The 54,878-nt window shown below is 63.2% G+C and carries 53 protein-coding genes; 30 read left to right on the top strand and 23 right to left on the bottom strand.

What is annotated here, in order from left to right; all coding sequences use genetic code 11:
* Nucleotides 1–49: 49 nt before the first annotated feature.
* From IAE39_RS12360 to IAE39_RS12350, 3 genes are read right to left on the bottom strand one after another with little or no spacing between them, the layout of a single operon-like run.
* A complete protein-coding gene (locus IAE39_RS12360; RefSeq protein WP_201202708.1) occupies nucleotides 50–616 on the bottom strand; it encodes a cob(I)yrinic acid a,c-diamide adenosyltransferase in 567 nt (188 codons plus the stop codon).
* A gap of 1 nt (nucleotide 617) precedes the next feature.
* Complete coding sequence (locus tag IAE39_RS12355) at nucleotides 618–2,648, bottom strand: sensor histidine kinase (protein ID WP_201202701.1); 2,031 nt, start codon at nucleotides 2,646–2,648, stop codon at nucleotides 618–620.
* 38 nt (nucleotides 2,649–2,686) lie between these two features.
* The gene (locus IAE39_RS12350) at nucleotides 2,687–3,604 is read right to left on the bottom strand and encodes a putative 2-dehydropantoate 2-reductase (protein WP_201202699.1); all 918 of its coding nucleotides are present in this window, start codon (nucleotides 3,602–3,604) and stop codon (nucleotides 2,687–2,689) included.
* A gap of 100 nt (nucleotides 3,605–3,704) precedes the next feature.
* Between IAE39_RS12350 and IAE39_RS12345 the strand changes: the two genes are divergently transcribed.
* From IAE39_RS12345 to IAE39_RS12335, 3 genes are all read left to right on the top strand, one after another.
* Complete coding sequence (locus IAE39_RS12345) at nucleotides 3,705–4,190, top strand: YajQ family cyclic di-GMP-binding protein (RefSeq protein ID WP_012274044.1); 486 nt, start codon at nucleotides 3,705–3,707, stop codon at nucleotides 4,188–4,190.
* Between the two features lie 114 nt (nucleotides 4,191–4,304).
* On the top strand, nucleotides 4,305–5,147 hold the full coding sequence (locus IAE39_RS12340; RefSeq protein WP_201202697.1) for a mechanosensitive ion channel family protein: 843 nt from the start codon (nucleotides 4,305–4,307) through the stop codon (nucleotides 5,145–5,147).
* Between the two features lie 199 nt (nucleotides 5,148–5,346).
* Nucleotides 5,347–6,591: an MFS transporter gene (locus IAE39_RS12335; protein ID WP_201202695.1), complete on the top strand. Its 1,245-nt coding sequence runs from the start codon at nucleotides 5,347–5,349 to the stop codon at nucleotides 6,589–6,591.
* A 132-nt stretch (nucleotides 6,592–6,723) separates the two neighbouring features.
* On the opposite strand, the gene IAE39_RS12330 is transcribed toward IAE39_RS12335, so the two are convergent.
* A complete protein-coding gene (locus IAE39_RS12330; protein ID WP_201202693.1) occupies nucleotides 6,724–8,271 on the bottom strand; it encodes an AmpG family muropeptide MFS transporter in 1,548 nt (515 codons plus the stop codon).
* Nucleotides 8,272–8,314: 43 nt separating this feature from the next.
* A complete protein-coding gene (locus IAE39_RS12325; protein WP_201202691.1) occupies nucleotides 8,315–8,668 on the bottom strand; it encodes an MGMT family protein in 354 nt (117 codons plus the stop codon).
* Nucleotides 8,669–8,819: 151 nt separating this feature from the next.
* Here IAE39_RS12325 and IAE39_RS12320 point away from each other — a divergent pair, with 151 nt between their 5' ends.
* The 5 genes from IAE39_RS12320 (at nucleotide 8,820) to groL (ending at nucleotide 13,516) form a co-directional block, all read left to right on the top strand.
* The gene (locus IAE39_RS12320; protein ID WP_201202690.1) at nucleotides 8,820–9,830 is read left to right on the top strand and encodes a DUF481 domain-containing protein; all 1,011 of its coding nucleotides are present in this window, start codon (nucleotides 8,820–8,822) and stop codon (nucleotides 9,828–9,830) included.
* Between the two features lie 190 nt (nucleotides 9,831–10,020).
* Nucleotides 10,021–10,752, top strand: coding sequence for a HugZ family pyridoxamine 5'-phosphate oxidase (locus IAE39_RS12315; RefSeq protein ID WP_201202688.1), 732 nt, complete (start codon nucleotides 10,021–10,023; stop codon nucleotides 10,750–10,752).
* 67 nt (nucleotides 10,753–10,819) lie between these two features.
* Entirely contained in the window at nucleotides 10,820–11,281 is a 462-nt protein-coding gene (locus tag IAE39_RS12310; protein WP_201202687.1) for an FxsA family protein, read from the top strand.
* Between the two features lie 249 nt (nucleotides 11,282–11,530).
* A complete protein-coding gene (locus IAE39_RS12305; RefSeq protein ID WP_009684394.1) occupies nucleotides 11,531–11,824 on the top strand; it encodes a co-chaperone GroES in 294 nt (97 codons plus the stop codon).
* Nucleotides 11,825–11,872: 48 nt separating this feature from the next.
* Entirely contained in the window at nucleotides 11,873–13,516 is a 1,644-nt protein-coding gene (groL, locus tag IAE39_RS12300; RefSeq protein ID WP_201202686.1) for a chaperonin GroEL, read from the top strand.
* A 186-nt stretch (nucleotides 13,517–13,702) separates the two neighbouring features.
* On the opposite strand, the gene IAE39_RS12295 is transcribed toward groL, so the two are convergent.
* On the bottom strand, nucleotides 13,703–14,431 hold the full coding sequence (locus IAE39_RS12295; RefSeq protein WP_201202685.1) for a phosphatase PAP2 family protein: 729 nt from the start codon (nucleotides 14,429–14,431) through the stop codon (nucleotides 13,703–13,705).
* 183 nt (nucleotides 14,432–14,614) lie between these two features.
* On the opposite strand from IAE39_RS12295, the gene colR reads away from it, so the two are divergent.
* From colR to IAE39_RS12270, 5 genes are all read left to right on the top strand, one after another.
* On the top strand, nucleotides 14,615–15,298 hold the full coding sequence (colR, locus tag IAE39_RS12290) for a two-component system response regulator ColR (RefSeq protein WP_201202681.1): 684 nt from the start codon (nucleotides 14,615–14,617) through the stop codon (nucleotides 15,296–15,298).
* The gene (locus IAE39_RS12285; RefSeq protein WP_201202680.1) at nucleotides 15,288–16,598 is read left to right on the top strand and encodes a sensor histidine kinase; all 1,311 of its coding nucleotides are present in this window, start codon (nucleotides 15,288–15,290) and stop codon (nucleotides 16,596–16,598) included. The genes colR and IAE39_RS12285 overlap by 11 nt, the downstream gene beginning before the upstream one ends.
* A 107-nt stretch (nucleotides 16,599–16,705) precedes the next feature.
* Nucleotides 16,706–17,386, top strand: a complete 681-nt coding sequence (locus tag IAE39_RS12280) for a class I SAM-dependent methyltransferase (RefSeq protein ID WP_201202679.1) — start codon at nucleotides 16,706–16,708, stop codon at nucleotides 17,384–17,386.
* Nucleotides 17,387–17,392: 6 nt separating this feature from the next.
* Nucleotides 17,393–18,091 carry a lipopolysaccharide kinase InaA family protein gene (locus IAE39_RS12275; RefSeq protein ID WP_201202677.1) on the top strand — a complete coding sequence of 233 codons (699 nt, stop codon included), beginning with the start codon at nucleotides 17,393–17,395 and terminating at the stop codon, nucleotides 18,089–18,091.
* Nucleotides 18,091–18,321, top strand: a complete 231-nt coding sequence (locus IAE39_RS12270; RefSeq protein ID WP_201202674.1) for a hypothetical protein — start codon at nucleotides 18,091–18,093, stop codon at nucleotides 18,319–18,321. Before IAE39_RS12275 ends, IAE39_RS12270 begins: the two co-directional genes overlap by 1 nt.
* 179 nt (nucleotides 18,322–18,500) lie before the next feature.
* Here the strand turns inward: IAE39_RS12270 and IAE39_RS12265 are convergent, their stop codons facing one another.
* From IAE39_RS12265 to IAE39_RS12225, 9 genes are all read right to left on the bottom strand, one after another.
* Entirely contained in the window at nucleotides 18,501–21,545 is a 3,045-nt protein-coding gene (locus IAE39_RS12265) for a multidrug efflux RND transporter permease subunit (protein ID WP_201202671.1), read from the bottom strand.
* Nucleotides 21,546–21,557: 12 nt separating this feature from the next.
* Nucleotides 21,558–22,706, bottom strand: a complete 1,149-nt coding sequence (locus IAE39_RS12260; protein WP_201202669.1) for an efflux RND transporter periplasmic adaptor subunit — start codon at nucleotides 22,704–22,706, stop codon at nucleotides 21,558–21,560.
* Nucleotides 22,707–22,939: 233 nt separating this feature from the next.
* Nucleotides 22,940–24,037, bottom strand: coding sequence for a DUF1513 domain-containing protein (locus IAE39_RS12255; protein WP_201202666.1), 1,098 nt, complete (start codon nucleotides 24,035–24,037; stop codon nucleotides 22,940–22,942).
* 2 nt (nucleotides 24,038–24,039) lie between these two features.
* Complete coding sequence (locus IAE39_RS12250; RefSeq protein ID WP_201202663.1) at nucleotides 24,040–25,104, bottom strand: imelysin family protein; 1,065 nt, start codon at nucleotides 25,102–25,104, stop codon at nucleotides 24,040–24,042.
* A 20-nt stretch (nucleotides 25,105–25,124) separates the two neighbouring features.
* Nucleotides 25,125–26,552, bottom strand: coding sequence for a di-heme oxidoreductase family protein (locus tag IAE39_RS12245; RefSeq protein ID WP_201202659.1), 1,428 nt, complete (start codon nucleotides 26,550–26,552; stop codon nucleotides 25,125–25,127).
* Between the two features lie 278 nt (nucleotides 26,553–26,830).
* A complete protein-coding gene (locus tag IAE39_RS12240; RefSeq protein ID WP_201202657.1) occupies nucleotides 26,831–28,165 on the bottom strand; it encodes an imelysin family protein in 1,335 nt (444 codons plus the stop codon).
* A gap of 145 nt (nucleotides 28,166–28,310) precedes the next feature.
* Nucleotides 28,311–30,362 (bottom strand): putative bifunctional diguanylate cyclase/phosphodiesterase, encoded by a 2,052-nt coding sequence (locus IAE39_RS12235; RefSeq protein ID WP_201202655.1) that lies wholly within the window; start codon nucleotides 30,360–30,362, stop codon nucleotides 28,311–28,313.
* A gap of 260 nt (nucleotides 30,363–30,622) precedes the next feature.
* Nucleotides 30,623–31,219: a superoxide dismutase gene (locus IAE39_RS12230; RefSeq protein WP_201202652.1), complete on the bottom strand. Its 597-nt coding sequence runs from the start codon at nucleotides 31,217–31,219 to the stop codon at nucleotides 30,623–30,625.
* 362 nt (nucleotides 31,220–31,581) lie between these two features.
* The gene (locus tag IAE39_RS12225; protein WP_201202649.1) at nucleotides 31,582–32,181 is read right to left on the bottom strand and encodes a LysE/ArgO family amino acid transporter; all 600 of its coding nucleotides are present in this window, start codon (nucleotides 32,179–32,181) and stop codon (nucleotides 31,582–31,584) included.
* A gap of 101 nt (nucleotides 32,182–32,282) precedes the next feature.
* Between IAE39_RS12225 and IAE39_RS12220 the strand changes: the two genes are divergently transcribed.
* The 3 genes from IAE39_RS12220 to IAE39_RS12210 all read left to right on the top strand — a co-directional run bounded on the left by IAE39_RS12220 (nucleotide 32,283) and on the right by IAE39_RS12210 (nucleotide 35,127).
* Nucleotides 32,283–33,173, top strand: a complete 891-nt coding sequence (locus IAE39_RS12220; protein WP_201202646.1) for a LysR family transcriptional regulator ArgP — start codon at nucleotides 32,283–32,285, stop codon at nucleotides 33,171–33,173.
* A 49-nt stretch (nucleotides 33,174–33,222) separates the two neighbouring features.
* Complete coding sequence (locus IAE39_RS12215) at nucleotides 33,223–34,218, top strand: NAD-dependent epimerase/dehydratase family protein (RefSeq protein WP_201202644.1); 996 nt, start codon at nucleotides 33,223–33,225, stop codon at nucleotides 34,216–34,218.
* Nucleotides 34,219–34,305: 87 nt separating this feature from the next.
* Nucleotides 34,306–35,127 (top strand): ATPase, encoded by an 822-nt coding sequence (locus IAE39_RS12210; RefSeq protein ID WP_201202642.1) that lies wholly within the window; start codon nucleotides 34,306–34,308, stop codon nucleotides 35,125–35,127.
* Nucleotides 35,128–35,233: 106 nt separating this feature from the next.
* Here the strand turns inward: IAE39_RS12210 and IAE39_RS12205 are convergent, their stop codons facing one another.
* Together IAE39_RS12205 and IAE39_RS12200 are read right to left on the bottom strand one after the other, a co-directional pair.
* Nucleotides 35,234–36,283, bottom strand: a complete 1,050-nt coding sequence (locus IAE39_RS12205) for an alkene reductase (RefSeq protein ID WP_201202640.1) — start codon at nucleotides 36,281–36,283, stop codon at nucleotides 35,234–35,236.
* Nucleotides 36,284–36,299: 16 nt separating this feature from the next.
* A complete protein-coding gene (locus IAE39_RS12200; protein WP_201202639.1) occupies nucleotides 36,300–36,602 on the bottom strand; it encodes an ArsR/SmtB family transcription factor in 303 nt (100 codons plus the stop codon).
* 150 nt (nucleotides 36,603–36,752) lie between these two features.
* On the opposite strand from IAE39_RS12200, the gene IAE39_RS12195 reads away from it, so the two are divergent.
* Nucleotides 36,753–37,337 (top strand): acyl carrier protein phosphodiesterase, encoded by a 585-nt coding sequence (locus IAE39_RS12195; protein WP_201202638.1) that lies wholly within the window; start codon nucleotides 36,753–36,755, stop codon nucleotides 37,335–37,337.
* A gap of 132 nt (nucleotides 37,338–37,469) precedes the next feature.
* On the opposite strand, the gene IAE39_RS12190 is transcribed toward IAE39_RS12195, so the two are convergent.
* The gene (locus IAE39_RS12190) at nucleotides 37,470–38,258 is read right to left on the bottom strand and encodes a lysophospholipid acyltransferase family protein (protein WP_201202637.1); all 789 of its coding nucleotides are present in this window, start codon (nucleotides 38,256–38,258) and stop codon (nucleotides 37,470–37,472) included.
* The gene (gene olsB / locus IAE39_RS12185) at nucleotides 38,258–39,013 is read right to left on the bottom strand and encodes an L-ornithine N(alpha)-acyltransferase (protein WP_201202636.1); all 756 of its coding nucleotides are present in this window, start codon (nucleotides 39,011–39,013) and stop codon (nucleotides 38,258–38,260) included. Before olsB ends, IAE39_RS12190 begins: the two co-directional genes overlap by 1 nt.
* Before the next feature lie 160 nt (nucleotides 39,014–39,173).
* Between olsB and IAE39_RS12180 the strand changes: the two genes are divergently transcribed.
* From IAE39_RS12180 to IAE39_RS12155, 6 genes are all read left to right on the top strand, one after another.
* A complete protein-coding gene (locus tag IAE39_RS12180) occupies nucleotides 39,174–40,061 on the top strand; it encodes an acyl-CoA dehydrogenase (RefSeq protein WP_201202634.1) in 888 nt (295 codons plus the stop codon).
* Nucleotides 40,062–40,229: 168 nt separating this feature from the next.
* Entirely contained in the window at nucleotides 40,230–41,312 is a 1,083-nt protein-coding gene (locus IAE39_RS12175) for a serine hydrolase domain-containing protein (protein ID WP_201202632.1), read from the top strand.
* Nucleotides 41,309–41,605, top strand: a complete 297-nt coding sequence (locus IAE39_RS12170) for an amidase (protein WP_201202630.1) — start codon at nucleotides 41,309–41,311, stop codon at nucleotides 41,603–41,605. The genes IAE39_RS12175 and IAE39_RS12170 overlap by 4 nt, the downstream gene beginning before the upstream one ends.
* 44 nt (nucleotides 41,606–41,649) lie before the next feature.
* Complete coding sequence (locus IAE39_RS12165; RefSeq protein ID WP_201202628.1) at nucleotides 41,650–42,231, top strand: YceI family protein; 582 nt, start codon at nucleotides 41,650–41,652, stop codon at nucleotides 42,229–42,231.
* A 1-nt stretch (nucleotide 42,232) separates the two neighbouring features.
* Nucleotides 42,233–43,390, top strand: coding sequence for a phospholipase D-like domain-containing protein (locus tag IAE39_RS12160; RefSeq protein WP_201202625.1), 1,158 nt, complete (start codon nucleotides 42,233–42,235; stop codon nucleotides 43,388–43,390).
* A gap of 51 nt (nucleotides 43,391–43,441) precedes the next feature.
* Nucleotides 43,442–44,020: a DJ-1/PfpI family protein gene (locus IAE39_RS12155; protein ID WP_201202623.1), complete on the top strand. Its 579-nt coding sequence runs from the start codon at nucleotides 43,442–43,444 to the stop codon at nucleotides 44,018–44,020.
* Nucleotides 44,021–44,144: 124 nt separating this feature from the next.
* Here the strand turns inward: IAE39_RS12155 and IAE39_RS12150 are convergent, their stop codons facing one another.
* On the bottom strand, nucleotides 44,145–44,543 hold the full coding sequence (locus tag IAE39_RS12150; protein ID WP_201202622.1) for a nuclear transport factor 2 family protein: 399 nt from the start codon (nucleotides 44,541–44,543) through the stop codon (nucleotides 44,145–44,147).
* A 115-nt stretch (nucleotides 44,544–44,658) separates the two neighbouring features.
* On the opposite strand from IAE39_RS12150, the gene IAE39_RS12145 reads away from it, so the two are divergent.
* Both IAE39_RS12145 and IAE39_RS12140 read left to right on the top strand, forming a co-directional pair.
* Nucleotides 44,659–45,249 carry a GNAT family N-acetyltransferase gene (locus IAE39_RS12145; RefSeq protein ID WP_201202621.1) on the top strand — a complete coding sequence of 197 codons (591 nt, stop codon included), beginning with the start codon at nucleotides 44,659–44,661 and terminating at the stop codon, nucleotides 45,247–45,249.
* Complete coding sequence (locus IAE39_RS12140) at nucleotides 45,246–46,118, top strand: carbon-nitrogen hydrolase family protein (protein ID WP_201202620.1); 873 nt, start codon at nucleotides 45,246–45,248, stop codon at nucleotides 46,116–46,118. Before IAE39_RS12145 ends, IAE39_RS12140 begins: the two co-directional genes overlap by 4 nt.
* Before the next feature lie 122 nt (nucleotides 46,119–46,240).
* On the opposite strand, the gene IAE39_RS12135 is transcribed toward IAE39_RS12140, so the two are convergent.
* On the bottom strand, nucleotides 46,241–47,764 hold the full coding sequence (locus tag IAE39_RS12135; protein ID WP_201202619.1) for a fumarate hydratase: 1,524 nt from the start codon (nucleotides 47,762–47,764) through the stop codon (nucleotides 46,241–46,243).
* 366 nt (nucleotides 47,765–48,130) lie between these two features.
* Between IAE39_RS12135 and IAE39_RS12130 the strand changes: the two genes are divergently transcribed.
* Nucleotides 48,131–49,051 carry an iron-sulfur-binding ferredoxin reductase gene (locus tag IAE39_RS12130; protein WP_201202618.1) on the top strand — a complete coding sequence of 307 codons (921 nt, stop codon included), beginning with the start codon at nucleotides 48,131–48,133 and terminating at the stop codon, nucleotides 49,049–49,051.
* 133 nt (nucleotides 49,052–49,184) lie between these two features.
* On the opposite strand, the gene pyk is transcribed toward IAE39_RS12130, so the two are convergent.
* Complete coding sequence (pyk, locus tag IAE39_RS12125) at nucleotides 49,185–50,639, bottom strand: pyruvate kinase (protein ID WP_110742660.1); 1,455 nt, start codon at nucleotides 50,637–50,639, stop codon at nucleotides 49,185–49,187.
* A gap of 179 nt (nucleotides 50,640–50,818) precedes the next feature.
* Here pyk and IAE39_RS12120 point away from each other — a divergent pair, with 179 nt between their 5' ends.
* The 3 genes from IAE39_RS12120 (at nucleotide 50,819) to sbcB (ending at nucleotide 53,179) form a co-directional block, all read left to right on the top strand.
* A complete protein-coding gene (locus IAE39_RS12120) occupies nucleotides 50,819–51,205 on the top strand; it encodes a tetratricopeptide repeat protein (RefSeq protein ID WP_201202617.1) in 387 nt (128 codons plus the stop codon).
* Between the two features lie 123 nt (nucleotides 51,206–51,328).
* A complete protein-coding gene (locus IAE39_RS12115; RefSeq protein ID WP_201202616.1) occupies nucleotides 51,329–51,688 on the top strand; it encodes a PilZ domain-containing protein in 360 nt (119 codons plus the stop codon).
* 57 nt (nucleotides 51,689–51,745) lie between these two features.
* On the top strand, nucleotides 51,746–53,179 hold the full coding sequence (gene sbcB, locus IAE39_RS12110; protein ID WP_201202606.1) for an exodeoxyribonuclease I: 1,434 nt from the start codon (nucleotides 51,746–51,748) through the stop codon (nucleotides 53,177–53,179).
* Between the two features lie 73 nt (nucleotides 53,180–53,252).
* On the opposite strand, the gene mvaT is transcribed toward sbcB, so the two are convergent.
* The gene (gene mvaT, locus IAE39_RS12105) at nucleotides 53,253–53,630 is read right to left on the bottom strand and encodes a histone-like nucleoid-structuring protein MvaT (RefSeq protein ID WP_060497979.1); all 378 of its coding nucleotides are present in this window, start codon (nucleotides 53,628–53,630) and stop codon (nucleotides 53,253–53,255) included.
* Nucleotides 53,631–53,913: 283 nt separating this feature from the next.
* Here mvaT and purU point away from each other — a divergent pair, with 283 nt between their 5' ends.
* Nucleotides 53,914–54,765, top strand: a complete 852-nt coding sequence (gene purU, locus IAE39_RS12100; protein ID WP_110742665.1) for a formyltetrahydrofolate deformylase — start codon at nucleotides 53,914–53,916, stop codon at nucleotides 54,763–54,765.
* Nucleotides 54,766–54,878: the final 113 nt, after the last annotated feature.

Here is a 54,878-nt window from a genome sequence, read left to right as displayed (position 1 = left end):
TGTAGGAGCGGCCTTGCGTCGCGATGGGCTGCAAAGCAGCCCCAAAATATCAGCCCTTAGGCTTGTCAGCAGGCTGCCACAACACCTCAGCCACCCCCTGGCGCCGGCCAATGATCCGCGCCGCCACAAACAGCAGATCAGACAACCGGTTGATATACGCCAAGCCAACCCCCTCCAGCGGCTCCAACGCATTCAACTCCTGACACCGCCGCTCGGCACTGCGCGCCAGGCTGCGGCATACATGCGCCTGCGCCACCAGCATCGAGCCACTGGGCAAAATGAAGTTCTTTAACGGCCCGAGCTCTTCGTTCCACACATCGATGGCCGCCTCCAGGCGCTCCACCTCTGCCTGGTTCAGCGCCTGGTAGCTGGGCATCGCCAGTTCTCCGCCCAGGTCGAACAAGCGGTGCTGGCACGGCGCAAGCACTGTACTCACCTCATCCATGCCGTGCTCGGCCAGGCCCGCCAGCAGTACGCCCAACTGGCTGTTAAGGCTGTCCACCTCGCCAATCGCTTCGATCCGCGGGTGGTCCTTGGGCACCCGGCGGCCGTCGCCCAGGCCGGTTTCGCCCTTGTCGCCGGTACGGGTGTAGATCTTCGAAAGGCGGTAGCCCATGTCATTGCTCCGTTTTGGCCGGCGCCACCGCTGCCGGCTGGCCGAGGGGCAGGCGCAGGGTGAAGCAGGTGCCCTGGCCGGGCGTGGACTGCACTTCCATCTGCCCCTTGTGGTTGTTGGTGATGATGAAGTACGAAACCGACAGGCCCAGCCCGGTACCTTGGCCGATTTCCTTGGTGGTGAAAAACGGCTCGAAGGTGCGCTTGCGCACGGCTTCGGGCATGCCGACGCCGTTGTCCTCGACCTGGATTTCCGCCCATGGCGGGTTCAGCCGGGTACGCAGGGTGATGCGCCCGGGCTCACAGGGTTGTGGGCGCAGGTGGATGGCCTGGGCGGCGTTCTTCAGCAAGTTGAGCAGTACCTGTTCCAGCTCGTTGGCGGTGCATGGCACCGGCCCCAGCGCGGGGTCGAACTGGCGCACGATGGCCTGGCCCTTGAAGTCGAAACCGATGGTCAGGTCGAAGTCATTGCCGGCAATTTCCAACGCCTGGTCGATCAGTGCCGGCAGCTCGCATGGCACCAGCTGGCGGTTGCTGCGGCGGCTGAAGCTGAGCATGTGGGTCACGATCTTTGCCGCACGCGCGCCGGCTTGCTGGATGCCATCGAGCAGTTGCGGCACCTCGCGGCTGCCCAGGTAGCGATTGATCGTAGCCAGGTCGATACCCAGCTCCTGGGCCTGTTCCAGGTTGCGTGGCAGGTCCGGCGAGAGGCGCCGACGAATGTTCTGCACGTTGTGCAGGATGGCGCCCAGCGGGTTGTTGATCTCGTGGGCCATGCCGGCGGCCAGGCCACCGACTGAAAGCATTTTCTCCGACTGCACCATCATCTCTTCCAGCGACAGGCGCTGGGTGATGTCGTCGATGCGTATAACCACCCCACGGCCGCCGCCACCGGTCAGCGGGTAGAAGGTGAGGGCATAGTGGCGCAGGTCGTCGCCCTTGGGCCAGGTGACCCGCTCGATCTTCGCCACCCGGTGCTTTTCCACGGTTTCCTTCAGTTGCGGCAGGAACGGCTTGAGTGGCTCGAAGGCAATGAACACCGGCTGGTTCAGTGCTTCATCCAGCGGCGTGCCGGAAAGTACCGTGGCTTCGTGGTTCCACTGGGTCACGTAGAGTTGTTCGTCGAGGGCGATCAGTGCCGAGGGCATCGAGTCGATGATGCTGTTGAGGTAGTTCTGGAAGCCGGTGAGCTTTTTCTCGATCTTGCTGCGCACCTGCACTTCCAGTTCCAGCTTGCGGTTGGTGTGGCGGGTTTCCTCGGCCAGGCCCTGGGCTTGGTCGTAGGCGTCCTGGAACTCGTCGCGCGCGCGCTTGAGCTGCTGCTCACGGGCCTCGATACGCGACAGCATGGTGTTGAAGGCCTCGGCCAGGCTGCCGATTTCATCGTCGTTGCCGCGCTGTGCGCGCAGGGCATAGCTCTCTTCGCGCGTGACCTGGCGGCTGAGTTCTTCCAGCTGGTTGATCGGCCGGGTGATCAGGCGCTTGATCTGCCGGGCAACGACAATCCAGAGCAGGATGCTGAACACCAGGATGCCCAGGCTGGCGCTGAGCGTGCCGGTGTAGAACGCCGTGGGCAGCTCGCTGCTGGCCACCAGCAGCAGGTGCGCCGGCGGGTTGGCGTCGCGCGGGATGCGGATCAGCTGGGTGCTGCGAAACTCCATGAGGCGCCAGCCGTCGATGTTGCGAAAACGCTTGGGCAAGGCCATGGGGTCGCCATGCTGCAACTGCGCCAGCATGCGGCCATCGCCACCGTAGACGGCAGCAGCGCGCAATGGCGTGTAGCTGTCCAGCTCCTTGAGCAGGGCGCTGGCGGTTTCCGGGGTGTCGCCAGCACGGGCCGCCAACTGCGGGTTGGCCACCAGCCGGCCGATGGTCTGCAACGCCTGCGGCGCCATGCTTTCCTGGGTGATCCAGTAGGCGGCGCTTATGAAGGTGAGGTTGGCCACCAGCAGGATGGTCACCAGCAACACCAGCAGGGCCGCCAGCAGTTTCTGCCCGACCGGGAGGTTTTCCAGGCGTTGGCGCAAGGTCATGGGCTAGGCAATGTCCGTATCCGGTTGAAGGGGCCGCGTCAGTCGCAGGGCAAGTTACGTACACGCAGGTTTTCGACCAGGCGCTGCAGCAGGTGTTCCAGTTGCGGCAGGTGCAGGCCATGGCGTTCGGCCGCGCGGCAGGCATGGCCGAGCAGGTAATGTACCTCGGTGCGTCGGCCCGCGCGCACGTCCTGGTACATGGAAGAGTAGTTGGCTGCAGTGGCAAGGATCACCCGCTGCACTTCTTCGTCCAGCCCGTCCGCTGCTTGCGGCTGGCCGCAGCGGCGCAGCAACTCGGCCAGTTCCACGCACAAGGCCTCCACTTCAGGCAGATGCCCCAGCAGCCCGCCGTTCTGGCAGTCGTGCAGCACGGTCAGCGGGTTGATCGCGCAATTGAGCGCCAGCTTGCGCCACAGGCGGGTGAGGATGTCTACCGTCCACTCGGCGGGGATGCCGGCCTGGTGCAGGTCGTCGAACCAGGCAGGCGGCTCCGGGCTGCACGGGTCGCCCAGCCAGTTGAAGCCATGGCCGGCAAAGCGAACCTGCCAGTCGCCCTCACGGAATGCGCCTTCAGTGCTGGAGGCAAAGATGCAGCGTGCGTGCGGCACCAGGTCGGCGACTTCGTCCTGGCTGCCCAGGCCGTTCTGCAGCAGCAGCACTTCGGCGCCTTCGGCCAGTCGCGGTGCAATACCGGCAATCGCCGGGGCGGCGTCATAGGCCTTGCACGCCACCAGCAGGCGGTGAATGGGGCCATGCGCTTGCGCGGTTTCAGCTGGGATGGCGTAGTGCCGGGGCTGGTCCTGTTCGATCAGGGTCAGGCCGCCGGCCTGTTGATAAGCCTGCAGCCGCTGCCCATCACGCAGGATCAGGCGTACGGCCTTGCTTGCGCGTGCCAGGCGGCAGGCCCACAGGCTGCCCAGGCTGCCGGCGCCGAGAATATGCCAGGTGCTGCTCATATGCGTTTCGCAACCCGTTATAATGAGCCCGCATTTTAACCGTCAAACCCAGCGCGCTCCATCTTCAGCCTGAGCGCGCTTTTATTTTGGGAGAACAACCATGCCTTCGTTCGACGTGGTATCGGAACTGGACAAGCACGAAGTGCAGAACGCGGTCGACAACGCCATCAAGGAGCTGGACCGCCGTTACGACCTCAAGGGCAAGGGCAGCTTCGAGTTCAAGGACAAGGATCAGACCGTGATGCTCACCGCCGAGGAGGAGTTCCAGCTTGAAGCCATGCTGGAAATCCTGCGCCTGGCGCTGGTCAAGCGCAAGATCGACGTGAAATGCCTGGAAACCAAAGACCCGTACCCCTCCGGCAAGGAAAAGAAACAGGAAGCCAAGTTCCGCGAAGGCATCGACAAGGACCTGGCCAAGAAGATCGTTGCCACCATCAAGGATGGCAAGTTGAAAGTGCAGGCCGCCATCCAGGGCGAGCAAGTGCGTGTTACCGGCAAGAAGCGCGACGACCTGCAGGAAGCCATTGCCCTGCTGCGCACCAAGGAATTCGACATGCCGCTGCAGTTCAACAACTTCCGCGACTGATGCGGGTGCGACCCGGAACCCCGATGGCCAGATGATGTCCATGGGGGCCGGGGCTGCGCAAACGCGCGTGGCCTGTTCTACCGTGTACTTGCCGCTCGGCATCAGGAGATGAATATGGATTTGAACGCTGAAGTCGATCAGCTGGTCCGCCAATCGCAAACCTGGATCCCCTTGATCATGGAATACGGCAGCCGTGTGCTGCTGGCGCTGCTGACCCTGGCGGTCGGCTGGTGGGTGATCAACAAGGTCAGCGCCCGTCTGGGCAAGCTGGTGGGCATGCGCAATGCCGACCTGGCGCTGCAGGGTTTCATCAGCACCCTGGCCAATATCGTCCTGAAAGTGCTGCTGATGGTCAGCGTTGCCTCGATGATCGGCATCGAGACCACCTCGTTCGTCGCCGCCATCGGTGCCGCAGGCCTGGCCATTGGCCTGGCCTTGCAGGGTAGCCTGGCGAACTTCGCCGGCGGTGTGCTGATCCTGATGTTCCGCCCGTTCCGTATCGGTGACTGGATCGAGGCGCAGGGCGTGGCCGGCACCGTCGACAGTATCCAGATCTTCCACACCGTGCTGCGCACCGGTGACAACAAGACCGTGATCATGCCTAACGGCAGCCTGTCCAACGGCATCATCACCAACACCAACCGCCAGCCGACCCGCAAGGTGGTGTTCGATGTGGGCGTGGATTACGAGGCCGACCTGCAAAAGGCCCGTAACGTGCTGCTGGAACTGGCCAAGGACCCGCGTGTACTGGCCGACCCGGCGCCGCAGGCGGTGGTGGCGACGTTGGGTGACAGCTCGATCACGGTGTCGCTGCGCTTGTGGACCAAGACGTCTGATTACTGGGACGTGATGTTCATGCTCAACGAGCATGCGCGTGACCGGTTGAAGGCCGAAGGGATCGACATTCCGTTTCCGCAGCGGGTGATTCGTGTGGTGCAGGAGACTGCTGCGCAGTAAGGCTTTAGAGAGCCGGGGCCGCTACGCGCCCCATCGCGACACAAGGCCGCTCCTACAGGGGTTACGCGATCCCTGTAGGAGCGGCCTTGTGTCGCGATGGGGCGCGCAGCGGCCCCGGCTTTTTTACACTTGTTCACAGCAAAACCCCGCCATTTCTGGCATATACCCTGACCCCACCTGCCACACCCGATACGCCATCATGAAACCACTGCTGTACATCACCCCCCTGCGCGCCCTGCTGTTCGGCCTGACCCTGGCCCTGTTCGAGCTGCTCACCTACCTGGCCAGTGACGCAGTCATGCCGGCCATGCCGGTCGTGGTCGGCGACCTGAACGCCAGCCCGGAATACATCCCCCATGCCCTCAACCTGTACCTGCTGGGTGGTGTGGTGCTGCAATGGCTGATCGGCCCGCTGGCTGACCGTTACGGGCGGCGCCCGCTGCTGCTGGTCGGCTGCACGTTCTTTGGCCTGGCTTGCCTGGCCACGTTCTGGGTTCACGACATTGGCCTGTTCAACCTGCTGCGCCTGCTGCAGGGCATCGGCCTGGGCTTTGTGGTTACGGTCAGCTACCCGGCCCTGAACGAAGCGTTCAGCGAGGCGGACGCCGTGCGCATGATGGCCCTGCTGGCCAACATTGCCTTGCTGTCGCCGCTGCTCGGGCCGCTGGTAGGCACCTTGCTGCTGCAGTGGCTGGACTGGCGCTGGCTGTTCGTGGCCTTCGCCATCGGGGCTGTGCTGTGCTGGGTGCTGTTGTACCGGCTGATGCCGGAAACCCTGGGGGTGGAGCGCCGTGACGGCTCACGCCTGGCGTTCACGCCAATCCACCTGCTGCCACTGCTGGCAGGCTACGGCCAGTTGCTGGCCAACCGCCGCTTCGTTGCCGGCAGCGCCGCCCTGGGCCTGGTCGGCTTGCCACTGATTGGCTGGATCGGCCTGTCGCCGGTGCTGCTGATTCACGACGAGGGGTTGAGCACGATGGCGTACGCCTTGTGGCAGTTGCCGGTGTTTGGCGGGCTGATCCTCGGCAACCTGATCATCAACCGTATCGCCGACCGCTACCCGCTGCCGGCGCTGGTGCGTGGCGCGCTGTGGCCGTATCTGTCGGGGTTGAGCCTGATGGTACTGGCGACCTGGTACTGGCCGAGCGTGACCAGCGTGGTGGCAGGCATGTCGCTGTATGCACTGGGCCTGGGTGTGGCCAACGCGGTGCTGTACCGCATGACGCTGTTTTCCAGCGAACAGAGCAAGGGGCTGGTCTCGGCGATGCTGGGGATGATCACCATCGCCCTGCTGGGGCTGGGCGGTGCGCTGTTGGCGATGATTGGTGCCGGTGCCAGCTTGCTGCACTTTGCCTTGGCGGCGGGTGTGGCGGGGGCTCTGGCGCTGTGGCCGCTGTGGTTTGTGGTGGGTGGGCGGCCTGGGGAAGGGGCTGTGGCTGGTTAATCTGTATTACTTGTACCGGCCTCTTCGCGGGTAAACCCGCTCCCACAGGATCACCACAGACGTTGAAAACTGTGCGATCACTGTGGGAGCGGGTTCACCCGCGAAGAGGCCAGTACAAGCGCTAAAAACCTGTCAGGGCCGCTCGGCCGCTGAATTTTCCTCTGTCACCGGCGTACCCCGCCCGGCCTCCTGCCGCCACTGCAGGGCAATCAGGATCAGCGTAGGCACACCCAGCAGTGCGGTAATCAGGAAGAAGTCGTGGTACCCGAACTTCTCCACCATCACCCCCGAATACCCGCCAATCAACCGCGGCAGCAGCAGCATGATCGAGCTGAGCAGCGCGTACTGGGTAGCCGAGAACTTCAGGTTGGTCAGGCTCGACAGGTAGGCGACGAAGGCCGAGGTGGCCATGCCGGAGCTGAAGTTGTCCAGTGAGATGGTCACCACCAGCATTTCCAGGTTCGGGCCCATGTCGGCCAGCATCAGGAACAGGATGTTGGTACCCGCCGAGGCCACGCCGCCAATGAACAGGATCGGCATGATGCCGAAGCGCACGATCAGCAGGCCGCCGACACCGGCACCGACCAGGGTCATGATCAAGCCGAAGATCTTGCTGACGCTGGCAATCTGGTCCTTGGTGAAACCCATGTCGATGTAGAACACGTTGGCCATCACGCCCATCACCGTGTCCGACATGCGATAGGTGGCGATCAGGCCCAGCAGCAGCAGGGCCTGCCAACGGTAGCGGGCGATGAAGTCGTTGACCGGTGTCAGCACCGGGGCGAGGCCGCGGCGGCCCAGGCTCGACAGGCACGCCCAGCTCAACAGCACGTAAAGGATCAGGCGCAGGAAGGCGCGGTCTTCCAGCAGCAGGTCGAGCGGCGTGGCATCACCGGATATGACTGTCGACCAGCCGGTATTGAACATCTGGGTGAAGCTGGCCGGTACCGACACCAGCAGGATGATCAGCACGAACACCGAGGCCATCTGGTGCACCAGCCCGTAGCGTGCTGCAGACAGCTGGGTGCGCAGCGGCACGGGTGGCTCACGCATGATCAGGGTGGTGAACAGCGCGGGCAGCATCATGACCCCGAACATCACGTAGGTGCCGGCCCAGGCTTTGTGCAGGTAGCTGAAACCGGTGGAACCGAACCACTCGGCAAAGAACAGGGCACCGGCCGTGGCGAGCAGGGCGGCGACCCGGTAGCCGGCCATGTAGCTGGCAGCCAGCGCGGCCTGGCGCTGGTCGTCGGCGATTTCCAGGCGGTAGGCATCGACCGCGATGTCCTGGGTGGCCGAGGCAAAGGCCACCAGTACGGCCATGGCGATCAGCCACGACAGATGTTGCTGCGGGTCGCACAGGCTCATGCCGACCAGGCCGATGACCACCAGTGCCTGCGACAGCAGCAGCCACGAGCGCCGCCGCCCCAGGCCGCCGAGCAACGGCAGGCGCCATTGGTCGAGCAGCGGCGACCACACCCACTTGAAGGCGTAGGCCAGGCCGATCAGGCTGGCGTAACCAATGGTCTCGCGGGCCACCCCGGCCTCGCGCAACCACACCGACAGGGTCGAGAACACCAGCATGTACGGCAGGCCGGCGGCGAAACCGAGCAGCAAAAGTACCAGGGTTGACGGGCTGGCATAGGCAGCAAGCGCAGCGCGCCAGGTTTTACGGGGCATGGGCCAACATCTGCCTCAAGTATTCGAAAACAAAGCGCGCACTCTAACCGCTGTGCTCCATCGGGCGCCAGCCATGGCGCGTCATATCCACACGATTATTGGTTACATTCACACCCTCCGCGCGCAGTCGCGCCCGTTGTTCATCCCCCGACGGGGTACCCAGTGCCAGGCTCAGCCGGCCCCCCGCACCAAGCACCCGGTGCCAGGGCAGGCGGGTTTCTGCGGGCAACTGCCCGAGCGTGCGCCCGACCCAGCGTGCGGCGCGGCCAAGCCCCGCCAGTTCGGCCAGTTGGCCGTAGCTCACCACCTTGCCCGCCGGTACCTGGCCAAGCACCGAATACAACGCCGTTCGTCGGCCTTCGGCAGTTTCGAGGGCGTGTTCATATCCTTCAGACATCACGCCCCCCTTGGGCTGTAGATGAAACCGGACCGATGGTCGGGCAAATGAGAGTTGAACTCAACGGCAGGCTCCCGGTCTGTCCTTGCTCTGGTCGTCGGTATCTGGATAATGCCCGGCTTTTTCGTCAAATCGAACCCGTAGTGCGTTTATGTATTCTAGATCCTTGTTGTGCCTGCTAGCTGCTTCCCTGTGCGCCTCACCGGTGTTTGCCGATACCGTGTGGATGAAGAACGGTGACCGGCTCAGTGGCAAGATCAAAGTCTTCGATGGCGGCAAACTGCTGCTGGAAACCCCGTATGGCGGCTCCATTGCGCTGGACTGGAAACAGGTCCAGACCCTGGAAAGCGACCAGGAGATGCTGGTCAAGCAGGACGCCTACAGTGGCGAGAAAGCCAAGTCGTTGAAGGCCGCCGAGCCTGGCAAGGTAACCCTGGCCAACGGTGAGGCGCCGAAGACCGTGGAGCTGGCCAGCATCGAACAGATCATGAAGCCAAGGCCACTGGTCGAAGACTTTGTGTGGAAAGGCAACGTCGATGTGGCGCTGGACTACAAGCGCGCCGAAAACAATACCGACGATTACGACGTCAGCTTCAAGACCACGGCCCGTCACGGCCGCTGGCGGCACAACGCCGAAGGCGAGTACAACCGCGAGACCAAGGACGACGTCACGACCACAGACAACTGGAGTGCCGAGTACGCCCTGGACCGCTTCCTCACCGAGAAGTGGTTCTGGCAGGGGCGGGCGGAATACAAGCGTGATCGCATCGAAGACCTGGCCCGCCAGCGCACCGTGGGTACCGGCCCGGGTTACCAGTTCTGGGACGACGAACTGGGCGCGTTCTCGCTGGGTTCGCTGATCAACCGCACCGACTTCGAATACCAGGACGGCAGCAAGGACAACTTCTATTCTGCCGCGGTGAAGTGGGATTACACCCGTTACCTGATCGGCAAGAACGTGCAGCTGTTCACCAACGGCGAGTTCGCCAAGCCGCTGGGCGGCGTGGCCGACTACTCGCTGGATGCCGAGGTGGGCCTGCGCTACAAGGTGACCGAGTGGGCCTCGCTCAACCTCAAGGCCGAGCGCGACATCATCAGCGGTACGCGTGACAGTGACCTGGAGAAGACGCGCTATACCGCCGGGTTCGGCGTTACCTGGTAAATCGCCGGGGGCGCTTTGCGCCCCAATCCGACCGGTCCGGCGCCCCGGCAAGGCCGCTCCTACAGGGTTACGCGATCCCCTGTAGGAGCGGCCTTGTGTCGCGATGGGCCGCAAAGCGGCCCCATTGGCACTGGAACTGATAATGCTTATCTTGTCTCCTATCCAGCCATCCACCAGGAGCCGCCCCCAAGTGAGTACCAACGCCATCCGCCCCGCCCGGGAACTGCTGCTCAAGGAATACCGCGGCGTACTCTCGACCCATTCCAAGTCGATGCCCGGCTTCCCGTTCGGTTCGGTCGTTCCCTACTGCCTGGACGCCCAGGGCAACCCGTTGATCCTCATCAGCCGCATCGCCCAGCACACCCACAACCTGCAGAAAGACCCCAAGTGCTCGCTGCTGGTCGGGGAGCGCGAAGCCGAGGATGTGCAGGCCGTAGGGCGCCTGACAGTGATGGCCGAGGCACACAAGCTGGTCGACGAAACCGCCATCGAGACCGCTGCCGAGCGCTACTACCGCTACTTCCCGGATGCCGCCAACTACCACAAGGCCCACGACTTCGACTTCTGGGTCCTGCAGCCGGTGCGTCACCGCTACATTGGCGGCTTCGGCGCGATTCACTGGCTCGACCAGGTGACCCTGGCCAACCCCTTCGCCGGTAAAGCCGAGGTGAGCATGGTCGAGCACATGAACAGCGACCACGCCAATGCCATCGCCCATTATGTGGAACTGACCGACCTGCCACGCCATGTGCCAGCGCAGATGGCCGGTGTAGACAGCGAAGGCATGCACCTGCGCATCGGCCAGGCGGTCTACTGGTTGCCCTTCCCGAGTACTTGCAACACGCCGACACAAGTTCGCGAAGCCCTGGTTTTGCTGGCGCGCGCCGACCAGTGGCCGGCTACGACAGAAGTCGAGGGTTGAAAAAACGCGCACCGGCATCCACCTGTAGGTCTTACAGGAAGGTTCTCTTCCGACGAGGAATGCTTTGATGCGTGCTTTTCTACTGTTGCTTCTGCTGTTTCCGGTGCTAGAGCTGTTCGTTTTCGTAAAGGTCAGCGCGGCCATCGGGTTCTTCCCGGCACTGCTGCTGATCATCGCCGGCTCCGCCCTGGGTGTGCTGGTCATGCGCGTGGCCGGCCTGGCCACCGCCCTGCGTGCCCGCGAAAGCCTGCAGCGTGGCGAACTGCCCGCCGAGGACATGTTCCAGGGCATGATGCTGGCGGTCGGTGGTGGCCTGCTGCTGCTGCCGGGTTTCATCAGCGACGTACTCGGTGTGCTGTGCCTGCTGCCACTCACCCGTCGCCTGGCTGCGCGCAAGATGCGTGAACGTGCCGAGGCCCAGGCCATGCGCCAGCGGGCGTTCCAGGATGACCCCTTCCAGGCTCAGCCGCGTGATGGCGGCCATCGCCCGAATGTGATCGAAGGCGAGTACGAGCGCCGCGACAAGTAACAACCTGGGGCGCGAAGCGGCCCCAGCTTTTTGCAACATCCACCGCCTACAGAAAAATTTTGTATATCAAGCCTTGTAATTGAATATGGCGGCCTCATGTATGTGGTCACCGCAAGGTTTCTGGTGGAAACGCCAGACATGACACAGGTGGTTCGCCCTTTGCGGGCCACCTCCCGGCAACGCCGGACAGCATCAACCCGCCGGTTTCGATACCGGCCGATGAAAACCACAATTTGGGAGAGATCGACAATGAAGCTTCGTCCTCTGCATGACCGCGTAGTCATCCGTCGCAGCGAAGAAGAATCGAAAACCGCTGGCGGTATCGTCCTGCCGGGTTCGGCCGCTGAAAAACCAAACCGCGGCGAAGTCGTTGCTGTTGGCACCGGTCGCGTTCTGGAAAACGGCGAAGTACGTGCGCTGGCCGTCAAAGTCGGTGACAAAGTGGTTTTCGGCCCTTACTCGGGCAGCAACACCGTGAAAGTCGATGGCGAAGACCTGCTGGTCATGGCCGAGAACGAAATCCTCGCCGTTATCGAAGGCTGATTTCCCCGACTTCCCGTTACTCCAAAGAATTCCAAGGATTAAACGATCATGGCTGCTAAAGACGTAAAATTCGGCGATTCCGCTCGTAAGAAAATGCTGGTTGGTGTCAACGTTCTGGCTGACGCGGTAAAAGCGACCCTCGGCCCGAAAGGCCGTAACGTGGTGCTGGCCAAGAGCTTCGGCGCGCCGACCATCACCAAGGACGGCGTTTCCGTCGCCAAAGAAATCGAGCTGAAAGACGCTTTCGAGAACATGGGCGCCCAGCTGGTCAAGGAAGTGGCTTCCAAGGCCAACGACGCTGCCGGTGACGGCACCACCACCGCTACCGTCCTGGCTCAAGCCATCGTCAACGAAGGCCTGAAAGCCGTCGCTGCCGGCATGAACCCGATGGACCTGAAGCGCGGTATCGACAAGGCCACTGCGGCCGTTGTTGCCGAGCTGAAAAACCTGTCCAAGCCATGCGCCGACTCCAAGGCCATCGCCCAGGTAGGTACCATCTCTGCCAACTCCGACAACTCCATCGGTGAAATCATCGCCGAAGCCATGGAAAAAGTCGGTAAAGAAGGCGTGATCACCGTTGAAGAAGGCTCGGGCCTGGAAAACGAACTGTCCGTCGTAGAAGGCATGCAGTTCGACCGTGGCTACCTGTCGCCATACTTCGTCAACAAGCCTGACACCATGGTTGCCGAGCTGGAAGGCCCGCTGCTGCTGCTGGTTGACAAGAAAATCTCCAACATCCGTGAGCTGCTGCCAGTTCTGGAAGCCGTTGCCAAGGCCGGCCGCCCACTGCTGATCGTTGCTGAAGACGTTGAAGGTGAAGCGCTGGCTACCCTGGTAGTCAACAACATGCGCGGCATCGTCAAGGTTGCTGCGGTCAAGGCACCGGGCTTCGGCGACCGCCGCAAGGCCATGCTGCAGGACATCGCCGTCCTGACTGGCGGCCAGGTCATCTCCGAAGAAATCGGCCTGTCCCTGGAAACCGCTACCCTGGAGCACCTGGGTAACGCCAAGCGCGTGATCCTGTCCAAGGAAAACACCACCATCATCGATGGTGCTGGCGCTGACACCGAGATCGAAGCACGCGTCAAGCAGATCCGTGCCCAGATCGAAGAAACCTCCTCGGACTACGACCGTGAGAAGCTGCAAGAGCGTCTGGCCAAACTGGCTGGCGGTGTTGCCGTGATCAAGGTCGGTGCCGGTACCGAAGTTGAAATGAAAGAGAAGAAAGCCCGCGTTGAAGACGCCCTGCACGCTACCCGTGCAGCCGTTGAAGAAGGCGTGGTGCCTGGCGGTGGTGTTGCCCTGGTTCGCGCCCTGGCAGCCATTGCCGACCTCAAAGGCGACAACGAAGACCAGAACGTCGGTATCGCCCTGCTGCGCCGCGCTGTTGAAGCCCCGCTGCGCCAGATCACTGCCAACGCCGGCGACGAGCCAAGCGTTGTGGCTGACAAGGTCAAGCAAGGTTCGGGTAACTTCGGTTACAACGCTGCTACCGGCGAATACGGCGACATGATCGAGATGGGTATCCTGGACCCGGCCAAGGTCACCCGTTCGGCGCTGCAAGCTGCTGCTTCGATCGGCGGTCTGATGATCACCACCGAAGCCATGATTGCTGACGCTCCAAGCGAAGCCCCAGCTGGCGGCGGTATGCCAGACATGGGCGGCATGGGTGGCATGGGCGGCATGATGTAAGCCAGCCTTACCCCCTGCAGCATAAGAAGCCCCGGTTCGCGAGAACCGGGGTTTTTTTATTTTCCTTGTGGGGGCCATTGGGGCTGCTGCGCAGCCCTTTCGCGACACAAGGCCGCTCCTACAGGTAACGCGCTCTCCTGTAGGAGCGGCCTTGTGTCGCGAAAGGGCCGCAAAGCGGCCCCTCTGTCAGGCAACGCTGCGTTCGACGGCTGGCACTTCTACCATCCCCCGGCGATACAGGATCAGGTAATACGACCCCAACCCGATCAACCAGCAGAACACCCCAGTCCACACGTTGTGTGACAAAAAGTGCGCCCCCTGCATCATCCGCCCCACGCCAAGTACCGAGCCGGCTACCAACGCCACCACAAACGCCACCCGCGCCAGGCGTGGCTTGCGATCACGCAGCATGAAGAACAGCCCGAACAGGCAGAACCCGGTCGCTGCATGCCCGCCCGGCCAGCACAGCCCTGGCTTGTCGGTAGCCGGCCGCGGTTCCAGTAGTTTGCTGTAGGTTTCCGTGCCGCCAAACTGGGTCAGGCTCCACGGGCACTGCACCTGGGTCACCTTCTTCAGCGGCGTGACAAACGCCGTGGACAAGCCCAGCGCCAGCACCAGGCAACCCAGTTCGCGACGCCAGCCATACAGGCGCTTCACGAAAAAGCTCGCGGCAAAGGTCAGCAGCGATATCAGCCCCAGCAGAATCACCCCTTGCTTGACCCGGTCATGCAGGATGTTCTCCAGCCAATAGCTGTGGCGGCCAATGAACTGCCCGGCAGCCGGGTCGAAGAACAGGTTGGCGACATCCATGTCGACTGAAGTCAGTTCCAGCAGGATCAAGGCCAGCGCAGTCGCCAGGGGGATCCCCAGGTACAGCCAGTAATTGATCGGGCGAGGGCGGGTGCGTTGCTGCATGACGGCTCCAGGGCACGAAAAAGATCGGGCATTGTCGGCTTCCCGCTATCCTGTGTCCGTGAAGGATCAGTGAAAAAACCGTCAAGTGCGGTGAATTTTCCCGGGGGCTGGCACCGTGCAGGCATAGGCCTTAAGCTGCGCCTGCCGCGCACCACAGCGAGAAGCGCCGCACAGGAGAAACCGATGCGCATTCTTTTGGTTGAAGACAACCGCGATATCCTGGCCAACCTGGCCGATTACCTGGGCATGAAGGGCTACACCGTCGACTGCGCCCAGGATGGCCTGTCCGGCCTGCACCTGGCTGCCACCGAGCACTATGACCTGATCGTGCTCGACATCATGCTGCCCGGCATCGATGGCTACACCCTGTGCAAGCGCCTGCGCGAAGACGCTCGCCGTGACACACCGGTGATCATGCTCACCGCCCGCGACCAACTCGACGACCGCCTGCAAGGTTTCCGTTCCGGCGCCGATGACTACCTGCTCAAGCCGTTCGCCTTGTCCGAACTGGCCGCACGCATCGAAGCGGTGCTGCGCCGTGCCCAGGGCGGCGGGCGCCGGACCCTGCAGGTAGCCGACCTCAGCTACGACCTCGACACCCTCGAAGTGACCCGCCAGGGGCGCCTGCTCAAACTCAACCCGGTCGGCCTCAAGCTGCTGCAGGTACTGATGCAGAAGAGCCCGCACGTACTGCGCCGCGAAGTCCTGGAAGAGGCCCTGTGGGGCGATGACTGCCCAGACAGCGACAGCCTGCGCAGCCATGTGCACCAGCTGCGCCAGGTGATCGACAAACCGTTTGAAAAACCGCTGTTGCATACCGTCCATGGCGTCGGCTATCGCCTCGCCGAGGGCCGCGATGGAGTTTAAGCAAAGCCTTGCCCAGCGCATCATCATCGCCTTTGCCCTGATGAGTGCGCTGGTGGCCGGGGCCTTCGCCTTCGGCATCGTCGCCACCGTGCACCTGGTTGAAGAGCGGCTGATTTCCTCGGTACTCGGTGGTGACCTGCAGCGCCTGCTGCGCATGGACAGCGTCAGCGACTGGAGCCACCGGCCACGCCCCGACCAGCTGTTCTACTTCAGTGGCGGGCGCGACGACTTCGAGATGCCCAAGGACCTGCGCCACCTCGACCGTGGCTTCCATGAGGTGTTCCGCGACCAGCTGTCGTATCACGCCATGGTCGAGGTTGTCGATGGCCGCCGCTACGTGCTGCTGCAGGACCAGAGCGACTTCGAAGAGCGCGAGCGCGTGCTGTTTGCCGTGGTGGTGGTGGGCTTCGTGCTCAGCCTGGTGCTGGCGGTGATCCTCGGCTGGCTGGTCGCGCGCCGGGTGATGGCACCGGTTATCCGCCTGGCGCGCCAGGTGCGCCACCGCGACCAGCTGCTGGGCCTGGCCCCGCCGCTGGCGCCGGACTATGCCGCGGACGAAGTCGGCCAGTTGGCGGTGGCCTTTGATGACACCCTGGGCCGGCTGCGCGACGCACTGAACCGCGAGCGGCTGTTTACCAGCGACGTCAGCCACGAGCTGCGCACACCGTTGATGGTGCTGGCCACTTCCTGCGAACTGCTGCTGGAAAACCCCAACCTCGACACCCGCGCGCGCAGCCAGGTAGAGCGCGTGGCGCGGGCCACCGAAGAAATGCGTGAACTGGTCAAGACTTTCCTGATGTTGGCCAGGGCCCAGCGCGACGAGGGCGCAGTAGCATCGCAGGCAACCCTGCGCGAGGTGGCCGACGAGTTGGTCGGGGTGTGGCGCGACACGATCGAGCAAAAGGGCCTGGCCCTGTATTTCGATGGCCATGCCAGTGCCAGCGCGGTGCTGTACAACGCAACGTTCCTGCAGTCGGTGATGGGCAACTTGCTGCGTAACGCAGCGCATTACACCGATGGCGGTTATATCCGCCTGAGCCTGGAAAGCAACGGCTTCAGTGTGGAAGACAGCGGGGTGGGCATCCCGGAAGAACAGCGCGAAGCGATGTTCAAGCCATTCGTGCGCGGTGACGAGCGGCGCGGCGAAGGGCTGGGCCTGGGCTTGTCGCTGGTGCAGCGGATCTGTGACGACCAGGGCTGGCGGGTCACCTTGACCTCGGCGGTGCCACACGGCTGCCGTTTCCACGTGGACCTGAGCAATACAGTGGTCAAGGGGGACCCGGACGTACTGATTGAGTAATGTGTTGTTACAGCTGTTACGGCGCCCAACATATTTTTCACATCGGCATGACCTGATTCCCACGCTTGCCTGCCTAATGTGGGCGCAATGGAGTCTGGAGATGCCCAATGCGTAGCCCCATCAAGCTTGAATTTTCCGAGAAGTACGACAAAGACCACGCCCGCGAGTACTTTCTCAAGCACCAGGACGGCTTGGCACGACGGTTGTCCCACAAGCGAGATGAGCAGCTGGCGCGTCGCGCCTTGGCATTGGCCGGCGAGCCTGGCCTGGTACTGGACCTGCCGTGTGGCGCCGGTCGCTTCTGGCCGCTGCTGGCAGAAAAACCCAACCGGGTGATCATTGGCGCCGACAATTCCGAGGCGATGATCGAGACCGCCTGTGCCGCGCAACCGCCAGAAGTGGTGGCACGGGTACGGCCTTTGCAGACATCGGCATTCGACATCGACTTACCGGACAACTCGGTGGACAGCATTTTCTGCATGCGCCTGTTCCATCACATTGGCGAGTCGGCTCACAGAAAGACAATTCTCTCGGAATTTCAACGAGTTAGCCGTGATAGTGTGATTCTGTCGCTGTGGGTTGATGGCAACTTCAAGGCCTGGCGGCGGAAAAACCTGGAACAGCGCCGCAGCGCCAGGGCCGAGCAGGACAATTACCAGAACCGTTTTGTGTTACCGGCCGAAACGGTTGAAGAAGAATTCAGGGCCGCCGGCTTCAGAATCCAGGAACGCCTCGACTTCCTGCCGTTCTATGCCATGTGGCGGGTCTATGTATTGCGTAAGGGGTAGTGTTTGATGGCTGTAGCCCAGAAAGGGGAGTCGCGGTTCGATTTTTACTGGCGCCAGCAAGGCGAGTGGGTCGAGGAGCCTAACCAGCGCCGCGGCGGCGAGAGTGGCGTGCAACGCCTCAATGATGCCAATGGCAAGCTGCTGTATGCCAAGCGCCAGGTCGGGCACATCTACCGCAGCCTTTTGCACCCTTTCGGCCGGCCGACTGTATTGCGTGAGCTTGATGCGCTGACCAGCTGCGAGCAACTGGGCGTACGCGTTCCACGTATCGTCTTCTGTGGCGCTGAGCGCGATCCCGACCACCAGTGGCGTGCGCTGCTGGTCAGCGAAGCGCTGGACGGTTTTGTCGAGCTCGATAACTGGCATGCCGAAGGTGCCCGCGAGCGTTACCCGCAGGTGGTGCATGAGCGCATGCTCAAGGACCTGGCGGACAACCTGGCGCGCATGCACCTGGGCCATTGGCAGCACGGCTGCCTGTACGGCAAGCACGTATTTATCAAGGTGATCGGCGAAGGCGAGCAGGCCCGCGTCGAAGTGGCCTTGCTCGACCTGGAAAAGTGCCGGCGGCGCATCAGTTGCCAGCGCGCGGCGGGTAACGACCTGCGCCAACTGCGCCGCCATTCGTCGCTCAATGACGCGGAATGGCAGACGCTGCTCTACTTTTACAAGATGGCGTTTGGCAGCGCTGTCAAAGGGTTAGGGTAATGAAACTAGAAATAGCTCGAGCTTTGTTCCTGATTGCAGGCCTGGCGGTGACCACCGTGGCGGTCGCTGCCTGGGAAGAGCCGAAGCCGACGGTGTTCAGCAAGGCTGAGATGGCCGACCAATGTGCGCTGCCGCGGGAAGCGAAACCGCAGCAGGCACAGGTGGCGCCCGATCAGGACTTGTTGCTGTTCCTGTTCGGCCTGCGTCAGGGGTTGCGACCGTTCGGTTGACCCCGGTGTGAGCTAGAAATCCCAGAGGCCCCGCAATCGCGGGGCCTCTGGGATTTATTCCTTAGTCGCGCGGGCCTCTTCGCGGGTAAACCCGCTCCCACAGAGGCTCCCACAGGGATTGCTGTGCCCAGGCCCTGTGCAGTACCTGTGGGAGCGGGTTTACCCGCGAAGAGGCCAGATCAGGCAATAGCGGAATTTCTGGCGTCGGACTTGTGCGCCAACAAGGTGTAAATACAAGGCAGCACAAACAAGGTAAACAGCGTACCAATCGACATCCCGGTCGCAATCACCGTACCGATGTCAAACCGGCTGACCGCCCCGGCCCCGGTCGCGAGGATCAGCGGCACCATGCCGAACACCATCGCCGCGGTGGTCATCAGCACCGGGCGCAGGCGGATCGCCGCGGCTTCCTCGATCGCCTCGCGCACGCTCAACCCACGCTCTTCACGCAACTGGTTGGCAAACTCGACGATCAGGATGCCGTGCTTGCTGATCAGCCCGATCAGGGTCACCAACCCGACCTGGGTGTAGATGTTCATGCTCGATATGCCGAGGAACAGTGGCAGCAACGCGCCGCAAATCGACAACGGCACCGTCACCAGGATCACCAGCGGGTCGCGGAAGCTTTCGAACTGCGCCGCCAGCACCAGGAAGATGATCGCCAGCGCCAGGCCAAAGGTGACCCACAACGCGCTGCCTTCCTGCACGTATTGGCGGGCCACGCCGGCGTAGTCGAAGGCGAAACCTTCCGGCGCCTCTTCACGGGCGATGTCCTGCACGGTCTTCAGCGCTTCGCCCAGGCTGACCATCGGCACGCCCTGGATGATGGCTGAGTTCAACTGCTGGAACTGGTTGAGCTGGCGCGGGCGAGCGCGGTCGGTGAGGGTGATCAGGGTCGACAGCGGCAGCAGCTTGCCCTGGTCGTTCTTCACGTAGTAATTGTTCAGCCAGCCGGGGTTGTCGCGGTACGGCCGCTCGACCTGGGCAATCACCTTGTAGCTGCGCCCTTCGAGGGTGAAACGGTTGATTTCTGCTTCGCCCAGCAAGGTCGCCAGGGTGCTGCCGAGGGTGTCCATCGACACGCCCATCTGCGCCGCTTTGGCCCGGTCGATATCCACCACCACCTCGGGCTTGTCGAAGGCCAGGTCGACATCGAGGAAGGCGAACTTACCCGAGTCCTGGGCGCGGGCCTTGATACGCTGGGCCACATCCAGCAACGCCGGGTAATCGCCCGCGGTATTGATCACGAACTGGAACGGCAGGCCCTCGCCGGTGCCCGGCAGTGACGGCAGGTTGAAGCCGAAGATCTGCAGGCCGGCGATTTCTTCAAGCTTGGCCTGCACCAGCGGCAGCAGCTCCATTTGCGTGCGCTCGCGCTCGTTCCAGGGCTTGAGCAGGAAACCGCCGATGCCGGTCTGCACGCCATTGAAACCGTTGATCTGGAACGACGAATAGTACTCGGGGAAAGCCTTGAACAGCGGCGTGAACTGGTCGGTGTAGGCGTTGAGGTAGTCGAGGTTGGCCGGCTGCGGCGAACTGCTCATCATGAAGATCACCCCCTGGTCCTCGTTGGGTGCCAGTTCGTTCTGGGTGAACTTCAGCAGCACCGGGATCAGGCACAAGATGATGACCGCAAACACCAGCACCATTGGGCGGCTGTCGAGGGTGGCGTGCAGCAGGCGCTGGTAGCGCACCTTCAACCGGTCGAACAGTTGGTCGAGGCGGTGGGCCAGGCCACTGGGGTTCTGCTCATGGCGCAGCAGCAGGGCGCACATCATGGGTGACAGGGTCAGGGCGACGATGCCGGAGATGATCACCGCGCCGGCCAGGGTCAGGGCGAACTCCTTGAACAGCGCGCCGGTAAGCCCGGTGAGGAAGCCGATGGGCGCATACACGGCAGCCAGGGTGATCGTCATCGACACCACCGGCATGGCGATCTCGCGCGCGCCTTCCAGGGCTGCGTCGAACGGTGACTTGCCTTCTTCCATGTGGCGGTGGATGTTCTCCACCACGACGATGGCATCGTCCACCACCAGGCCGATGGCCAGCACCATGGCCAGCAGGGTCAGCAGGTTGAGCGAGTAGCCCATCATCTGCATGAAGAACAGCACGCCGATCATCGACAGCGGAATGGTCACTACCGGGATCAGTACCGAACGCAGGGCGCCGAGGAACAGGAACACCACCACGATCACGATCAGCACCGCTTCGCCGAGGGTCTTGATCACTTCGTCGATGGAGGCCTGGATGAACAGCGTGGCGTCGTAGGCAATCGACACTTTCAGCGCCGAAGGCAGCTGGCTTTCCAGCTCGGGCATGATCCGCCGCACCTCCTTGATCACGTCCAGCGGGTTGGCGGCGGGGGTGGCCTTGATGCCGATGTACACCGACGGCGTGCCGTCGAACGAACTGACCGTGTCGTAGTTTTCCGCGCCCATCTCCACCCGCGCCACATCGCCCAGTAGCACGCGGCTGTCGCCGCTGGTCTTGACCGGCAGGGCGGCGAACGCTTCGGCCGACTTCAGCTCGGTGCTGGCGTTGATGCTGGTGACCACGTATTCGCCCTTCACCTCGCCGGCGGCGGACAGGAAGTTGTAACGGCGCACGGCATTGGTCACGTCGGTGGCCGACAGGCCGAAGCCGGCCAGTTTTACCGGGTCCAGCCACAGGCGCATGGCAAACACCTGGTTGCCGAGGATCTCCGCCTCGGCCATGCCTGGTAAGGTGGCCAACTTGGGCTGGATCACCCGCGACAGGTAATCGGTGATCTGCGGGTTGCTCATTTCCTTGCTGTAGAAGCTGATGTACATCAGTGCCGAGGCATCGGCGGCCTCTTTGCTCAGCACCGGGTCTTCCGAGTCCTGCGGCAGTTTGTTGCGCACTTCGTTGGCCTTGGCCAGCAGCTCGGTGAACAGCCGGTCGCTGTCGGCGCCGATGCGCGCGTAGATGGAAATGATCGAAAAGTTCTGCCGGCTCACCGAGGTCATGTAGTCGATGCCCTCGGCGCTGGCCAGGCTTTGCTGCAACGGCTGGGTGATGTAGCCCTGGATGGTTTCGGCATTGGCCCCGGGGTAGGCGGTGGTTACCGTGATCAGGGCGTTTTCCATGCGCGGGTACTGGCGGATCTGCAGCTTGCTCCAGGCCTGGAAGCCCAGCAGCAGGATCAGCAGGCTGACCACGCTGGCCAGCACCGGGCGGCGGATGAACGGGTCGGTGAACGCCATGCCAGCCTCCTGTCAGTCCTTGGCCGCTGCGCCCGGTTCGGGCTTGAGGGCCTGGTCCTGGCCGATGCGGATCGCGGCGCCGGGGGTGAGCTTCAGTTGCCCGGCAGTGACCACCTGTTCGCCGGCCTGCAGGCCTTTGCTGACCACCACCACACCGTCGCGGCGCTCGCCGGTCTGCACCGTGCGTTGTTCGGCGACCAGCTGCGGTTGGCCTTTGTCGTCGTTCTCCGGCTTGCCGTCCTTGTCCTTTTTCGGCGTGGCGACATACACCGAGTTGCCATACAGGGTGTAGGTAATGGCACTTTCCGGCACTACCACCTGTGGCTGCGGGTTGGGCAGCAGGATCAGCAGGCTGGCGAACATGCCCGGCAGCAGTTTGCCGTCGGGGTTGGCCATGGTTGCCCGCACCAGCAGGTTACGCGTGGTTTCTTCGACTTTGGGGTTGATGGCGCTGAGGCTGGCGGGGAAGGTCTGGCCGGGGTAAGCGGCCACCTGCACCAATACCTGCTGGCCCAGACTCAGCTGTGGCAGGGCCTGTTCCGGTACGTTGAAGTCGACGTACAGGCTGGAGGTGTCCTGCAGGGTGGCGATCACGGTGCCGGCGGCCAGGTAGTCGCCGACGTCAACCTGGCGGATGCCGATGGTGCCGCTGAACGGAGCGCTGATGCTCTTCTTGGTCTTCGATGCCTTGAGCTGGTCGACCACCGCCTGGTTGCGCAGGTACTGGGCGTTGAGGCGGTCATATTCGCCGCGGGAGATCGCCGAGTCGCCAACCAGCTGCCTGCCACGGCCGAAGTCGACCTTGGCCAGGCCCAGGTCAGCTTCGGCTGTGCCGAGCAATGCGGTTTCCTGGTCGTCGTTGAGCCGCAGCAGCAGTTGCCCGGCTTTTACCTTTTGCCCAGAGTCGAAATACAGGGTTTTGACGATGCCTTCGACTTCCAGGCTCAGTTCCACGCCTTGCAAGGCCTTGAGGCTGCCGACGGCAGGCAGGCGCTGTTGCCACTGGCGCTGTTCGGCCATGGCTGCCGCCACGGTGATAGGCGGCTTGGGGGCAGTGAACATCTGGATCTGCTGGTAGATCGAGAAGGCCTTGTAGCCCCCCAGGGCCAGCACGATCAGCAGAACCACGGCCAACATGATGAGCATGCGGCGGCGCAGCATAGTTCCGGTTCCTTGGATTCGGTTGTTATTCGCTTAGACACGACAACGGGCGATCCTGCCCACGTGTGGATGGGGGAAGTATTGACTGTTTTTTGGTTGAAGGGGAGCGAAATGCCTGTGAGGGCCCTTTCGCGGCTAAAGCCGCTCCTACATCGACCGCGCAGTCATTGGGTTGCGCGGTCGATGTAGGAGCGGCTTTAGCCGCGAAAGGGCCGGTACAGGCAACAGAAAAATCAGACCAGATGCAGGTGATTGTCCCAGAACCCGGACGGCAGGTTCATCGGTTGCCCGACCAATTCTGCCTTGGTGCAATCATAGAATCGGCACCGGCCCTGCCCGGAGGTGACGACAAAACCGTCCTTCACCGCGCCAACCCCCGCACAATCGGGCATTGGCGCATCCAGCCGCACCGCACCGCTGTCCAGGTCCCAGACAAACAGGCGGTTGGCCCGTGGCGCCGTCAATGCCACCAGGCGCAGCTCGCTGTGGATGGCAACGCTGGCGGTGTACTGGGCCATGGCCTGCAGTTGCCGCTCCGGCACCGGGAAGGCCTTGAACGGCTCACCCGGGCGCTTGATCGCCAGCAACTCGGCCGTTTCATCGGCATCACCCATGAACTGCTGGCAGGCGGCGATGGTGCCATCGCTGCCCACTGCCAGGTGGCGCACGCTGTTCATCTGCTGGGCCAGGGTTTCCTTGCTCAGCAGGGTGCCGTCGCGTTGCATCAGCACCAGGCTCGGTTCCATGGCATTGAGGTTCATCTCGACCCGGCTTTCGGCCTCGGTACGGATGCCGCCGTTGGCCACGATCAGCGTTTCGCCGTCGGGCAGCCAGGCCACCTCGTGCGGGCCGATGCCATGGGTCGGGATCTCGCCGGTGTGCACCAGGCGTTCACCTTCAAAACGGTACACGCCCAGTACACCGCGGCCTGGGTCGGTGGTGTCGTTCTCGGTGGCGTACAGCCATTCGCCGCCTTTGTGCACCACGGCGTGGCCGTAGAAGTGCCGGTTCGGTTGCGAAACCACCGTTTGCAGCAGCCGCCCGTCACGCAAGTCGACCAGGTAGCTTTCGGTACCTGGGCGGCGGGCGACGAACAGGGCGATTGGCTGCTCGGGGTGGTGGATGATGGCATGGCAACGCTGGGCAACCTGGGTGCTGAACACCTGGCTGCCGTCCAGGCGGAAACCGACGGCATAGTGCTTGCCGTCGCCGTCGTCACGCGCCGAGAGCAGCAGGGGTTCGCTGCCTTTGTTGCGGAACAGGCTCCAGCCGCCCAGGGTCAGGGCGCTGAGCAATACGCTACCGAGTTTGATGGCCTGGCGTCGCAGCATGATCAGTCACCGTCGTTGGCATTGAAGCCCAGCTGGATGTTCAACGCCTTGGCCAGCTCGCCCTCGTGCAGGCGGTGGACGGCGTTCAGGCTGTCGTAGATCTGGTTGAGGGTTTGCTGGCCAGCATCGTCGGCCAACAGCTCGCCGAGGGTCTTCTGGTTGTCGGCCAGCAGTTTGAGCGAAGTAGCGTAGGCGGCGTCGATCTTGTCCGCCAGCGCTTTCTGATCGCTGGGCAGCAAGCCGCGCAAGCCCTGGTTGTCGACCCCGACCCAGACGGTTTCGGCTGCCTTGAGGGTGGCTTGCAGGCTGTTCAGCGAGTTGTGGCTGCGCCAGGCTTCGGCCTGCAGCGGCTGCGGGATGCCCTTGCTCTGGCGACCCATGGGCGCCCCCAGCTTCTTCTTCAGGGTATCCAGGGCGGTGACCTGGGAACGCAGCAGGTCGGCGATGGCCTCATGGGAATCGGCGTAGCGCTGGTTGGGGAACTTGGTCATCTGCGACAGCATGCCGTCGGTGCTGTTCCAGCTCTTGAGGATATCCTCGGCGAGGACCTTCTGGTGCTCACCAATGGCAACCAGCAGCGGGCAGTAACGGGCTTTCTGCTCGGCCGTGGCGATGTCCGGCTTGCTGTCGAACAGGATGTACTCGTAGGCCGACAGGCCACGTACCACAACGCTGGACTTGCCCAGGGCGGCGGCATCGACCGGCTTGTCGCCGTTGACCAGTTGTTCGACCTGGCGACCGACCAGGTTCTTCTTGTCGGGCCAGAACTGTACCTGCCAGGCGCGGTTGCCTTCGGCCAGCGGGCCGACCAGCAGCGGTTGCAGCTCGGCCCAGGCTTTTTGCGCGTTGAGGAAGTCGGCGCGGGCCTTTTCCAGGTCTTCCTTGCCTTCGCAGTAGGCCAGGGCGCTGGCGGCCAGGGTGCGGTCGGCTTCGACCCAGCGGCTGTAGGTGGGCAGGATCACCTGCTTGGCAATGGCGGCGGAGGTCACGGCTTGCGGGTCCTGCGGCGAGCAGGCACCGAGGGCGAGTGCGGCGAGGCTGGTGAACAACAGTTTGGGTCGGAACATGCCCGGCTCCTTAGCGCGTTTTAAAGTGAGTTCAGGAACGCCAGCAACGCAGCGCGCTGCTCGGCATTGAAGGTGAGTACGAAATTGCGTGCCGCCTCGGCCTCGCCACCATGCCAGAGTACGGCTTCAAGCAGGTTGCGGGCGCGGCCATCGTGCAGGAACTGGCTGTGGCCACTGACCGTTTCGCTCAGGCCGATGCCCCACAGTGGCGCGGTTCGCCAGTCCTGGCCGTTGGCGGCAAATTCGGTGCGCTCGTCGGCCAGGCCCGGGCCCATGTCGTGCAACAGCAAGTCGCTGTAGGGGCGGATGACCTGGTTGGCCAGCTCTGGCTCGGCGGTATCGGCGGCGGTGGTGAACTGCGGGGTGTGGCAACCCTGGCAGCCGGCCTGGTAGAACAGGTTCTTGCCCGCCAGTACCTGCGGCGCACCGACGTCGCGGCGTGCCGGCACGCCCAGGTTACGGGTGTAGAAGGTCACCAGGCGCAGGATGTTGTCGCTGACTTCCTTTTCGCCATCGGCACCGTCGCCATTGGGCGCGGCCAGGCAGTCGGCTTGCGCCGGGGTGCAGTCGTCGTTGGGCAGCAGGGTGCTTGTCAGGCCCATGTCGCCGGCAAAGGCGTGCACGTTCTGCTGGTTGACGTTGGGCTGCCCGGCTTTCCAGCCGAAGCGGCCGATCACGGTCTTGCCCTGGGCGTCGTCCCACACCCGGTTGGCCCGCCCGCGGATGCCGTCACGGTTGCGGTCGTCCGGGTCTTCGTTGGCCAGCAGGGCGGCTTCGGGGATAGCCTCGAGCAGACCCAGGCCGATCATCGGCGGTGCAATGCGTGCCGAGAAGCGTGTATCGGGGTGCATTACGCCATAGCCGAGCTGGGTGATCTGCAGGCTTGGCTTGCGCAGTTCGACCTGGTGGCCGTCCTTGAACGTGACCGTTTCGTGGCTGTAGCTCACCCGTACCTTGCCTTCCGGGGCAACGCCGGGGATGGCCATGTCTTGCAGTTGGGTGCCGTACACCGGTTCCGGCACCACGCCAAGGCGTTCGATCACCTTGGCCAGGTAGGGCTGGTCGGGGATCGACAGGCGCACCAGCATGCCTACGGCATTGCTGTCACCCGGCGCTGGTGGGTGGCCGCGGCCATCGCGTACGTGGCAGTTCTGGCAGGCATTGGTGTTGAACAGCGGCCCCAGGCCGTCACGCGCGGTAGTGGTGGAGGGGGCGATTACCCAGGGGTTGCGGAAGAAGCTGTTGCCTACGGCAAAGTCCAGGCGCCGCTCGGGCGAAAGGTTGGCCGAGGGCAGGGAATAGGCGTTGCGGTCGCTGCGCTGCACGGTCGCCTTGCCGGCCGACAACGCTTCGCCAGGCTCGGCCTGGGTGAAACGCGGGGCGTCGTCACAGGCGGCAAGGGCCAGGGTCAGCAGCAGAAGGGGAAGTCGGGACAGCGACGAGGACATGCAAAATCCTGGGCGTGGACGAAAAACCGGCGTGCAAGCTTAGCAGGCCAGCGTTTTTTGAATAAGAGCAATTTGCAATTGCTTGGGTGAAAAGGTTGTGAAATGCCAGCATCTTCATGTGCAGCGCCGGCCTCTTCGCGGGTAAACCCGCTCCCACAGGGACCGCACAAGGTCGAAACCTGTGGCGATCCTGTGGGAGCGGGTTTACCCGCGAAGAGGCCAGAAGCAAAAAAGGCGACCCGAAGGTCGCCTCTTTCAAAAACACCGCTACAGCAAGATCAGAATTCGTGATCCGCGGTATCCGGGTTCAGGTTGGCAATACCCAGCTTGCCTGCCGCCTGCTCGATCGAACCGGTCTGCTTGACCAGCGATGCAATGGCGTCACGCACGATCTGGTTGCCGGCAGCGTTGTCGGCGGCGATCAGTTGGTCGTAGTGCTCGCCTTTCAGCGCGTGGTCGACCATCACCTGGATCTTGGCTTCGGTGGCTTCCAGGTCGGCCTTGAGGGTGGCGTCGGCAGCCGGGTCGGCCTTGGCCACCAGCGAGGACAGGCTTGGGCCGGTCAGCTTGGTGCCATCGACACGGGTGTACTCGCCCAAGTAGACATTGCGGATGCCCTTGGCGTCGTAGAAGTGCGAGTAGTGGGTGTTGTCGCTGAAGCAGTCCTGCTCGTCTTCCGGCGAGTTGGCTTCCAGCGAAACCTTCATGCGCTCGCCCGCCAGTTCACCCAGCGACAGGCTGCCCATGCCGAACAGCATCTTGCGCAGGCCGTCGTTGACAGGCTCCGCTTCCAGCTTGGCGCGGTAGTTGTCGGCGACATTCGGTGCCCAGTTGCCGACCATTTCTTCGAGGTCGCTGACCAGCAGGTCGGTGACCGCTTTCAGGTAGGCACGGCGGCGGTCGTTGTGGCCGCCAGTGGCGCCCTGGCCTTCCAGGTAGTCGGAAACCGGACGGGCGCCGGCGCCTGGGCCGGTACCGTTCAGGTCCTGGCCCCAGAGCAGGAACTCGATGGCGTGGTAACCAGTGGCGACGTTGGCTTCGGAACCTGCCAGTTCGTTGAGGCTGGCCAGCTTCTCGGGGGTGATGTCCTTGACGTCGACCTTCTCTTCGCCGACCTGGATCTCGGTGTTGGCGATGATGTTGGCGCTGGCGGCCGGGTTGCCCAGGGCGTGCTCGTAGCTTTTATCGACGTAGTCGATCAGGCCTTCGTCCAGCGGCCAGGCGTTCACCTGGCCTTCCCAGTCGTCGATGATGGTGTTGCCGAAGCGGAAGGCTTCGCTCTGCAGGTAAGGTACGCGCGCGGCAAACCAGGCTTCCTTGGCGGCCTTCAGGGTTTCATCGTTGGGCTTGGCGAGGAACGCGTCGACAGCGGTCTGCAAGGTTTTGGCGGTGCTCAGCGAGTCGCTGTACACGGCGTAGACCATTTCGGCGTAATGCTTGACCACGGCTTTGCCGGCAGCTTCGTCGACAGCCCCTGGCGCCGCAGCGGTGGTGCTGGCGGCAGCAGGTGCCTGGGCTTGCGGAGCGGCAGCCTTGTCATCTTTTTCGCCGCAACCGGCGAGGGCGATGGCGATGGCCAGCAGACTGGCGGAGGCCAGAGGCATTCGAATCATTATTGGTTTTCCTGCGTCGTGTGGTTGGACAGTGCGCCGAGGCACGCGAAACCGCAACATCATGCGAAAGATTTGCATTTGCTGTAAAGGGGCGGGCGCGCAATTCATGTAAATGCCGGTCATGGGCTGTAACCGGCAGTCGCTTTCAGAACATTGACACCTGATTACGCTGTGCCTGTTTCAGGAAGTGTGTCAGCTCACGGGCCGACAACGGCTTGCTGTAGTGGTAGCCCTGGCCCTCATGGCAGCCCTGGGCAACGATGTAGGTTTCCTGCTCGGCGGTTTCCACGCCCTCGGCGATTACCTGCATGCCCAGGCTCTTGCCCAGCTGGATGATGGCGCGAACGATGGTGGCGTCGTCATCGTCGTCGAGCAGGTCCTGGACGAAGCTCTTGTCGATCTTGATCTTGTCCAGCGGCAGCGACTTCAGGTAGCTGAGCGACGAGTAGCCGGTGCCGAAGTCGTCGATGGCAATCAGCGCCCCGGAGCGGCGCAGGCTCAGCAGGTGCTGGGCAGCGGTGCTGATGTCTTCCATCAGGCCGGTTTCGGTCACTTCCAGCTCCAGGCTGCGCGGTGGCAGGCGGTAGGCCTGCAGCAGGTTGTTCACCACCCGTGGCAGTTCGCTGTGGTGCAACTGCACGGTGGACAGGTTGACTGCCATGCGCAGGTCGCTGAAGCCCAGGTCGTGCCATTCGCGCAATTGCCGGCAGGCCTGGTCGAGCACCCATTCACCAATGCTGATGATGCTGCCGTTCTGTTCGGCCAGCGGGATGAACTGGTCGGGCGGCACCATGCCCAGTTCCGGGTGCTGCCAGCGCAACAACGCCTCGACGCCCACCACTCGGTGGTCGCGGTAGCTGATCTGTGGCTGGTACACCAGGTACAGCTGGTTGCGCGGCAGGGCTTCGCGCAGGTCCTTTTCCAGCTCGCGGCGGCGGCGCATTTCGCTGTCGACACTGGCAATGTAGAACTGGTAGCGGTTGCGCGAGCGGGCCTTGGCCAGGGTCATGGTCTGTTCGGCTTTCTGCAGCAGCTTCTCGGTGCTGTCGCCGTCTTCGGGGAACAGGGTGATGCCGATGGTGGCGCGCAGGCGGATCTGCTGGTGGTCGAGGTCGAACGGTACTTCCAGGTCGTCGAGGATGCTTTGCGCCAGTTCGGCGGCTTCGTAGGGCTGCTCGATATTGGCCTGCACCAGGGCGAACTGGTCGCCGCCCAACCGTGCCAGCGCGCCCAGGCGGCCGCTGTGGGCGCGCAGGCGGTCGGCCAGGGCCAGCAGCAGCTGGTCACCGACCTGGTAACTGAACTGCTCGTTGATGCCCTTGAAGTCATCCAGGCCCACGCACAGCACCGCCACCCGGTGTTGCAGGCGGCCGCCGTCGACCAGGATCTTGTCCAGTTGCTGTTGCAACTGCTGGCGGTTGGGCAAACCGGTGAGGAAGTCGTACTGGGCCATGCGTTGCAGGCTGTTTTCTGCTTCGTGGCGCAGGTGGGTGTTGCGCTCGATCGAGGCCAGCAACTGGTTGGCGGTGTTGACCCACAGGCCCAGCTCGTTTTTCTCGTGGCCCTTGAGCAATGGCAACTGATGCTGGCTGGGGCGGTCTGGGTTGATCTGGGTGAGGTGCTCGATGATCTTCGACAGCGGCTTGGTCAGCAACCAGTGGTAGACCAGGTACAGCACCAGGCCCATGGCCAAGGCACGCAGCACGCCGGAGATGAAGATGATCACTGCATTGATCAGGAAGTCTTCACCGTAGGACGAGGTATCGAGGGTGATGCTGAGGTCGCCGTAGTACTCGCTGTAGGGGCCACGGCCGACCAGTTGGGTGGTGTAGGTGCGTTCCTGGCCAAGGATCAGGTCGGTGAGCCAACGCATCGACATGTCCTGCAGCGGTCGCGATTTTTCTGCCAGCATGGTTTCGTTGGGGTGGCCGATGGAGGCCATGCGCACCGATTCGTCCTGGAACAGGCCTTCCATCACCTGCATGCCCATTTCGCGGTCGAGGCTGTATACCGCCTGGGTGGACGGGTCGCGGAACATGTCGAGGATGCGCTGGGCATCGTTGTTCACGGCCTGGCGGGTCTTGTAGGTGTCGTAAACGATTTGCGCACAGCTGAGCACGACGCCGACCGCCAGCGCCGACAGCAGCACGACCCTGAGCAACTTGACCGACAAGCTGTTCCGCAATTCCAGCTTCAATGGGGTTTCCTTAATCCATGCGCATGGCATCATTTTGCCATCAACGATGACGATACACTACCGGCCGACCATGAGCAGTGTATCGGTTGCCTGACCCTGCAACTTGAGTGCGCTGTATCAATCTTCCAGAGCTTTGATGTTAGCGTGCTCTGCGGGGTGAGCAAGCAAAACCGTGCCGGCCGCTTCGCGGGTGAACCCGCGCCCACAGGCATAAAAAAACCCGGCACATGGCCGGGTTTTTCGGGTCAGGGCTGAATCACTCAGGCCTTGAAGGTCTTGCCTTCGAACTGCTCGGCAACGAATGCCCAGTTGACCAGGTTCCAGAACGCCTCGACGTACTTCGGACGCACGTTGCGGTAGTCGATGTAGTAGGCGTGTTCCCAGACGTCGCAGGTCAGCAGCGGGGTGTCGCCGCTGGTCAGCGGGCAGCCGGCGCCGATGGTGCTGGCCAGGGCCAGGGAACCGTCAGCTTTCTTCACCAGCCAGCCCCAGCCGGAACCGAAGGTGCCAACCGAAGTCTTGGTGAACTCTTCCTTGAACTTGTCGAACGAACCGAAAGCGGCGTTGATGGCGTCAGCCAGTGCACCGGTCGGCTGGCCACCGGCGTTTGGCGCCAGGCAGTTCCAGTAGAAGGAGTGGTTCCAGACTTGAGCGGCGTTGTTGAAGATGCCGCCCGAAGAGGCCTTGACGATTTCTTCGAGGGTCTTGCCTTCGAATTCGGTGCCTGGGACCAGGTTGTTCAGGTTCACGACATAGGTGTTGTGGTGCTTGTCGTGGTGATACTCCAGGGTTTCCTTGGAGATGTGCGGCTGCAGGGCATCGTGGGCGTACGGCAGCGGCGGCAATTCAAAAGCCATGGTGGATCTCCTGATTCAGGTCTGTTTGCGGTTTGCGCAAGGCCGATCACGGGCGGCCCGATAAGCGTCGGCGAGTTTGTACTCTTTGCGACGCAAGGGCTGGATCATAGCACCGGGCCCGGCGCATAACCACGCAACAAACATAGGGAATAGAGGTTCCAGAGCGGTTGTCGGGTGCCGACCAGTGGTGGTCGTTTCCAGCCTGGCGGACATACACAGGGCCCTGTAGGAGCGGCCTTGCGTCGCGATAGGGCTGCGAAGCAGCCCCAGGATTTCAGTCGCGGTGCACAAATTGCTGGGGCTGCTTTGCAGCCCTATCGCGACGCAAGGCCGCTCCTACAGGGACCGCGCAGACCTGAAAATCAGTTGAAGACCAACTGCGCCGCCACCGCAAACATCATCACCGCCACCATCAGGTCGAGCATGCGCCAGGTCGCCGGCCGCGCCAGCCATGGGGCCAGCCAGGCCGCGCCGATTGCCAGGGTCGAGAACCACAGCAGTGAAGCACTGGCTGCCCCGGCCACATAAGCCCCAGGCTCGGTCTGCTGGGCGCCCAGCGAGCCAATCAGCAACACCGTGTCGAGGTACACGTGCGGGTTCAGCAACGTCACCGCCAAGGCACTGAGCAGTACCGCGCGACGCGAACGCGTGCCTTGGCCTTGCTGGTGCTGCAGGCTTTGCTTGGAACAGGCGCTGCGCAAGGCCTTGGCGCCGTACCAGATCAGAAACACCGCGCCGCCCCAGCGGGCGATCGCCAGCAAGGTCGGGTTGTGCGCCAGCACGGTGGCCAGGCCGAACACCCCGGCGGCCACCAGAATGGCGTCGCAGACAATGCACAGTGCCGCCACCGGCAGGTGGTGCTCACGGCGCAGGCTCTGGGCGAGGACGAAGGCGTTCTGGGCGCCGATGGCCATGATCAGGCCGAAGGCCACCAGCATGCCGTTGAGATAGCTTTGCCACATGGCCAGGCTCTCCGAAAAAGGTCACAAAAGATGCTGGCTATTGTGCTGTTCGAAACTGTATAAGAAAAACAAATAAAGCTGATCCCTCATTAGGAAAATCGATGTTCGACTACAAGCTGCTGGCCGCCCTCGCGGCAGTGATCGAACAGGGTGGTTTCGAGCGTGCCGCGCAAGTGCTGGGCCTGTCGCAATCGGCCATTTCCCAGCGCATCAAGCTGCTCGAAGCGCGGGTTGGCCAGCCGGTGCTGGTGCGCGCTACGCCGCCCAGCCCGACCGACGTCGGCCGGCAGTTGCTCAACCATGTGCAGCAGGTGCGCTTGCTTGAACGCGACCTGCAGCGCCAAGTACCCGCGTTGGACGAAGAGGGCATGCCGGAACGCCTGCGCATTGCCCTCAACGCCGACAGCCTGGCCACGTGGTGGGCGGGCGCAGTGGGTGACTTCTGTGCGCAACAGAATGTGCTGACTGACCTGGTCGTAGAAGACCAGGACGTAGGCTTGAAGCGGATGCGCGCCGGTGAGGTGGCGGCCTGCCTGTGTGGCAGCGAGCGGCCGGTGGCCGGGGCCCGCAGCCTGCCTTTGGGGGCCATGCGCTACCGGGCGCTGGCCAGCCCAGGGTTCATGGCGCGGCATTTCCCCCAGGGCTTTGTCGCCAACCGGCTGGCCCGCACCCCGGCGATCGTGTACGGCCCGGACGACTTCCTGCAGCATCGCTATCTGGCTTCGCTGGGCATCGAGGACGGTTTTTTGCATCACTTGTGCCCATCGTCCGAAGGCTTCCTGCGCATGACCGAAGCCGGCCTGGGCTGGGGCCTGGTGCCCGAACTGCAGGCCCGTGAACAACTGGCCGGCGGGCAGTTGGTGGAAATTTGCAGCGATACCCCCATCGATGTGCCGCTGTACTGGCATCATTGGCGCAATGGCGGGCACTTGCTCGCGCAACTGACCGAGCATTTGCGGCATGCCGCACGGCAATGGCTGGTGCCCTTGTAGCCACGGCTGGCGTCAGTTGCATCTGAAATCTGGCAAGACGGAGTGTTACATGCGAATTCTGGTCACCGGCGCGAGTGGCTTCATTGGCGGGCGCTTTGCGCGCGTTGCCCTGGAGCAGGGGCTGGACGTGCGGGTCAGCGGCCGCCGTGCCGAAGGCGTCGAGCACCTGGTCAAGCGCGGCGCCCAGTTCATCCCCGGCGACCTCGGTGATGCCGAGCTGGCCCGGCGCCTGTGCCAGGGCGTCGAGGCGGTGGTGCATTGCGCTGGCGCGGTGGGTAACTGGGGGCGTTATCAGGATTTCTACCAGGGCAACGTGGTGGTCACCGAGAACGTGGTCGAGGGCTGCCTGAAAGAGCACGTGCGGCGCCTGGTACACCTGTCGTCGCCGTCGATCTACTTCAATGGCCGCTCGCGCCTGGACATCCGCGAAGACCAGGTGCCGCGCCGTTTCCATGACCACTATGGGCAAACCAAGCACCTGGCCGAGCAGAAAGTGTTCGGCGCCCAGGAGTTCGGCCTTGAAGTGCTGGCGCTGCGCCCGCGTTTTGTCACCGGCGCCGGTGATGCCAGCATTTTCCCGCGGCTGATGCAGATGCAGCGCAAGGGCCGCGTGGCAATCATCGGCAATGGCCTGAACAAGGTCGATTTCACCAGTGTGCACAACCTCAACGAGGCTTTGCTCAGTGCGCTGTTCGCCGATGAGCGGGCGCTGGGCCAGGCCTACAACATCAGCAACGGCCAGCCGTTGCCATTGTGGGACGTGGTCAACTACGTGATGCGCCAGATGCAGCTGCCGCAGGTGACCCGCTACCGTTCCTACGGCCTGGCCTACAGCCTGGCGGCGGTGAACGAAGCGGCCTGCATGCTGTGGCCGGGGCGCCCGCAACCGACCTTGTCACGTTTGGGCATGCAGGTGATGAGCCGTGATTTCACCCTGGATATCAGCCGTGCCCGGCAATACCTGGACTATCAGCCCAAGGTCAGCCTGTGGACGGCGCTGGATGAATTCTGCGCCTGGTGGAAACATCAACCGCTGGGGCAGTGAACCTGGCGCGTTGATGATGGTCATCAGTGCGCCGCGCGAGCGGTTTATACTCCTGTCTCTTTGCTACTACCGCGGTTGAACTTACCCATGCGCAACGATGCTCACGACGATTTCGATGATGTGCCTGCCTTGCGGGCCGGTACCCCTGATGATGACGAGCTGTTGCCGGCGCATGTGTCACGCAGCCGCCAAAAGGCTGCCAGGCCAGCCAGTACCGGGGCGTTGTGGGTGCTGCTGGGGGCTTCGTTCATTGCCCTGGCAGGGCTGGGCTGGTGGAGCTTCCAGCAGATTTCGCTGATGGAGCAGCAACTGGTGGCGACCCAGGAAAGCTTTGCCCGCATCAGCGAGGACGCGGCAGGGCGCCTGCAGGCAATCAGTGGCAAGGTGGCGGCCAGCGAGTCGTCGGTCAACACCGGCAGCGAAGCGCTCAAGCTGCAGATCCGCCAGTTGCAGGCCAGCCTGGCCGAGCAGGGCAAGCAGCAGCAAGGCGTCGCCGGCCAGGCGGGCGACCTGGGCAAGCGCCTGGAGCAGGTGCTGGCCGATACGCGTGAGCAGCAGAAGGCCGTGACCGAACTGCAGGGCCAGTTGCAGGCGCAATTGAAGGCCGTGAATGCCGAGCTGGCGGCGTTGAAGTCGGGCCAGGTGGATGGTGGCAAGCTGGATGGCCAGCTCAAGAGCCTGAGTGACGAGGTGGCAGCGCTGAAGAAGCAGGGTGGCCAGAAGGCAGCCATCGAGAGCCTCGAGCAGGACATGCTGGTGCTCAAGACGCAGATGGAAAACCGCCCGGCGGCGTCCAGTGGGGCCTCGGTGCAGGAGTTCGATGCGTTCCGTGGGCAGACCACGCGCAACCTGAACACCCTGCAGAGCCAGATCCAGAACCTGCAGCAGCAGATCAGCGCCCGGCCCTGAGATCACCTTAGCCTTCTTCGCGGGTAAACCCGCTCCCACAAGAACGCTCCCACAAGAATGTAACGCTGTCTCTGTGGGAGCGGGTTTACCCGCGAATGGCCCTCAATCAAAGGCGCGGATAGTCGATGTACCCCACCGGCCCTTTGCCATAGAACGTCTCGGGGTGCGCCTGGTTCAACGGTGCATCCGCCGCCAGCCGTGCCGGCAAGTCAGGGTTGGCGATAAAGGGCACACCAAACGCCACCGCATCCGCCTTGCCGCTGGCCAGCGCCGCATTGGCACTGGCCTTGTCGAAACGCTCGTTGACGATGTACGGGCCACCGAACGCCTCCTTGATCAGCGGGCCAATGCTGTCGTCAGCTTCGCGCTCGCGTGAGCAGATGAAGGCGATGCCACGCTTGCCCAGCTCACGGGCCACATAGGTGAAGGTTTCGGCACGGTCAGCATCGCCCATGTCATGGGCGTCGGCACGCGGCGCCAGGTGCACGCCGACACGGTTCGCACCCCATACTTCAATGGCTGCGTCGGTCACTTCCAGCAGCAGGCGCGCGCGGTTTTCCAGCGAGCCGCCGTAGCGGTCGGTGCGCTGGTTGGTGCTGCTTTGCAGGAACTGGTCGAGCAGGTAGCCGTTGGCGCCATGGATCTCCACACCATCGAAACCGGCCGCCTTGGCGTTTTCCGCGCCGCTGCGGTAGGCCTCGACGATGTCGGTGATTTCTTCGGTTTCCAGTGCGCGCGGGGTGGGGTAGTCACTCAGCGGGCGTACCAGGCTGACATGGCCCTTGGCCTGGATCGCGCTGGGGGCCACCGGCAGTTCGCCATTCAGGTAGCTGGGGTGGGAAATACGGCCCACGTGCCACAGCTGCAGGAACATGCGCCCGCCCGCGGCATGCACGGCCTTGGTCACGTTGTTCCAGCCGCGCACCTGTTCATCGTTCCAGATACCGGGGGTGTCCGGGTAGCCGACACCCATGGCGCTGACTGACGTCGCCTCGCTGAGGATCAGCCCGGCGCTGGCGCGCTGTACGTAATATTCGGCCATCAGTGCATTGGGCACGCGGCCTTCGTCGGCGCGGCAGCGGGTGAGCGGCGCCATGATGATGCGGTTGGGCAGTTGCAGGTCGCCCAGGGTGATCGGATCGAAAAGCGTGGTCATATCGGTTACCTGCTGGTCAAAGCGCTTGGCGCAGTTGTTCGAGGAACGCCTGGATAGTGGCTTCATCACGTTTGAAGAAATGCCATTGGCCAATCTTCTGGCTGCTGATCAGCCCGGCGCGCTGCAAGGTGGCCAGGTGGGCGGAGACGGTTGACTGCGACAACCCGCAGCGTTGGTCGATCTGCCCGGCACACACACCGTTTTCGGTGCTGTGGTACTGGTTGGGGAATTGGGTTGCCGGGTCTTTCAGCCAGCTGAGGATTTCTCGCCTGACCGGATGGGCCAGCGCTTTTATGATTTCGTCGAGATCGAGTGGCATGGGTTGGGGCTCGTTGTAGCGGTATATCGCGATAGGGCGAAATGTAAATCGCTGAATCCCGATATACAAATATGAAGATATTCTGAGCTGAGCACGAATCGCTATATCGCGTTATGACGATATAGGCCGGTGCGGTGCTAGACTGCGCTCATGAACTACCTCGCACACCTGCACCTGGGCGGCCCGGCGCCGCAACAATTGCTTGGCAGCCTGTATGGCGACTTTGTCAAAGGCTCGCTGGAAGGGCGCTTTGCACCTGCGCTGGAGGCGGCCATTCGGCTGCACCGGCGCATCGACAGTTACACCGATCAGCACCCTTTGGTGCTGGCGGCGCTGGCGCGTTTCCCACGCGAGCGACGGCGCTTTGCCGGCATCGTGCTGGATGTGTTTTTTGATCACTGCCTGGCGCGGCATTGGCACGATTATGCTGACCAGCCGCTGGCGCAGTTCACCGGGGATTTTTATCGGGTGCTGCTGGCAGAGCCAGAGTTGCCGGGGCGTTTGGCGCGGATTGCACCGTTCATGGCGGCGGATGACTGGCTGGGGGCGTATGGTGATTTTGCCACGCTGGAGCAGGTGTTCAATGGCATTGGCCGGCGGTTGTCGCGGCCGGAGGGGATGGTTGGGGTGATGGATGAGCTGGAGCGGTTGTATGAGCCGCTGATGGCGGATTTTCGCGCGTTTTACCCCGAGTTGCAGGCGTTTGCGGCGGCGGGGCGGGTGTCTGGCAGTTAGTGTTGTGTTGGCAGTGCCGGCCCTTTCGCGGGTAAACCCGCTCCCACAGGGACCGTGCAAGCTTCGGGATCACATTATCCCTGTGGGAGCGGGTTTACCCGCGAAAGGGCCATAACAGGCAATGCAAAAAACTCAGGCAGCCCGCGCCTGCCGCCGTGGCGCCATCTCGATATCTTCAACCCCGAACAACGCCAGGTGAATCGCCTGCTGTGCCTGCACCGCCAGCACTGCACGCTCCTTGCCCACGCTACCTATCGGCGGCAACAGGTGAATGCACACCTCACCCCGCGGCTGGGCAAACAGGCGCATCAGGTGCGACACCAGATCGTCATCGCCGATAAACGGTGCAACCGGGTCGATCTGCCCTTCACGCAAGTACTGGATAGCCACTGGCTGCACCGCCACGCCCCGGTCGATGGCACCCGCCAGCAGGCGGCCATGGAAGGTGCGCAAGGTGCGACCGCTGGTGGTGGTGCCTTCGGGGAAGATCAGTAGCGGCCGGGCCAGGCCCAGTTGCCCGGCGATCTGCTCGCGCAGGCGCTGGCTGTCACCGCCACCACGGCGAATGAACAGGGTGCCGGCCTTTTCCGCCAGCCAGCCAGCCACCGGCCAATGGCGCACTTCGGCCTTGGACAGGAACGACAGTGGCAGCAGCATGCCGAGCAGCGGGATGTCAGTCCAGGACACATGGTTGCTGACCCACAGCATCGGCCGCTGCGGCAGCTCGCCGACTACCCGCACATCGAAGGGCAGGGTCGCGACCAGGCGTTTCATGAACAGGCAGGTCCAGCGCTGGCGGCGTTCGATCGGTGCCTTGAAGCCCAGCCGTTCGCCCAGGGCGATCACGCTGGCCATCAGCATGCCCAGCAGCAATACCAAAAGCAGTCGGGAGAGGCGGGCCAGTACCCGCAGCTTCGGCATCAGACCGCCGCCTTGAAGTGACGGGCGTAGCGTGGGCACAGTTCGTCGCGCTTGAGCAAGATGAACACGTCGGCCACCTGGAAATCCTCGTCCCAGCACGGTTCGCCGCAAATTTTCGCGCCCAGGCGCATGTAGGCCTTGAGCAGCGGTGGCATTTCGGCAATGACGTTATTGGGCAGCGGCAGGTTCGGCAGCGGGTTTTTCGGTTCGGCGCGCAGGTGTTCGGTGCACAGGTAGCGCTCGCGCAGGCGCTGCATCACTGCATGGGCCTGTACGCCGCCGTCTTGCATGGGGATGCTGGCACAGCCCATCAGGTAGCTGTAGCGGCCTTCGTTGAGCACTTCGGCCAGTTCGCCCCAGAGCACGGCAATGGTGCCGCCATTGCGGTAGTCGGGGGCTACGCAGGTGCGGCCCAGCTCCAGGATCGGGCCCTGCAGCTGCAACAGACCGTGCAGGCTGAATTCTTCTTCGCTGTAGAAGCGCCCCAGGCTGCTGGCAGCCTGGTGGTCGAGCAGGCGGGTGGTGGCAACCAGCTTGCCGGTGCTCAGGTCGCGAACACCAATGTGGCGGCAGTGCACGTCGTAGTCGTCCATGTCCAGGCCGTGCTCGGCACCTTTGAGCTTGGCCTTGAATTCTGCGCTGAATACGTTGTAGCGCAGGGCCTGGGCCTCTTGCAGCGCCGCGGCGCCAACCAGGCGTTCGGCTTGCAGACGGCGTTCAGTGCTGTTGTCGCCAGAGTGAGCGATCCGAGTCATTACGAGTCTCCATAAGCCAGCCATGAAGGGTTGCGGCCGGTCGGCTTTGTTGTGCAAAGTCAGCCTAGGTAGACGGGGTGTCACCCCTGTGAATCTTTGGTGATGCTTGCGTGACACCCCCCTGAGCCCTAACTGAATGCCCCCGGCAAGGAGCTGTGCCATGGCCTGGTTGCAACGCATCAACGACCCGCTTCGCCAAGCACTGGCGGGCACCCTGGGCGAAACCTACGCCGCGCTGCTCGAGCGCCTTGGCCCGGTTGCGCCGTTCGAACTGGCGGTATTGGGCGGGCGCGCAATGGCCACCCCGGGCCTGGCCTTCCTGGTCGGTTACCAGGCGGCCTTGCGCGTGCTGTGGCCCAGTGCGCCGCCCAGCCTTGGCGCGCTGTGTGCAACCGAACGGCGCAGCGTGCGGCCGGCTGACATGCACACGCGGCTGGACGGTTTGCGGCTGACCGGTAGCAAGGATTTCGTCACCGCCGGGCTTGAGGCGGAGTGGCTGCTGGTGGCGGCGCGCAGCGAGGCGGCAGGCGCAGCGCCGCAGTTGAACCTGGCGGTGGTCTACCCCGGTGAGCCGGGGGTTACGCTGGAGCCACTGCCGACCTTGCCGCTGATGCCGGAAGTGGGCCACGGCCGGTTGGTGCTGGAGCAGGCGGCGTGCGAGTTGTTGGCCGGTGATGGCTGGGATGCCTACGTGAAGCCGTTCCGCTCGCTGGAGGATTTGTATGTGCTCACGGCGTTGACGGCCTGGCTGTATGGGGTGGGGCAGGCGTGTGCCTGGCCGCAAGGTTTGCGCCTGCAGTTGCTCGGGCTGCTGGCTGGGTGTGCCGAGGCTAGCCGGCAGTGCGCCGATAGCACGGGGTGCCATTTGCTGCTGGGCGGGTTGTTTGCGCAGTTCCAGGCGCTGCGCGGGGAAATCGATGCAGCACTGGCGGCTGGGCCGGCGCAGTGGGCCGAGCTGTGGCAGCGCGATCAGGGGGTGATGGCGCTGGCCATGGCGGCGCGGGAAAAACGGTTGAACAAGGCTTGGGCTGCTGCGGGATTGTCATGAATGGCGGGTAGGGTGGTGTGATTCGATGAATCCCGGGACCGCGTTGCGGTCCTTTCGCGACGCAAGGCCGCTCCTACAAAAGCAAGAGCGGCGCCGGTCCTTGTGGGAGCGGCCTTGTGTCGCGAAAGGGCTGCGCAGCAGCCCCAAAAATCGCGAGCCAGAACCAGAATGCTGAAAAGTCTGCTGCTGCTTTTTTGCATGACCATGACAACCGCCCAGGCTGAAGACTGGCCTGATCCCGACTGGCACAACGACCCTGCCGCCTTCGACTGGCAAGCCGTCGACGCCTACGCCTTCCCCGCATCCACCCCTGCCGACCGCAACGGCATCCGCACCGACGCCCTACTGATAATCCGCGATGGCCGTATCCTCCACGAGCGCTATACCGCCCCGACCACTGCGGCCACTGCACACCTCACCTGGTCGATCAGCAAAAGCGTACTCGCCACACTGCTGGGCGTGGCCCAAGGCCAAGGCCGCTTCCAGCTGCAAGACCCGGTCAGTCGCTTGTACCCGCCGATGCGCGCCCACCCTGGCGTGCGCATGGCCGACCTGCTGCACTGGGCCAGCGGCCTGGACTGGCAGGAAGACTACGAATACGCCCCGCTGAAATCCTCGGTGGTGGCCATGCTGTATACCCGTGGCCGCGCGGACATGGCCGCCTACACGGCGGCGCGGGGCATGGCAGCCAGCCCCGGCCAGCGCTTTCTCTACTCCAGTGGCGACAGCAACCTGCTGGCCGCCGCACTGCGTGGCATGCTCGCCCCCGGTCAATATGACGACTACCCCTGGCAGGCACTGTTCAGCCCCTTGGGTATCGAGCGTGCGGTGTGGGAGCGGGACCGTGCGGGCACTTACGTTGCCTCCTCGTACCTGTACCTCACGGCCCGCGACCTGGCACGTATCGGCCTGCTTATGCAGCGCGACGGGCGCTGGCAGGGCCAGCAACTGCTACCCCAGGCCTGGGTGGCCTTCAACCGTACGGCATTTACCCAGGCCGAGTCGCTGCCCGGCGAGGCCAACCCCGGCGGCCACTGGTGGCTCAACCAGCCGCTGGCCGGCGCCGAACGGCCTTGGCCGAATGCACCTGCAGACACCTTCGCTGCCCTGGGCCATTGGGGCCAGGCGCTCTATGTGTTGCCCGCGCAAAAGCTGGTGATCGTGCGCTACGGCGATGACCGTGACGGCAGCTATCGTCATGACGAACTGCTGAAGCGGGTGCTGGCGGCGTTGGCCAAGGAGGGTTCATGAAGCGTGTCCTGTTGCTGGTGCTGGTCGGCCTGCTCGGCTGGGCATGGCTGGAGCGTCAGGCGCTGGCAGACTTCCCCGGCATCCTCTCGGCCTACTCGGCCAAGGAGTACTGCTCGTGCCGCTTTGTCATGGGCTTCGACGAGGGGTATTGCCGAGGCTATGTGAAGCAATGGCTGCCGTTGAGCCGGTTGGTGGAAAACACCCCGCAGCGTCTGGTTACCGCAGAAGGCCTGGGCCAGCGCAACCAGGCCGCCTGGCAAGGCCCGCGCGCGGGCTGCCGCTTGCTGCCGTGAAGGCGGGCGGGTAAGGTTGGCGGCCTGGTTTCACGAGATCTGTCATGTTCAAGCTGCCCCGTCTGCTCCCCGCCCTGTTGCTGGCTTTGTGCCTGCCCGCCCATGCCAACTGGCACCTCGATGGCGAGTCTTCACGGCTGTCGTTCATTACCGGCAAGAACGGTGATACCGCCGAAGTGCATCGTTTTCTGGTGTTGCATGGCTCGGTCGACCGCAAGGGCATGGCGGGCTTGCGCATCGAGATGGACTCGGTGAGCAGCGGCATTCCGCTGCGCGACGAGCAGATGCGCGACCACCTGTTCGAGGTCGAGCGGTTCGCCGAAGCCAGCGTGAAGGCGCAGATCGACCTGCGGCCGATCAACGACCTGGCCGACGGGGCACAGATCGAGCTGCGCCTGCCACTGACGGTCACCCTGCATGGCCAGTCGCACAGCTATAACGCGCTGTTGCTGGCCACGCGCCTTGATGCGCGACGCTTCCAGGTGGTAACCCTTGAGCCCCTGGTGCTGCGTGCCGAGGATTTCGGCCTGCTGCCGGGGCTGGAAAGCCTGCGCAAGTTCGCCAAGCTGAAGTCCATCAACCCATCGGTACCGGTGAATGCGGTGCTGATCTTTACCGCCCGCTGACATGGCGGGGCCGGTCTTCCCCTGGCGGGATGGCAACCAGTTCGAACTGCTGATCGACGGCCCCGAGTTCTTTCCGCGCATGCTCACTGCGATCGTGCGCGCCGAGTTCCAGGTCGACCTGGAACTGTATCTGGTCGAGGCTGGCGCCTGTGCCGAAGCCGTGGTCGAAGCGCTGGAGCAGGCCGCACGGCGCGGCGTGCGGGTTCGCTGTCTGTTCGACGACTACGGCTCATTGGCCTTCAACAGCAAGTTGCGCCAGCGCCTGCTGGATGCGGGTGTGTACCTGCGCTGGTACAACCGCCTGCGCTGGAAGCGTGGCCTGCGCAACCTGTACCGCGACCATCGCAAGCTGCTGCTGGTGGACGAGCGCTGGGCCGCGGTGGGCGGCACCGGGGTTACCGACGAGTTCTGGACGCCGGGTGAGGCCACCAGTGACTGGCACGAAGTCATGGTGCAGATGGAGGGGCCGGTGGTGACCGACTGGCAACTGCTGTTCGACCGCCAATGGCACGCCAACAACCGCCGCACCGCCTGGCGCCCCGCCGAAGGCTTCGGCTTGCCGCGCCTGCCCAAGGTGCCTGCACAGGGGCAGGGCCTGGGCCGGGTAGCCTATGCCGACGCCCGTCAGCACCAGGACATCCTGCATGCGCTGGTGCGCGCACTGAACAGCGGCAAGCAGCGGGTATGGCTGGCCACGCCGTACTTCTTGCCGACCTGGAGCGTGCGCCGCTCGTTGCGCCGCGCCGCCAGCAAGGGCCTGGACGTGCGCCTGCTGCTGACCGGGCCACGCACCGATCACCCTTCGGTGCGCTACGCCGGGCACCGTTACTACCCGCGCCTGCTGCGCGCCGGGGTGCGCATTTTCGAATACCAGCCGTGTTTCCTGCACCTGAAAATGGCCGTGGTGGATGACTGGGTCAGCGTCGGTTCGTGCAACTTCGACCACTGGAACCTGCGCTTCAACCTTGAGGCCAACATCGAGGCGCTGGACCCGCCGTTGACCGCTGCCGTGGTCGCCAGCTTCGAGCGCGACTTTGCCCTGAGCGAGGAGGTTGACCTGGCCCACTGGCATGCCCGGCCGCTGTGGCGGCGGGTCAAGCAACGGGTGTGGGGTTGGCTGGACCGCCTGGTGGTGAACGTGCTCGACCGCCGTGACTGATAGCGGCTATCGTGCAATGACTGTTCACGGGCAATGGAAGGGGTGGATGCGATGACGGCTAAGAAAATTCTCATGTTGGTCGGTGATTACGTCGAGGATTACGAAGCGATGGTGCCGTTCCAGGCGCTGAGCATGGTCGGCCACACGGTGCACGCAGTGTGCCCGGAAAAGCTGGCGGGGCAGACGGTGCGTACCGCGATTCATGACTTTGAGGGTGAGCAGACCTACAGCGAAAAACCTGGGCACAACTTTGCCCTGAACTACGATTTTGTGCGGGTACGGCCCGAGAGCTACGACGCGCTGCTGATCCCCGGTGGCCGCGCGCCGGAGTACCTGCGCCTGGATGACAAGGTGCTGGAGCTGGTGCGCGCGTTCGACCAGGCCGGCAAGCCAATTGCGGCGGTGTGTCATGGCGCGCAGTTGCTGGCGGCGGCCGGGGTGCTGGAAGGGCGGGAATGCAGCGCGTACCCGGCGTGTGCGCCGGAGGTGCGGCTGGCCGGTGGCACGTTCATCGACATTGCCGTGGACCAGGCGCATGTGGATGGCAACCTGGTGACCGCCCCGGCCTGGCCAGCGCACCCGGCGTGGCTGGCGGCCTTCCTCAAGGTGCTGGGTACCCGCATCGCCTGACCGGGCCCTTTCGCGGGTAAACCCGCTCCCACAGGTTTAGCGAAGGTTTCAAGACCTGTGGAGTACCTGTGGGAGCGGGTTTACCCGCGAAGAGGCCAGTACAGGCAATACACCCCTGCCAGGCTTAACCTACCTGCTCAACCCAGTCATTGAGGTTGTAGTAGTTGGTCACCCGGGCAATCTTGCCGCAGTGAATGTAGAAAAACGCCCCCGCCGGCAACACGTAAGTCTGCCCGTTGGCCGCCGGCAACCCCTCATCATCGGCCAGGTACTCGCCATGCACGGTGAACTCCGCCGCTGCGCGGCTGCCTTCGGCGTTCTGCATTACCACGATATCGGCCAGGCGCTCGCGGTAGCAGCGGTTCATCTTGTCCATGAACGCCGCAAACCTGGCCTTGCCCATCTGCCGCTCACCCTGGTTGATGTCGTGGATCACGTCCTCGCTCAGCAGTGCCAGAAAGCCCGGCATGTCACCCGCGTTGAAGGCGGCGTAGTAAGCATTTACCAGTTCGGTAGCGGTCATGGAACAATACCTGTCGTGTAGGGAAAAGGCGGGTCGTTGCCCCGGATGATAGGGTTTCCCCTCAAGCCCGGCTTAGCCGAGCGCGTCATCCACATCGACAAAACGACCGCCAAGCATGGAAATACGCCTGTTGCACGGCGCCGCTATCGCGCCATACATCGATGACCTCGCTCGCCTGCGCTTAACGGTGTTTCGCGAGTTTCCCTACCTGTACGACGGCACCCCGGAGTACGAAGCCGACTACCTGGCCAGCTATACCCGTTCCGGGCGCAGCCTGGTGGTGCTGGCGCTGGACGACGGCAAGGTGGTCGGCGCGTCCACCGGCCTGCCGCTGGTGGACGTTGCACCGCAATTCCAGCAGCCATTCCTGGCCCAGGGCCGCGACCCGGCCAGCGTGTACTACTTCGGTGAATCGCTGGTACTCCCTGCATACCGTGGCCAAGGCCTGGGGGTGCGCTTCTTTATCGAGCGCGAGTCCTACGCACACAAACTGGCCGAGTTCGATTACTGCGCGTTCTGCGCCGTGGAGCGGCCAGGCGTGCATCCACGGCGGCCAGCTGACTACAAACCGTTGCACGGTTTCTGGCGCAATCGTGGTTTCCTGCATGATCCATCGTTGCGCACGAGTTATGCCTGGCGTGACCTGGACGAACAGGAAAGCTCCGAGAAACTCATGTCGTTCTGGACCAAGGAGCTGCCGATTTGATCCGCCTCGCGGCCTGCCAGTACGCGATCGAGCTGCATGAAACCTGGGACGCCTACGCCGACCACCTGCAAGGCCTGTGCGCCGAAGCGGTGGAGGCGGGGGCGCAGTTGCTGTTGCTGCCGGAGTATGCCGGGTTGGTGCTCAGCGGCCAGTTGTGTGCTGAACAGCGGGGCGACCTTGAAGCGTCGATTGCCGGTATACAGCCGCTGATCGAGCCGTGGAAGGCCTTGTGCGCCAGCCTTGCCCGGCGCTGGGGGATCTACCTGCAACCGGGTAGCGTGCCGGTGCTGGACGGCGACGGGCGCTACCGCAACCGGGCCTGGCTGTTTGGCCCCAAGGGTGTGCTGGGCTACCAGGACAAACTGATGATGACCCGCTTCGAGCGCGAGCAGTGGGACATTGCGGCAGGCCAGGGGCTGAAGGTGTTCGATACCGAGCTGGGGCGCTTGGGCATATTGATCTGCTATGACAACGAATTCCCGATGCTGGCCCGGCATTTGGCCGAAGCGGGTGCCGACCTGATCCTGGCACCCAGTTGCACCGATACCGAGGCGGGTTACCACCGGGTGCGCATCGGTGCGCAGGCACGGGCGCTGGAGAACCAGATAGCGGTGTTGCAGAGCCCTACGGCGGGGTTGGCGCCGTGGTCGCCGGCGTTGGACGAGAACATCGGGCGGGCAGGGTTGTTTGTGCCGCCGGATCACGGGATGCCGGGGGGTGGGGTGGTGGCGTTGAGCGAGGCGTTGAGCCCGGTGAGCAGCCAGTGGCTGGTGTGCGAGGTGGATCTTGAAGAAGTGAGGCGGGTGAGGCGGGAGGGGCAGGTGTTTACCCGCAGGGATTGGCCGGAGCAGTTTGACCGGATTTTGTGAAAACAGGGAGGGCCTATTCGCGGGTGAACCCGCTCCCACAGGATCACCTCAGGTTTAGAAACCTGTGGGGTCCCTGTGGGAGCGGGTTCACCCGCGAAGCAGGCGCCGCTGTTATATCAGGCTTACTTCACTTCAACTGCCAGGCTCTCGGCAATCTTGCTCTGCCACAGGGCAGGGCCAGTGATGTGCACCGACTCACCGTTGCTGTCTACGGCAACCGTTACCGGCATGTCCTTGACCTCGAACTCGTAGATCGCCTCCATGCCCAGCTCGGCGAAGGCCAGAACCTTCGACTTGCGGATAGCCTGGGCTACCAGGTAGGCAGCGCCGCCCACGGCCATCAGGTACACGGCCTTGTTGTCCTTGATCGCTTCGATGGCGGTCGGGCCACGCTCGGACTTGCCGATCATGCCCAGCAAGCCGGTCTGCTCAAGAATCTGGCGGGTGAACTTGTCCATGCGGGTAGCGGTGGTCGGGCCAGCCGGGCCTACCACTTCGTCACCAACCGGGTCGACCGGGCCAACGTAGTAGATGAAGCGGCCTTTCAGGTCTACCGGCAGCTGTTCGCCACGGTTGAGCATTTCGACCATGCGCTTGTGCGCAGCATCGCGGCCGGTCAGCATCTTGCCGTTGAGCAGGATGGTTTCGCCCGGCTTCCAGCTGGCGACTTCTTCCGGGGTGATGTCGTCAAGGTTGACGCGACGGGCGCTTGGCCCTGCTTCCCAGACGATTTCCGGGTAGGCGTCCAGCGACGGCGCTTCCAGCTCGGCCGGGCCGGAGCCATCGAGCACGAAGTGGGCGTGGCGGGTGGCGGCGCAGTTGGGGATCATGCACACCGGCAGCGAGGCGGCGTGGGTCGGGTAGTCCATGATCTTGACGTCGAGCACGGTGGTCAGGCCACCCAGGCCCTGGGCGCCGATGCCCAGCTGGTTGACCTTCTCGAACAGCTCCAGGCGGATTTCTTCCAGACGGTTCTGCGGGCCACGGGCTTTCAGCTCATGGATGTCGATGGACTCCATCAACACTTCCTTGGCCATTACCGCGGCTTTTTCGGCGGTACCGCCGATGCCGATGCCGAGCATGCCAGGCGGGCACCAGCCAGCGCCCATGGTCGGCACGGTCTTCAGCACCCAGTCGACGATCGAGTCGGACGGGTTGAGCATGGCCATCTTCGACTTGTTCTCCGAGCCGCCGCCCTTGGCTGCGACATCGACCTCGACCTTGTCGCCGGGGACGATGGAGTAGTGGATCACTGCCGGGGTATTGTCCTTGGTGTTCTTGCGGGCACCGGCCGGGTCGGCCAGGATCGAGGCGCGCAGGACGTTCTCAGGCAGGTTGTAGGCGCGACGCACACCTTCGTTGATCATGTCGTCGACGCTCAGGGTGGCGCCGTCCCAGCGCACGTCCATGCCCACGCGCACGAACACGGTGACGATACCGGTGTCCTGGCAGATCGGGCGGTGGCCGGTGGCGCACATGCGCGAGTTGATCAGGATCTGGGCGATGGAATCGCGCGCAGCTGGCGACTCTTCACGCAGATAGGCCTCGTGCATGGCCTGGATGAAATCGACGGGGTGGTAGTACGAGATGAATTGCAGGGCGTCGGCGACGCTCTGAATCAGGTCGTCTTGCTTGATCACGGTCATGCAGCGCGCTCCTCTTAAAGACGGGAACATTCATAGAGACGCTCGACGGTGCCGACCAGCATGTCGAAACGCCTTGCAAAGGCGCGCCGGCAGCATGGCCGACGCAAAAGGGCGCGGCAGTATAGCGTGCCTCACCGCGTGAAACACCTGCGAGTGGTCTGGACCATGGTCGGTTGGTGGCCAGGCATCCTTTTTGCTGCTGACTCCTGTGCTTGGCCTTAATATCGATGGGGGCTGCTGCGCAGCCCGATCGCGACACAAGGCCGCTCCTACAACTGGAACGCGATCAACTGTAGGAGCGGCCTTGCGTCGCGATTGGGGCGCGAAGCGCCCCCGACAACCTGAAGCGGGAAGAGATACCTGAACATGCCCGAACTTTGCGTGGGCGAGCGCCGCTGGGCGGTGCCGACCGGCAGCAACCTGCTCGATGCCCTGAACGAGGTCGGGCTGAACGTGCCCTACAGTTGCCGCGCCGGCAGCTGCCATGCCTGCCTGGTGCATTGCCTGGCCGGGCAACCGCTGGATGCCCTGCCCGAGGCCCTGGCCCTGGACAAGCATGCCCAAGGCTGGCGCTTGGCTTGCCAGTGCCGGGTGGTCGAGGACTTGCAGGTTGCGTTGTTCGACCCGCGACGCGATGGTGTGCCGGCCAGGATCAGCGGGCTGGACTGGTTCGGCGATGTGTTGCGATTGCGCTTGAAACCCGAGCGAGCGTTGCGCTATCAGGCCGGTCAGCATGTGGTGCTGTGGCTTGGCGACGTCGCACGGCCGTATTCGCTGGCCAGTTTACCGGGTGAGGATGATCAGCTTGAGTTCCACATCGATTGCCGCCGACCTGGGGCTTTTTGTGACAAGGCACGTGGGCTGCAGGTGGACGATGAAATGCGCCTGGGTGAGCTGAGAGGTGGTGCGTTGCACTACGACCCCGACTGGCAGGAACGGCCGCTGTGGCTGCTGGCAGCGGGCACCGGGCTGGCGCCATTGTGGGGCATATTGCGCGAGGCCTTGCGGCAGGGGCATCGGGGGGAGATTCGGGTGCTGCATGTGGCGCGGGGGCAGGCCGGGCATTATCTGGCGGAGCCGCTACGGAAGCTGCCAGGCGTGAATGTCGAGTTGGTGCTGGAGGAGCAGATGGATGAAGCGCTGGCCGGGTTGCGGCCGTCGTCACGGCAGACGGTTGCGTTGTTATGCGGGGCACCGGGGAGTGTCGAGCGGTTTGCCCGGCGGCTGTTCATTGCCGGGGTGCCGCGGGGGCAGGTGTTTGCTGATGTGTTCGTTGAGCATGTTTGAGTGAGCAGGGGAGGGCTTTGCCCTCCTTTCGCGACACAAGGCCGCCCCCACAAGGGACGGTGTACATTATCCCTTTGTGGGAGCGGGCTTGCCCCGCGAATGGGCCGCAACGCGGCCCCCCGTCTGCAGCAGATCAACCAACCAGCGGATCACCCACATGCAGGATCTTCATGCCATTGGTGCCACCGATGGTGTGGTAGCTGTCACCCTTGGTCAGGATCACCCAGTCACCTTGCTCCACCAGGCCGCGCTTGAGCAGCTCGTCGACGGCTGCCTGGCTGACCTTGTCGGCCGGCAGCGAAGCCGGGTCGAAGGCAATCGGGTAGACGCCACGGAACATGTTGGCCCGGGCCTGGGTGGCGCGGTGCGGCGACAGCGCGAAGATCGGCACGTGCGAACGCAGGCGCGACATGATCAGCGGGGTGTAGCCACTTTCGGTCAGGGCGATGATCGCCTTCACGCCCGGGAAGTGGTTGGCGGTGTACATGGCCGCCAGGGCGATGCTCTCGTCGCAGCGCTCGAAGGTGGTGTGCAGGCGGTGGCTGGACTTCTGGCTGGTCGGGTGCTTTTCGGCGCCCGAGCAGATACGGGCCATGGCCTGTACGGCTTCGATCGGGTACGAACCTGCAGCACTCTCTGCCGACAGCATTACCGCGTCGGTGTTGTCGAGCACGGCGTTGGCCACGTCGGACACTTCGGCACGGGTCGGCATCGGGTTCTGGATCATCGACTCCATCATCTGGGTCGCCACGATCACCGCCTTGTTGTTGCGGCGGGCGTGCTGGATGATCTTCTTCTGGATGGCGATCAGCTCGGCGTCGCCGATTTCCACGCCCAGGTCACCACGGGCAACCATGACGGCGTCGGAGGCAAGGATCAGCTTGTCCAGGGTCTCGTCGTCGGCGACTGCTTCGGCGCGTTCGATCTTGGCCACCAGCCAGGCGCTGCCGCCGGACTCGTCACGCAGCTTGCGCGCGTATTCCATGTCGCTGGCGTCACGCGGGAACGACACGGCCAGGTAGTCCAGGTCCATTTCCGCAGCCAGCTTGATGTCGGCCTTGTCTTTTTCGGTCAGGGCCGGTGCGGTCAGGCCGCCACCTTTGCGGTTGATGCCTTTGTGGTCCGACAGCGGGCCACCGATGATCACCACGCAGTGCAGGGCATCGGCGGTGGCGGTTTCGACGCGCATGACCACGCGGCCATCGTCGAGCAGCAGCTCGTCACCGACGCCGCAGTCCTTGACCAGGTCGGGGTAGTCGATACCGACGATGTCCTGGTTGCCTTCGGTCAGCGGGTGGGCGGTGGAGAAGGTGAATTTGTCACCGATCTTCAATTCGATGCGCTTGTTGGCGAACTTGGCGATGCGGATCTTCGGACCCTGCAGGTCGCCCAGCAGTGCAACATGGCGGCCGTTCTTGGCGGCGATGTCACGGATCAGGCGCGCGCGGGCCTTGTGCTCGTCCGGCGTGCCGTGGGAGAAGTTCAGGCGTGCCACGTCCAGGCCGGCGAGGATCAGCTGTTCGATCACTTCCGGCGAGTTGCTGGCGGGGCCAAGGGTGGCGACGATTTTGGTACGGCGGATACTCATGCACAGACTCCTATAGTGAAGCGCAGCGAAAGGCTACTCCTGAATCTCGCTGTAGTCATTGTTCCGTTGCACTACCTGCGACCAAGGCAGGGTGGCATTTGAACGGGCAAGGTATCCTTGCAAAAGGGTGTGAAGATTTGCAGGCAGACGCCGATACACTGGCATCAAAGGAGATCCCCATGCGAGCCCTGATCGTTTTAGCCCTGGCCGTCAGCGCCACCGGCTGCACCCGCTGGTCCATGGACCACCACCTGAACAATGCCTACCGTGCCTACGACCGTGGCGATTGTGCGCGGGTCATGCTGGAACTGTCGCAGGTCGACCGCACCAGCCGCGCACGACCGTTCATCCACCCCGAAGTGTCGCTGCTGCGTGGCCAGTGCCTGGAACGCCAGGCCTTGTATGTGGATGCTGCGCAGACCTACCAGTACCTGATCCAGCAGTACCCGCGCAACGAGTACGCCTATCGGGCCCAGGCACGCCTGCAGACGCTGGAAAAACTGGGCCATTTGCGCGGCAGCGAAGCGGCTGTGGCCAGCCCGGTGACGACCGCACCTTGGCGCTAACACCAAGGTGTGGTTTATTTCACGAGATTTGCAGCGCGCGCTGCGCTAATCTGTAACTCAGCTGTTACAACAACCGCCAGTACCTTGTATTCCTGGCATCAGGTACGGAATACACTCGCGATCATGTTCAACAAGCGCCATATCGAACGCCATCAGCTGCCTTGTGTGCTCAAGGTATTCAACCGCTTTACCGGTCAGGAGATCGGCCAGCTGGGCAATGCCTCCGAAGACGGCTTGATGGTCATCAGCCAGCTACCCGTGCTGGTCGGGCCCGACTACGAGCTGCAATTGCGCATGCCGCTGGTCGGCGGCGGCCACCAGTTCGTCAACCTTACGGCCAGCTGCCTGTGGTGCAGCGAAGACCAGACCCCCGGGCATTACGATTCGGGGTTCATGCTGCTGCAGGCACCGCGCGAGTACGATGATTTCGTCCGCTCGCTGCGCGACTATTTCAGCTTCCGGCCGGCTAACGCCTCTGCCTGAGCCTTGGCGTTGCAGAATCGCGCTAGAATCGGGTCGACCTCGATACAGGACGACCCCGTGACCTCCAGCATTTTCTGGCACGACTACGAAACCACCGGCATCAACCCGCGCTGCGACCGGCCGCTGCAGGTGGCCGGCCTGCGCACCGACTTCGACCTCAACGAGATCGACGAGCCCATCAGCCTTTATTGCCGGCCTTCGGACGACATCCTGCCGCACCCGGCGGCCTGCCTGGTGACGGGTATCACCCCGCAGTTGCTGGCCGAGCAGGGCCTGTGCGAAGCCGAGTTCATGACCCGGGTGCACGCGCAACTGGCGCAGCCGGGCACCTGCGGCGCCGGTTACAACACGCTGCGCTTCGATGACGAAGTGACCCGCTACAGCCTGTACCGCAATTTTTTCGACCCCTATGCCCGTGAGTGGCAGGGCGGCAACAGCCGTTGGGACCTGATCGACATCGTGCGTACCGCCTATGCCTTGCGCCCTGATGGCATTGAGTGGCCGCAGCAGGACGGGCGCACCAGCCTGCGCCTGGAGCTGTTGAGCAAGGCCAATGGCATTGACCACGGGCATGCCCACGAAGCGCTTTCCGACGTGCGGGCAACCATCGCCCTGGCCCGCCTGATCCGGCAGAAACAGCCCAAGTTGTATGACTGGCTGTTCCAGTTGCGCAGCAAGCATAAAGTGATGGAACAGATTCGCCTGCTGCAGCCGCTGGTACATATATCCGGGCGCTTTTCGGCGGCGCGTAATTACCTGGGTGTGGTATTGCCGCTGGCCTGGCACCCGCGCAATCGCAATGCACTGATTGTGTGCGACTTGCATCAGGAAACCCTACCGTTGCTAAGGGAAAGTGCTGAAGTTCTGCGTCAGCGTTTGTACACCCGGCATGATGAGTTGGCCGAAGGTGAATTACCGGTACCGTTGAAACTGGTGCAGATCAATCGTTGTCCGGTACTGGCGCCGCTGTCGGTGTTGCGCCCGGTCGATCAACAGCGATTGGGCCTCGACTTGACGTTGTTACAATTGCGCGGCGAACAGTTGGCCAATCAACAGGCGCAATGGCAAGACAAGCTGGAGCACATCTACGGCAAGGAAGACTTTGCCCCCAGTGACGACCCGGAACAGCAGTTGTATGAGGGTTTTATCGGTGACCGCGACCGCCGCTTGTGCGAGCAAGTTCGTACGCTGGAACCCGCACAGTTGGGCAGCGGGCATTGGATGTTCGATGATCCGCGGTTGCCGGAACTGTTGTTCCGTTATCGGGCGCGTAACTTCCCTGACACCTTGAACCACGAAGAGCGGCAGCGTTGGCATGGCTTCTGCCAGCAGCGCCTGAGCGACCCGCAGTGGGGCGCGCCGAATACCCTGGGCGACTTCGAACAGGCGCGTCAGCAAGCGTGGGAGGGCGCCGACGAGGCGGGCAGGCGAGTACTGGATGCCTGGCAAGTGCATGCCCGGCAATTGCAGCAACAGTTTGCTATTGGCTGAAGGCCAGACAAACAAAAACGCCGGCAATGTGCCGGCGTTTTCTTTTGCGAGAAGCAAAGGCGATGGCGGACAATCAGTCCAGCAGGGTAGCCCAGCTTTCAACCACGTCGCCGCCCCAAGTGGCTTTCCACTCTTTAAGGGTCTTGTGGTTGCCGCCTTTGGTTTCGATCACTTCACCGTTGTGCGGGTTTTTGTATTGCTTGACCTTGCGCGCACGCTTGGTGGCAACAGCCTTGACCGCGCCACGTGGTGCTTTGCTCAGTTTCGACTCTGGGTCGAGCAGGGCAATTACGTCGCGCAGCGACTTGGAGTACTCGCCCATCAGGGTGCGCAGTTTGCCTTCGAACTCCAGTTCTTTCTTCAGCTTGTCATCCTGCGACAGGTTGGCCAGGCGGGCCTGAAGTTCCTTGATGGCTTCTTCGGTAGCGCGGTACTCGTTGATCAGGGACATGGAGTGTTCCTTAATGCGTGTTCGGAAATGTGTGGGGCAATAATAGACAGCCGATACTCGCAAGTAAACATAATATTGGCCAGTTAACTGTTAATTAAGCTGTGACAATATTTCTCAGGTGAACAAAAATTTACATACGCGCCGCGACGTTCGTCATGTCTGTCAGACATTGCCCGCAGTGCAGCGCGCTGGCTACACAGGCCGCGCTCGCTGCAATCAATACTGCGTTTTTCCTGGCGTGCCGCTAGAATGAGCGCCTTTGCGAAGTTCTGGAGTCTCATTCATGCGCACCTATCGTCTGGTGATCGCCTGCCCCGACCGTGTAGGCATCGTGGCGAAAGTCAGTAATTTCCTGGCCTTGTACAATGGCTGGATCAACGAAGCCAGCCACCACTCCGATGAGCAGAGCGGTTGGTTCTTCATGCGTCATGAAATCCGCGCTGAATCACTGCCGTTCGGTATCGAAGCCTTCCGCGAGGCATTTGCGCCGATCGCCGAAGAGTTTTCCATGACCTGGCGCGTAACCGACTCGGCGCAGAAAAAGCGCGTGGTATTGATGGCCAGCCGTGAGTCGCACTGCCTGGCCGACCTGCTGCACCGCTGGCACACCGACGAACTGGACTGCGAGATCCCTTGCGTGATCTCCAACCACAACGACCTGCGCAGCATGGTCGAGTGGCACGGTATTCCGTTCTTCCATGTACCGGTCGACCCCAAGGACAAGGCCCCGGCGTTTGCCGAAGTGTCGCGCCTGGTCGAGGAGCACGCGGCCGATGTTGTGGTGCTGGCCCGCTACATGCAGATCCTGCCGCCGCAACTGTGCCGGGATTATGCAGAGAAGGTAATCAACATTCACCACAGCTTCCTGCCGTCGTTTGTCGGTGCCAAGCCTTACCACCAGGCTTCCCTGCGTGGTGTGAAACTGATCGGTGCAACCTGCCACTATGTCACCGAAGAGCTGGACGCCGGCCCGATCATCGAGCAGGACGTGGTGCGTGTCAGCCATGCCGACAGCATCGAGGACATGGTTCGCTTTGGCCGTGACGTGGAGAAGATGGTGCTGGCCCGTGGCCTGCGTTATCACCTGGAAGACCGCGTTCTTGTACATGGCAACAAGACGGTGGTTTTTGACTGATACAGTCGGGTTGGCTGTGAGATTCTGGGGCTGCTCTGCAGCCCATCGCGACGCAAGGCCGCTCCTACAAGGGGCTGGTGTACGCCGCGCTTTGTGTAGGAGCGGCCTTGCGT

This window comes from Pseudomonas sp. S37 (assembly GCF_016658545.1).
Lineage (GTDB): Bacteria > Pseudomonadota > Gammaproteobacteria > Pseudomonadales > Pseudomonadaceae > Aquipseudomonas.
Note: the sequence above shows the minus strand (reverse complement) of the source record. Positions and strands in the feature narration are given on the sequence as shown.

Coding starts and splice junctions, on each gene's coding strand:
- IAE39_RS12360 (WP_201202708.1), bottom strand. CDS start 616: ATGGGCTACCGCCTTTCGAAGATCTACACCCGTACCGGCGACAAGGGC.
- IAE39_RS12355 (WP_201202701.1), bottom strand. CDS start 2,648: ATGACCTTGCGCCAACGCCTGGAAAACCTCCCGGTCGGGCAGAAACTG.
- IAE39_RS12350 (WP_201202699.1), bottom strand. CDS start 3,604: ATGAGCAGCACCTGGCATATTCTCGGCGCCGGCAGCCTGGGCAGCCTG.
- IAE39_RS12345 (WP_012274044.1), top strand. CDS start 3,705: ATGCCTTCGTTCGACGTGGTATCGGAACTGGACAAGCACGAAGTGCAG.
- IAE39_RS12340 (WP_201202697.1), top strand. CDS start 4,305: ATGGATTTGAACGCTGAAGTCGATCAGCTGGTCCGCCAATCGCAAACC.
- IAE39_RS12335 (WP_201202695.1), top strand. CDS start 5,347: ATGAAACCACTGCTGTACATCACCCCCCTGCGCGCCCTGCTGTTCGGC.
- IAE39_RS12330 (WP_201202693.1), bottom strand. CDS start 8,271: ATGCCCCGTAAAACCTGGCGCGCTGCGCTTGCTGCCTATGCCAGCCCG.
- IAE39_RS12325 (WP_201202691.1), bottom strand. CDS start 8,668: ATGTCTGAAGGATATGAACACGCCCTCGAAACTGCCGAAGGCCGACGA.
- IAE39_RS12320 (WP_201202690.1), top strand. CDS start 8,820: ATGTATTCTAGATCCTTGTTGTGCCTGCTAGCTGCTTCCCTGTGCGCC.
- IAE39_RS12310 (WP_201202687.1), top strand. CDS start 10,820: ATGCGTGCTTTTCTACTGTTGCTTCTGCTGTTTCCGGTGCTAGAGCTG.
- IAE39_RS12305 (WP_009684394.1), top strand. CDS start 11,531: ATGAAGCTTCGTCCTCTGCATGACCGCGTAGTCATCCGTCGCAGCGAA.
- groL (WP_201202686.1), top strand. CDS start 11,873: ATGGCTGCTAAAGACGTAAAATTCGGCGATTCCGCTCGTAAGAAAATG.
- IAE39_RS12295 (WP_201202685.1), bottom strand. CDS start 14,431: ATGCAGCAACGCACCCGCCCTCGCCCGATCAATTACTGGCTGTACCTG.
- colR (WP_201202681.1), top strand. CDS start 14,615: ATGCGCATTCTTTTGGTTGAAGACAACCGCGATATCCTGGCCAACCTG.
- IAE39_RS12285 (WP_201202680.1), top strand. CDS start 15,288: ATGGAGTTTAAGCAAAGCCTTGCCCAGCGCATCATCATCGCCTTTGCC.
- IAE39_RS12280 (WP_201202679.1), top strand. CDS start 16,706: ATGCGTAGCCCCATCAAGCTTGAATTTTCCGAGAAGTACGACAAAGAC.
- IAE39_RS12275 (WP_201202677.1), top strand. CDS start 17,393: ATGGCTGTAGCCCAGAAAGGGGAGTCGCGGTTCGATTTTTACTGGCGC.
- IAE39_RS12270 (WP_201202674.1), top strand. CDS start 18,091: ATGAAACTAGAAATAGCTCGAGCTTTGTTCCTGATTGCAGGCCTGGCG.
- IAE39_RS12265 (WP_201202671.1), bottom strand. CDS start 21,545: ATGGCGTTCACCGACCCGTTCATCCGCCGCCCGGTGCTGGCCAGCGTG.
- IAE39_RS12260 (WP_201202669.1), bottom strand. CDS start 22,706: ATGCTGCGCCGCCGCATGCTCATCATGTTGGCCGTGGTTCTGCTGATC.
- IAE39_RS12255 (WP_201202666.1), bottom strand. CDS start 24,037: ATGCTGCGACGCCAGGCCATCAAACTCGGTAGCGTATTGCTCAGCGCC.
- IAE39_RS12250 (WP_201202663.1), bottom strand. CDS start 25,104: ATGTTCCGACCCAAACTGTTGTTCACCAGCCTCGCCGCACTCGCCCTC.
- IAE39_RS12245 (WP_201202659.1), bottom strand. CDS start 26,552: ATGTCCTCGTCGCTGTCCCGACTTCCCCTTCTGCTGCTGACCCTGGCC.
- IAE39_RS12240 (WP_201202657.1), bottom strand. CDS start 28,165: ATGATTCGAATGCCTCTGGCCTCCGCCAGTCTGCTGGCCATCGCCATC.
- IAE39_RS12230 (WP_201202652.1), bottom strand. CDS start 31,219: ATGGCTTTTGAATTGCCGCCGCTGCCGTACGCCCACGATGCCCTGCAG.
- IAE39_RS12225 (WP_201202649.1), bottom strand. CDS start 32,181: ATGTGGCAAAGCTATCTCAACGGCATGCTGGTGGCCTTCGGCCTGATC.
- IAE39_RS12220 (WP_201202646.1), top strand. CDS start 32,283: ATGTTCGACTACAAGCTGCTGGCCGCCCTCGCGGCAGTGATCGAACAG.
- IAE39_RS12215 (WP_201202644.1), top strand. CDS start 33,223: ATGCGAATTCTGGTCACCGGCGCGAGTGGCTTCATTGGCGGGCGCTTT.
- IAE39_RS12210 (WP_201202642.1), top strand. CDS start 34,306: ATGCGCAACGATGCTCACGACGATTTCGATGATGTGCCTGCCTTGCGG.
- IAE39_RS12205 (WP_201202640.1), bottom strand. CDS start 36,283: ATGACCACGCTTTTCGATCCGATCACCCTGGGCGACCTGCAACTGCCC.
- IAE39_RS12200 (WP_201202639.1), bottom strand. CDS start 36,602: ATGCCACTCGATCTCGACGAAATCATAAAAGCGCTGGCCCATCCGGTC.
- IAE39_RS12195 (WP_201202638.1), top strand. CDS start 36,753: ATGAACTACCTCGCACACCTGCACCTGGGCGGCCCGGCGCCGCAACAA.
- IAE39_RS12190 (WP_201202637.1), bottom strand. CDS start 38,258: ATGCCGAAGCTGCGGGTACTGGCCCGCCTCTCCCGACTGCTTTTGGTA.
- olsB (WP_201202636.1), bottom strand. CDS start 39,013: ATGACTCGGATCGCTCACTCTGGCGACAACAGCACTGAACGCCGTCTG.
- IAE39_RS12180 (WP_201202634.1), top strand. CDS start 39,174: ATGGCCTGGTTGCAACGCATCAACGACCCGCTTCGCCAAGCACTGGCG.
- IAE39_RS12175 (WP_201202632.1), top strand. CDS start 40,230: ATGCTGAAAAGTCTGCTGCTGCTTTTTTGCATGACCATGACAACCGCC.
- IAE39_RS12170 (WP_201202630.1), top strand. CDS start 41,309: ATGAAGCGTGTCCTGTTGCTGGTGCTGGTCGGCCTGCTCGGCTGGGCA.
- IAE39_RS12165 (WP_201202628.1), top strand. CDS start 41,650: ATGTTCAAGCTGCCCCGTCTGCTCCCCGCCCTGTTGCTGGCTTTGTGC.
- IAE39_RS12160 (WP_201202625.1), top strand. CDS start 42,233: ATGGCGGGGCCGGTCTTCCCCTGGCGGGATGGCAACCAGTTCGAACTG.
- IAE39_RS12155 (WP_201202623.1), top strand. CDS start 43,442: ATGACGGCTAAGAAAATTCTCATGTTGGTCGGTGATTACGTCGAGGAT.
- IAE39_RS12150 (WP_201202622.1), bottom strand. CDS start 44,543: ATGACCGCTACCGAACTGGTAAATGCTTACTACGCCGCCTTCAACGCG.
- IAE39_RS12145 (WP_201202621.1), top strand. CDS start 44,659: ATGGAAATACGCCTGTTGCACGGCGCCGCTATCGCGCCATACATCGAT.
- IAE39_RS12135 (WP_201202619.1), bottom strand. CDS start 47,764: ATGACCGTGATCAAGCAAGACGACCTGATTCAGAGCGTCGCCGACGCC.
- IAE39_RS12130 (WP_201202618.1), top strand. CDS start 48,131: ATGCCCGAACTTTGCGTGGGCGAGCGCCGCTGGGCGGTGCCGACCGGC.
- pyk (WP_110742660.1), bottom strand. CDS start 50,639: ATGAGTATCCGCCGTACCAAAATCGTCGCCACCCTTGGCCCCGCCAGC.
- IAE39_RS12120 (WP_201202617.1), top strand. CDS start 50,819: ATGCGAGCCCTGATCGTTTTAGCCCTGGCCGTCAGCGCCACCGGCTGC.
- IAE39_RS12115 (WP_201202616.1), top strand. CDS start 51,329: ATGTTCAACAAGCGCCATATCGAACGCCATCAGCTGCCTTGTGTGCTC.
- mvaT (WP_060497979.1), bottom strand. CDS start 53,630: ATGTCCCTGATCAACGAGTACCGCGCTACCGAAGAAGCCATCAAGGAA.
- purU (WP_110742665.1), top strand. CDS start 53,914: ATGCGCACCTATCGTCTGGTGATCGCCTGCCCCGACCGTGTAGGCATC.